Annotated in this window: 51 protein-coding genes and 1 pseudogene; 28 read left to right on the top strand and 24 right to left on the bottom strand. The window is 71.3% G+C overall.

The genetic code is table 11. The features are described from left to right. Positions 1 to 1,158 precede the first annotated feature (1,158 nt). Positions 1,159 to 1,605 (bottom strand): PaaI family thioesterase, encoded by a 447-nt coding sequence (locus tag ACIA5D_RS49780; protein ID WP_396037758.1) that lies wholly within the window; start codon positions 1,603 to 1,605, stop codon positions 1,159 to 1,161. A gap of 117 nt (positions 1,606 to 1,722) precedes the next feature. On the opposite strand from ACIA5D_RS49780, the gene ACIA5D_RS49775 reads away from it, so the two are divergent. The 3 genes from ACIA5D_RS49775 to ACIA5D_RS49765 are packed head-to-tail and all read left to right on the top strand — an operon-like array spanning position 1,723 to position 5,389. Beyond that, entirely contained in the window at positions 1,723 to 3,132 is a 1,410-nt protein-coding gene (locus tag ACIA5D_RS49775; protein ID WP_396037757.1) for a putative Ig domain-containing protein, read from the top strand. Continuing rightward, the gene (locus tag ACIA5D_RS49770; protein WP_396037756.1) at positions 3,132 to 3,749 is read left to right on the top strand and encodes a prepilin-type N-terminal cleavage/methylation domain-containing protein; all 618 of its coding nucleotides are present in this window, start codon (positions 3,132 to 3,134) and stop codon (positions 3,747 to 3,749) included. The genes ACIA5D_RS49775 and ACIA5D_RS49770 overlap by 1 nt, the downstream gene beginning before the upstream one ends. Then, a complete protein-coding gene (locus ACIA5D_RS49765) occupies positions 3,746 to 5,389 on the top strand; it encodes a hypothetical protein (protein ID WP_396037755.1) in 1,644 nt (547 codons plus the stop codon). The genes ACIA5D_RS49770 and ACIA5D_RS49765 overlap by 4 nt, the downstream gene beginning before the upstream one ends. Here the strand turns inward: ACIA5D_RS49765 and ACIA5D_RS49760 are convergent. The 3 genes from ACIA5D_RS49760 to ACIA5D_RS49750 all read right to left on the bottom strand — a co-directional run bounded on the left by ACIA5D_RS49760 (position 5,376) and on the right by ACIA5D_RS49750 (position 11,443). Further along, a complete protein-coding gene (locus ACIA5D_RS49760) occupies positions 5,376 to 7,211 on the bottom strand; it encodes a diguanylate cyclase domain-containing protein (protein WP_396037754.1) in 1,836 nt (611 codons plus the stop codon). The two genes, ACIA5D_RS49765 and ACIA5D_RS49760, sit on opposite strands and share 14 nt — an antisense overlap. A gap of 75 nt (positions 7,212 to 7,286) precedes the next feature. Next, positions 7,287 to 8,636 (bottom strand): PQQ-binding-like beta-propeller repeat protein, encoded by a 1,350-nt coding sequence (locus ACIA5D_RS49755; protein ID WP_396037753.1) that lies wholly within the window; start codon positions 8,634 to 8,636, stop codon positions 7,287 to 7,289. Positions 8,637 to 8,689: 53 nt separating this feature from the next. Beyond that, a complete protein-coding gene (locus ACIA5D_RS49750; RefSeq protein ID WP_396037752.1) occupies positions 8,690 to 11,443 on the bottom strand; it encodes a BTAD domain-containing putative transcriptional regulator in 2,754 nt (917 codons plus the stop codon). Between the two features lie 74 nt (positions 11,444 to 11,517). On the opposite strand from ACIA5D_RS49750, the gene ACIA5D_RS49745 reads away from it, so the two are divergent. Continuing rightward, the gene (locus ACIA5D_RS49745; RefSeq protein WP_396037751.1) at positions 11,518 to 12,117 is read left to right on the top strand and encodes a class I SAM-dependent DNA methyltransferase; all 600 of its coding nucleotides are present in this window, start codon (positions 11,518 to 11,520) and stop codon (positions 12,115 to 12,117) included. Here the strand turns inward: ACIA5D_RS49745 and ACIA5D_RS49740 are convergent. Next, on the bottom strand, positions 12,066 to 13,031 hold the full coding sequence (locus ACIA5D_RS49740; protein WP_396037750.1) for a GlxA family transcriptional regulator: 966 nt from the start codon (positions 13,029 to 13,031) through the stop codon (positions 12,066 to 12,068). The genes ACIA5D_RS49745 and ACIA5D_RS49740 overlap by 52 nt on opposite strands. A 157-nt stretch (positions 13,032 to 13,188) precedes the next feature. On the opposite strand from ACIA5D_RS49740, the gene ACIA5D_RS49735 reads away from it, so the two are divergent. From ACIA5D_RS49735 to ACIA5D_RS49705, 7 genes and pseudogenes are all read left to right on the top strand, one after another. Next, positions 13,189 to 14,148, top strand: a complete 960-nt coding sequence (locus ACIA5D_RS49735) for a sugar ABC transporter substrate-binding protein (protein WP_396037749.1) — start codon at positions 13,189 to 13,191, stop codon at positions 14,146 to 14,148. An 80-nt stretch (positions 14,149 to 14,228) separates the two neighbouring features. Next, complete coding sequence (locus ACIA5D_RS49730) at positions 14,229 to 16,577, top strand: FdhF/YdeP family oxidoreductase (protein WP_396037748.1); 2,349 nt, start codon at positions 14,229 to 14,231, stop codon at positions 16,575 to 16,577. Continuing rightward, a complete protein-coding gene (locus ACIA5D_RS49725) occupies positions 16,574 to 18,784 on the top strand; it encodes a putative bifunctional diguanylate cyclase/phosphodiesterase (protein ID WP_396037747.1) in 2,211 nt (736 codons plus the stop codon). The genes ACIA5D_RS49730 and ACIA5D_RS49725 overlap by 4 nt, the downstream gene beginning before the upstream one ends. A gap of 37 nt (positions 18,785 to 18,821) precedes the next feature. Next, positions 18,822 to 18,968 (top strand): annotated as a pseudogene (locus ACIA5D_RS49720) (hypothetical protein); the annotation flags it as partial. Positions 18,969 to 19,009: 41 nt separating this feature from the next. Continuing rightward, on the top strand, positions 19,010 to 19,399 hold the full coding sequence (locus tag ACIA5D_RS49715; protein ID WP_396037746.1) for a hypothetical protein: 390 nt from the start codon (positions 19,010 to 19,012) through the stop codon (positions 19,397 to 19,399). A gap of 57 nt (positions 19,400 to 19,456) precedes the next feature. Further along, positions 19,457 to 19,780 (top strand): hypothetical protein, encoded by a 324-nt coding sequence (locus ACIA5D_RS49710; RefSeq protein ID WP_396037745.1) that lies wholly within the window; start codon positions 19,457 to 19,459, stop codon positions 19,778 to 19,780. Between the two features lie 65 nt (positions 19,781 to 19,845). Beyond that, a complete protein-coding gene (locus ACIA5D_RS49705; protein WP_396037744.1) occupies positions 19,846 to 20,367 on the top strand; it encodes a carboxymuconolactone decarboxylase family protein in 522 nt (173 codons plus the stop codon). Here ACIA5D_RS49705 and ACIA5D_RS49700 read toward each other — a convergent pair. Continuing rightward, positions 20,348 to 21,082 carry a TetR/AcrR family transcriptional regulator gene (locus tag ACIA5D_RS49700; protein WP_396037743.1) on the bottom strand — a complete coding sequence of 245 codons (735 nt, stop codon included), beginning with the start codon at positions 21,080 to 21,082 and terminating at the stop codon, positions 20,348 to 20,350. The genes ACIA5D_RS49705 and ACIA5D_RS49700 overlap by 20 nt on opposite strands. Before the next feature lie 26 nt (positions 21,083 to 21,108). Here ACIA5D_RS49700 and ACIA5D_RS49695 point away from each other — a divergent pair, with 26 nt between their 5' ends. Further along, on the top strand, positions 21,109 to 21,969 hold the full coding sequence (locus ACIA5D_RS49695; protein ID WP_396037742.1) for an alpha/beta fold hydrolase: 861 nt from the start codon (positions 21,109 to 21,111) through the stop codon (positions 21,967 to 21,969). Positions 21,970 to 22,076: 107 nt separating this feature from the next. Here the strand turns inward: ACIA5D_RS49695 and ACIA5D_RS49690 are convergent, their stop codons facing one another. From ACIA5D_RS49690 to ACIA5D_RS49675, 4 genes are all read right to left on the bottom strand, one after another. Then, a complete protein-coding gene (locus tag ACIA5D_RS49690) occupies positions 22,077 to 22,910 on the bottom strand; it encodes a rhamnogalacturonan acetylesterase (RefSeq protein WP_396037741.1) in 834 nt (277 codons plus the stop codon). Positions 22,911 to 22,964: 54 nt separating this feature from the next. After that, a complete protein-coding gene (locus ACIA5D_RS49685) occupies positions 22,965 to 23,387 on the bottom strand; it encodes an ester cyclase (protein WP_396037740.1) in 423 nt (140 codons plus the stop codon). 129 nt (positions 23,388 to 23,516) lie between these two features. Then, complete coding sequence (locus ACIA5D_RS49680) at positions 23,517 to 24,086, bottom strand: DUF305 domain-containing protein (protein ID WP_396037739.1); 570 nt, start codon at positions 24,084 to 24,086, stop codon at positions 23,517 to 23,519. 54 nt (positions 24,087 to 24,140) lie between these two features. Next, positions 24,141 to 24,953, bottom strand: a complete 813-nt coding sequence (locus ACIA5D_RS49675) for a hypothetical protein (RefSeq protein ID WP_396037738.1) — start codon at positions 24,951 to 24,953, stop codon at positions 24,141 to 24,143. Between the two features lie 484 nt (positions 24,954 to 25,437). On the opposite strand from ACIA5D_RS49675, the gene ACIA5D_RS49670 reads away from it, so the two are divergent. Genes ACIA5D_RS49670 through ACIA5D_RS49655 form a run of 4 tightly spaced genes read left to right on the top strand, consistent with a single transcriptional unit; the run spans position 25,438 to position 30,106 of the window. After that, on the top strand, positions 25,438 to 27,153 hold the full coding sequence (locus tag ACIA5D_RS49670) for a translation initiation factor III (RefSeq protein ID WP_396037737.1): 1,716 nt from the start codon (positions 25,438 to 25,440) through the stop codon (positions 27,151 to 27,153). A gap of 59 nt (positions 27,154 to 27,212) precedes the next feature. Continuing rightward, positions 27,213 to 28,628 (top strand): NADH-ubiquinone oxidoreductase-F iron-sulfur binding region domain-containing protein, encoded by a 1,416-nt coding sequence (locus tag ACIA5D_RS49665; protein WP_396037761.1) that lies wholly within the window; start codon positions 27,213 to 27,215, stop codon positions 28,626 to 28,628. A gap of 47 nt (positions 28,629 to 28,675) precedes the next feature. Beyond that, entirely contained in the window at positions 28,676 to 29,167 is a 492-nt protein-coding gene (locus ACIA5D_RS49660) for a redoxin domain-containing protein (RefSeq protein ID WP_396037760.1), read from the top strand. After that, positions 29,168 to 30,106: a cytochrome c biogenesis CcdA family protein gene (locus ACIA5D_RS49655; protein WP_396037736.1), complete on the top strand. Its 939-nt coding sequence runs from the start codon at positions 29,168 to 29,170 to the stop codon at positions 30,104 to 30,106. On the opposite strand, the gene ACIA5D_RS49650 is transcribed toward ACIA5D_RS49655, so the two are convergent. Together ACIA5D_RS49650 and ACIA5D_RS49645 are read right to left on the bottom strand one after the other, a co-directional pair. Next, on the bottom strand, positions 30,076 to 30,321 hold the full coding sequence (locus tag ACIA5D_RS49650) for a PspC domain-containing protein (protein ID WP_396037735.1): 246 nt from the start codon (positions 30,319 to 30,321) through the stop codon (positions 30,076 to 30,078). The two genes, ACIA5D_RS49655 and ACIA5D_RS49650, sit on opposite strands and share 31 nt — an antisense overlap. A gap of 31 nt (positions 30,322 to 30,352) precedes the next feature. Continuing rightward, positions 30,353 to 31,585, bottom strand: coding sequence for an MFS transporter (locus ACIA5D_RS49645; protein ID WP_396037734.1), 1,233 nt, complete (start codon positions 31,583 to 31,585; stop codon positions 30,353 to 30,355). A gap of 39 nt (positions 31,586 to 31,624) precedes the next feature. Between ACIA5D_RS49645 and ACIA5D_RS49640 the strand changes: the two genes are divergently transcribed. Continuing rightward, the gene (locus ACIA5D_RS49640) at positions 31,625 to 31,855 is read left to right on the top strand and encodes a hypothetical protein (protein WP_396037733.1); all 231 of its coding nucleotides are present in this window, start codon (positions 31,625 to 31,627) and stop codon (positions 31,853 to 31,855) included. Next, the gene (locus tag ACIA5D_RS49635; RefSeq protein WP_396037732.1) at positions 31,849 to 32,166 is read left to right on the top strand and encodes a type II toxin-antitoxin system PemK/MazF family toxin; all 318 of its coding nucleotides are present in this window, start codon (positions 31,849 to 31,851) and stop codon (positions 32,164 to 32,166) included. Before ACIA5D_RS49640 ends, ACIA5D_RS49635 begins: the two co-directional genes overlap by 7 nt. Before the next feature lie 37 nt (positions 32,167 to 32,203). On the opposite strand, the gene ACIA5D_RS49630 is transcribed toward ACIA5D_RS49635, so the two are convergent. Beyond that, positions 32,204 to 34,954, bottom strand: a complete 2,751-nt coding sequence (locus ACIA5D_RS49630) for an NACHT domain-containing protein (protein WP_396037731.1) — start codon at positions 34,952 to 34,954, stop codon at positions 32,204 to 32,206. A 42-nt stretch (positions 34,955 to 34,996) separates the two neighbouring features. On the opposite strand from ACIA5D_RS49630, the gene ACIA5D_RS49625 reads away from it, so the two are divergent. Both ACIA5D_RS49625 and ACIA5D_RS49620 read left to right on the top strand, forming a co-directional pair. Further along, on the top strand, positions 34,997 to 35,362 hold the full coding sequence (locus ACIA5D_RS49625; RefSeq protein ID WP_396037730.1) for an MmcQ/YjbR family DNA-binding protein: 366 nt from the start codon (positions 34,997 to 34,999) through the stop codon (positions 35,360 to 35,362). Between the two features lie 15 nt (positions 35,363 to 35,377). After that, on the top strand, positions 35,378 to 35,728 hold the full coding sequence (locus ACIA5D_RS49620) for a hypothetical protein (protein ID WP_396037729.1): 351 nt from the start codon (positions 35,378 to 35,380) through the stop codon (positions 35,726 to 35,728). Positions 35,729 to 35,748: 20 nt separating this feature from the next. On the opposite strand, the gene ACIA5D_RS49615 is transcribed toward ACIA5D_RS49620, so the two are convergent. Next, complete coding sequence (locus ACIA5D_RS49615) at positions 35,749 to 36,198, bottom strand: GNAT family N-acetyltransferase (protein ID WP_396037728.1); 450 nt, start codon at positions 36,196 to 36,198, stop codon at positions 35,749 to 35,751. 28 nt (positions 36,199 to 36,226) lie between these two features. Next, on the bottom strand, positions 36,227 to 36,946 hold the full coding sequence (locus ACIA5D_RS49610; RefSeq protein ID WP_396037727.1) for a PP2C family protein-serine/threonine phosphatase: 720 nt from the start codon (positions 36,944 to 36,946) through the stop codon (positions 36,227 to 36,229). A gap of 61 nt (positions 36,947 to 37,007) precedes the next feature. Here ACIA5D_RS49610 and ACIA5D_RS49605 point away from each other — a divergent pair, with 61 nt between their 5' ends. Next, positions 37,008 to 38,006 carry a LuxR C-terminal-related transcriptional regulator gene (locus ACIA5D_RS49605; protein ID WP_396037726.1) on the top strand — a complete coding sequence of 333 codons (999 nt, stop codon included), beginning with the start codon at positions 37,008 to 37,010 and terminating at the stop codon, positions 38,004 to 38,006. Then, positions 38,003 to 40,666: a Tex family protein gene (locus ACIA5D_RS49600; RefSeq protein WP_396037725.1), complete on the top strand. Its 2,664-nt coding sequence runs from the start codon at positions 38,003 to 38,005 to the stop codon at positions 40,664 to 40,666. Before ACIA5D_RS49605 ends, ACIA5D_RS49600 begins: the two co-directional genes overlap by 4 nt. Before the next feature lie 34 nt (positions 40,667 to 40,700). Here the strand turns inward: ACIA5D_RS49600 and ACIA5D_RS49595 are convergent, their stop codons facing one another. Further along, on the bottom strand, positions 40,701 to 42,620 hold the full coding sequence (locus tag ACIA5D_RS49595; RefSeq protein ID WP_396037724.1) for a serine/threonine-protein kinase: 1,920 nt from the start codon (positions 42,618 to 42,620) through the stop codon (positions 40,701 to 40,703). Between the two features lie 107 nt (positions 42,621 to 42,727). On the opposite strand from ACIA5D_RS49595, the gene ACIA5D_RS49590 reads away from it, so the two are divergent. Further along, positions 42,728 to 43,459: a hypothetical protein gene (locus ACIA5D_RS49590; RefSeq protein WP_396037723.1), complete on the top strand. Its 732-nt coding sequence runs from the start codon at positions 42,728 to 42,730 to the stop codon at positions 43,457 to 43,459. A 367-nt stretch (positions 43,460 to 43,826) separates the two neighbouring features. Here ACIA5D_RS49590 and ACIA5D_RS49585 read toward each other — a convergent pair whose 3' ends face one another. Next, positions 43,827 to 44,666, bottom strand: coding sequence for a family 16 glycosylhydrolase (locus tag ACIA5D_RS49585; protein ID WP_396037722.1), 840 nt, complete (start codon positions 44,664 to 44,666; stop codon positions 43,827 to 43,829). Here ACIA5D_RS49585 and ACIA5D_RS49580 point away from each other — a divergent pair. From ACIA5D_RS49580 to ACIA5D_RS49570, 3 genes are read left to right on the top strand one after another with little or no spacing between them, the layout of a single operon-like run. After that, positions 44,659 to 45,198 carry a GNAT family N-acetyltransferase gene (locus ACIA5D_RS49580; RefSeq protein ID WP_396037721.1) on the top strand — a complete coding sequence of 180 codons (540 nt, stop codon included), beginning with the start codon at positions 44,659 to 44,661 and terminating at the stop codon, positions 45,196 to 45,198. The two genes, ACIA5D_RS49585 and ACIA5D_RS49580, sit on opposite strands and share 8 nt — an antisense overlap. Positions 45,199 to 45,216: 18 nt before the next feature. Continuing rightward, the gene (locus tag ACIA5D_RS49575; RefSeq protein ID WP_396037720.1) at positions 45,217 to 45,513 is read left to right on the top strand and encodes a hypothetical protein; all 297 of its coding nucleotides are present in this window, start codon (positions 45,217 to 45,219) and stop codon (positions 45,511 to 45,513) included. Positions 45,514 to 45,556: 43 nt separating this feature from the next. After that, positions 45,557 to 45,901, top strand: coding sequence for a DUF4240 domain-containing protein (locus tag ACIA5D_RS49570; protein WP_396037719.1), 345 nt, complete (start codon positions 45,557 to 45,559; stop codon positions 45,899 to 45,901). Here the strand turns inward: ACIA5D_RS49570 and glgB are convergent. From glgB to ACIA5D_RS49545, 5 genes are all read right to left on the bottom strand, one after another. Beyond that, positions 45,898 to 48,009, bottom strand: coding sequence for a 1,4-alpha-glucan branching protein GlgB (gene glgB / locus ACIA5D_RS49565; protein WP_396037759.1), 2,112 nt, complete (start codon positions 48,007 to 48,009; stop codon positions 45,898 to 45,900). The genes ACIA5D_RS49570 and glgB overlap by 4 nt on opposite strands. 57 nt (positions 48,010 to 48,066) lie before the next feature. Beyond that, on the bottom strand, positions 48,067 to 49,392 hold the full coding sequence (locus ACIA5D_RS49560) for a maltokinase (RefSeq protein WP_396037718.1): 1,326 nt from the start codon (positions 49,390 to 49,392) through the stop codon (positions 48,067 to 48,069). Continuing rightward, on the bottom strand, positions 49,389 to 51,146 hold the full coding sequence (treS, locus tag ACIA5D_RS49555; RefSeq protein WP_396037717.1) for a maltose alpha-D-glucosyltransferase: 1,758 nt from the start codon (positions 51,144 to 51,146) through the stop codon (positions 49,389 to 49,391). The genes ACIA5D_RS49560 and treS overlap by 4 nt, the downstream gene beginning before the upstream one ends. Before the next feature lie 116 nt (positions 51,147 to 51,262). Continuing rightward, positions 51,263 to 53,227 carry an alpha-1,4-glucan--maltose-1-phosphate maltosyltransferase gene (locus ACIA5D_RS49550; protein WP_396037716.1) on the bottom strand — a complete coding sequence of 655 codons (1,965 nt, stop codon included), beginning with the start codon at positions 53,225 to 53,227 and terminating at the stop codon, positions 51,263 to 51,265. A 117-nt stretch (positions 53,228 to 53,344) separates the two neighbouring features. Beyond that, positions 53,345 to 54,127 carry a spermidine synthase gene (locus ACIA5D_RS49545; protein WP_396037715.1) on the bottom strand — a complete coding sequence of 261 codons (783 nt, stop codon included), beginning with the start codon at positions 54,125 to 54,127 and terminating at the stop codon, positions 53,345 to 53,347. 95 nt (positions 54,128 to 54,222) lie between these two features. Here ACIA5D_RS49545 and ACIA5D_RS49540 point away from each other — a divergent pair, with 95 nt between their 5' ends. Continuing rightward, on the top strand, positions 54,223 to 54,855 hold the full coding sequence (locus tag ACIA5D_RS49540) for a hypothetical protein (protein ID WP_396037714.1): 633 nt from the start codon (positions 54,223 to 54,225) through the stop codon (positions 54,853 to 54,855). Positions 54,856 to 54,871: 16 nt separating this feature from the next. On the opposite strand, the gene ACIA5D_RS49535 is transcribed toward ACIA5D_RS49540, so the two are convergent. Next, entirely contained in the window at positions 54,872 to 55,336 is a 465-nt protein-coding gene (locus tag ACIA5D_RS49535; RefSeq protein ID WP_396037713.1) for a PPOX class F420-dependent oxidoreductase, read from the bottom strand. Positions 55,337 to 55,349: 13 nt separating this feature from the next. Continuing rightward, the gene (gene ppgK / locus ACIA5D_RS49530; RefSeq protein ID WP_396037712.1) at positions 55,350 to 56,132 is read right to left on the bottom strand and encodes a polyphosphate--glucose phosphotransferase; all 783 of its coding nucleotides are present in this window, start codon (positions 56,130 to 56,132) and stop codon (positions 55,350 to 55,352) included. 221 nt (positions 56,133 to 56,353) lie between these two features. Between ppgK and ACIA5D_RS49525 the strand changes: the two genes are divergently transcribed. Beyond that, positions 56,354 to 56,586 (top strand): sigma factor (locus tag ACIA5D_RS49525; RefSeq protein WP_396037711.1); only part of this gene is annotated, 233 nt, incomplete at its 3' end.

Genomic DNA, 56,586 nt, shown 5'->3' with positions numbered 1-56,586 from the left:
ACACCATGATCAACTTAAGCTACGCGGCATTGGGGGCTTGTCGAGCGGCACGCCCGTAAGCTGCGCCGCCTGCACGGCGGTGACGACGGTTCACCTTTGACGGCGGCCGAGCGTCGGCTCTTCTCTGGCCGCGCGGGCACACCCACGCGCCCAGTGGCACCGGTGACGCCGCCCGCCCGCACCAACCAGGACCTCGGCTCACCAGCGCAGCGGGTGGTGCGCCCGGTGGGAAATCAGATCGCGCAGCCCACCGCGGCGGCGCCTGGCAAACCCGCCGCGGCCGAGCAGGTCACGCTGCCTGCGCCAACCGCGCCAACCGCGCCAACCGCGCCAACCGTGCCAACCGTGGCCGAGCAGGCCACGCAGCCGGCGCCAACCGCGCCCACCGTGGCCGAGCAGGCCACCCAGCCCGCGTCAACCGCGCCCACCGTGGCCGAGCAGGCCACCCAGCCCGCGCCCGCCGTGCCAGCCGCGGCCGAGCAGGCGGCCTGCGCCGACCAGGGCCGAACCTCTCGGCGCAGGGGCGGGTCACCGCTCGACCGCGCCGGGTCGTTGCGGACAACCGGCACCGCGGCTCGGCCTCGCCCCGTACGCCGACCAAGACCGCACACCATTCGACTCGCGGCGCCTGCCGCATTCCGCCGCTGTGCAAGCCCATTCCGTCAGCGATGTTTTGGCGCCATTCTTCCGCAGCGGCAAACGCCATTCCAGAGCTCTCCCACCGGCGACGGCAAATATCGATCACATCGGTGTGGGGCCGGCCCGGCGAAATCGGCGTCGACCGCAGCGGAGACTTGCGCAGCCCGCCGCGCCCGGTATATCGCGCCCGGCACGCCGCACGCCCCACCCGGTATACCGCACGCCCCACCCCGCATACCGTGCCGCAGTCGGCGCACCGCGCCGCCGCAGCTCGCTGTGGCGAGACCGGGCGCCTGCCGCGGCCCGGGGCGTCGGTGGGTGCGGCCCGCCGCGCCGATCGCCGGCATCCCACGACGCTGCGATCACGCCCCGCCGGCGAGACCCGCTCCCACACACGCCGGCGAGACCCGCTCCCACACACGCCGGCGACGCGCCCCGGCCACCGGAGGAGCCGCTCACGGTACGCAAAGCTCAGCCCGCCGCCGCCAGGCATATCCGGCCATCTGGATCAATCACTCTTCACGAGACAGAACTCGACCTGACGCTCCAGTCGAAGGTGCCCTGGCAGACCAGGGCGCCGTGCTCATCGCGTACGTCGGCGGTGGTCTTGATTTTGATCTTGTCGGTGGCCTGGGCGGCCAGGGCCGCTAGCTGATCGCGCGCGTGCGTGCCGAGGGAGCAGGTCGCGGTCAGCCGGCCCCGCGCGGGCGCCAGGAAGCGAAGGGTGGCGGCCGAGCCGAGCGGGATGATGTCGGGGTGGACGGCGATGATGGCGGCCAGTCCGGCGGCGTCGATCAGGGTGATCAGGCCGCTGGAGTGCAGGGAGCCGATCACGTTCGACAGTGACGGCGGCGCGTCCATCGCCACGACGCCGACGCCGTCGCATGCGAAGATCACCGACAGGCCCGTCGTCTCGTGCGCGGGGACCGGGGTGAGCAGGTCACGCGCCACGGCCGTCGCATCCATCCCGTCAGTCTCGGCAGCCACGGTGACCGTCAGGCGTCCGGGGGATGGCCGCGAGAAATCCTTTCCGATCTCGGTCCGCTGCCGATAGGGCGGATGAGACCTGTGGAAGGAGAGCCGGTGCCCGCGAGCCGCCAGCGCGATGACGGCTTCACTGTGGTCGAGGTGCTCGTGTCGATCACGATCATGTCGATGGTGATGCTGGCGCTCAGCTCCTCGTTCATCGTTACGGTGCGCTTCACCCGGCAGCAAGGCGACAAGCAGACCGCGATGCAGGCCGCCGACGACGCGATGGAGCGGGCGCGGGCCATCCAGGTCAGCTCGCTGATCAGCGGGCGGGACCAGCAGGGCACCAACGACCAGCTGCAAGCGGCCGCCGCCGGCGTGCCGAACATCAGCAGCGTGCTCAACGGGCAGACGGCCGACAACGTCACCGTGCCGTACGACACGACCGCGAACGTGGGCGACGGCGCCAACGCGGCCGTGCCCACCGTCGCCAGGACGCTCTCGATCGGCGGAGCAGCGTACCGGCAGTACTGGTTCATCGAGCTCTGCTACCGCGACACGTCCGACCCACAGGTGCAGTGCAAGGCGGGCACCTCCGGCAGCGCGGTGATGTTCTACCGGGTGATCGTGGCGGTCACCTGGACCGACCGGTTGTGCGCGAACCAGCTCTGCTCGTACATCACCACCTCGTTGATCGGGAAGAACACCGTCGAGCCGGTCTTCGACAACAGCGGCGACGTGCCGGCCGCGCCGAAGATCACCACGGACGTGAGCACGGCCCGGACGGGCGACGTCTACCTGCCGGTCTCCGTACAGATGGCGGCGACCGGCGGCGGTGGCGCCCTGACCTGGACGGCGAGCGGCCTGCCCGACGGCCTTTTGATCAACGCGAGCACCGGCGTGATCAGCGGGATCCCGACCACCAACAAGTCGTACACCGCGGTCAAGGTGACCGTCACCGACGACTACAAGCAGTACCACTTCGTGACATTCACGTGGACGATCTACAAGCAGCTGACGTTCGGCAACCCGGGCACGCTCTCGTCGACAGGCGGGGTGGCGTACTCGAAGACGTTCACCGCGAGCAACGGGCTCACGCCGTACACGTGGGCCGCGACCGGCCTGCCGGGCGGCCTGACGATGGACCCGTCAAGCGGAACGGTCTCCGGCACGCCGACGACCGTCGGTAGCCAGCAGGCCGCCATCACGGTCACCGACAAGAACGGGCAGACCGCGGCGCAGACATTCACCTGGAACGTGCCGGCGCTGTCGGTCACCACGAGCTCGGTGACCTCGACCCTGAACACCGCGGCCAACTACCAGCTGGTCGCGGCGGGCGGCATCCAGCCGTACGTGAGATGGGCGCTCGCGTCCGGCCTGCTGCCGCCGGGGCTGTCGCTGAACACCGCCACCGGCGTGGTCAGCGGGACGCCCATCACCAAGGGCACCTACACGCCGACGTTCGTCGTCACCGACACGAGTGGCGCCACGGCGAGCCGTGCGGTCACCTGGAAGGTGCCGTGATGCTGGCTCTGCGCGACGGTGAGGACCCCCGCGGGGACGAGGGCGTCACGCTGATCGAGGTCATGGTCGCCATGGTCCTGATGGCGTTCGCGATGGCGATCTTCACCGGCGGCATCGTCGAGATCCACCGGTGGGTCGACAAGACGGACGCCTCCTTCGAGGCGCAGGGACAGATGAACGCGACCTACGCCCGCCTGGACAAGGAGGTCCGGTACGCCCGCAGCGTCAGCGACCCGGCCCAGGTCAACGGCGACTGGTACGTCGAGTACCTGGTCAGCCTCGACTCCGTGGACACCTGCGTCGAGCTGCGCCTGAGCGCTTCGGCACAGGAGCTCCAGCGTCGCGAGTGGGCGCAGAACGTGACCCCCGTGGCCCCCACGTCCTGGCAGACGCTGGCGACCGGGGTCAGCGGCAGCACACCGTTCACCACCGTCGCCGCGGACAAGAACTCGCCGACCGGATTCCGGTTCCAGCGGCTCCAGCTGAACGTTGGCTCGACCGTCGGCGTGGGGAGCAACGCGAGCACCCGGCAGACCAACGTGACGTTCACGGCGCTGAACGCCACCCAGACCCTGAACTCGTCCACATGCATCGCGGGCCGGAGCGTGTCGTCATGATCAAGCCGATGGACGATCGCGGCTCGCTGCCGATGGCGATGCTGGTGGTGCTGGTGGGCATCACCCTCAGCGGGCTGCTGGCCAACCTGGTACTGGCGTCGGTGCGTACGTCGAGCTTCTCGTCGCGGCGGGTCATGGCGCTGCACGCCGCACAGGCCGGCCTGGATGTCGGTCTCGCGCAGGTACGCGCCGCGTGGACCGAGCGCAAGGACGGCGACGAGGTCGGCCTGACCAGCATGCTGCCGTGCGACGCGCTCTCCGGAAAGGTCGACCCGGAGACGGACCAGTCGTACACCGTGACGCCCGCCTACTACCAGACCGACCCGCAGGAGATGAGCGGTACCGAGCTGGCCGACAAGTCCCTGGTCTGCCTGGCCGGCAAAGGGACGTTCCTGCGCGCGAACCAGACGAAGGCGGCGACCCCGGCCTTCGCGCTGTTCACCGCGAACGGCTGCGCGGGTCGGCTGGTGACCGGCAAGAACTGCCTGGACAGCATGAACGCGGCCGACCGGTCCGCCGATCTGTCGTACCGGACCCTCGCCGGCACGTACATCGTGCACACCACGAACGCGAACATCTCCGGTGGGCTGATCCACGTCTACCGCGGCACCAACAGCGCGCTGAACGACCTGTGCATCGACGCGGGCGCCAGCGACCCGGCCGAGGGCGCCCTGGTGACCGTGCAACTGTGCAGCGCGGGTAAGGCCACGCAGACCTGGGCGTACACCGACACGCTCCAGATCCAGCTGGTGTCCTCGCAGACGCCCGCCGACCACCCGAACGGGATGTGCCTGGACACCGCCACCGACCAGCACGCGGTGGGCCTCCAGATCGTGATGGCGACCTGCCAGACAACCAAGCCCGCGCTCTACCGGCAGGCGTGGAGCTTCAACGACAGCGCCAACCTGATGGGCAGCAAGCTCGACGGCAGCAACACCGACGGCTATTGCTTCAACGTGCAGCAGCCCAATGTGCCGGGCAGCAACATCATCCTCACCAAGACCTGCAGCGGCGGGTACGACAACATCCAGACCTTCTCGGCGGAGGCGAACGTCGGCGCCGGCGCCGCGTCGTCCGAGACCGGTCGGAAGATCGGCCAACTGGTCGACTACAACCAGTTCGGCCGGTGCCTCGACGACACCGGGCAGAACCCGGACGCGACGTTCATGATCGCTTGGCCGTGCAAGCAGAACCCGAACCCGAACAACGTCCTCTGGAATCAGCGGTACACGGTGCCGGCGCTGCCGTCGGACACGAACCCGGACATGAACGGGGACCCCGGCAACACCGCGACCGGCATCATCACGATGACCAAGACCAGCGTGTACTGCCTGCAGAGCCCGCAGGCCACCGCGGTCGGCAAGTACGTGACCACGAAGGCGTGCACCGGCGCTGCCAACCAGGTGTGGCAGGTGTTCGGCCACACCGGCAACTACTTCACCAGCTATCAGATTGTCGACAACACCGGGCTTTGCCTGACTCCGCGGGACCCGACGCTGTCGAACCCGGACCTGTACCAGACGGTCAACAAGATCAGCAAGATCTATGTGGCCCGGTGCGACGGCTCGACGCTGCAGAAGTGGAACGCGAACAAGAACGTGATCGACGCGCTGGCGCTGAAGGACCTCACCGAGAAGTAGGGCGCTTCGCCTCGGACTTCGCCCGGTACATCGCGGCGTCGGCCTCGCGCAGCAGGTGATCCGGGTTGGATCCGTTGTCGCCGTCCCCGGAGACGGCCACGCCGATGCTGCACCCGACCGCCACCCGCTCGCCGTCGAGGAAGAACGGCGCGGCGATCGCCACCTGGACGTTGTCGATCACGGTCTGGTGCTCGGTGATCCCGTCGAGGAGGATGACGAACTCGTCGCCGCCGAGCCTCGCCACCGTGTCGGACTTGCGCAGCAGCCCGGTGAGCCGGCGCGCCACCTCGACCAGCAGCAGGTCGCCGGCCCCGTGGCCGAGCGTGTCGTTGACCGCCTTGAAGCCGTCGAGGTCGAGCAGCAGGATCGCGAACCGGTAGCCGGGCTGGCGGGCGGCGCGCAGGCCGGCTTGCTCCATCCGGTCTTCCAGCAGCACCCGGTTGGGCAGGCCGGTGAGGTGGTCGTGCAGTGCGGCGTTGCGCAGGCTCTCCTCCTGTGCGCGCAGCGCCGCCATCATCACCTCGTAGTCGAGGGCCGCCGCGAGCAGGGCCCCGGACTGGTTCATCATCTCGCGGCCGGGCGGGGTGGTGGACTGGATGCGGCCGACGGCGGCGAGCATGCCCCAGTCGCGGTTGCGGCTGCGCACCGGGACCAGGAAGACGACGTCGCCGGCGGGGCCGTCGGTCATCTCGAACAGCTGCGGGGGCGGGAACTCGTCGGCGCCGAGGGCCGCGCCGGTGTCGCAGCCGGCCCGGAAGTCGCCGACGATCTCCAGGCGGGTCTCGTCGCCGGGGGTCCACAGGCCGAGGCAGCCGGCGATGGCGGGGGTCTGGCCCAGCCATTCCAGGGCTCGGGGGTCGCGCTCGTGGGTGCCGAGCAGCTCGATGCCGAGCTCGTACTGGATGTTGAGGGTGCTCTGCAGGTATTGGACCTGGCCGAAGAGGGCGCGGGCCTGCTCCTCGGAGACCGGAAGGCCCTGGGCCGGGCAGCCGCAAGAGTCACGCTGGACGAAGCTCGTCATGACATATCGGGTTTGCGACGATGAATCTGACAAAAGCTCACGCAGCAGCTGGTAGACCGCTGAGCCGAGCGCGTCGAGAGGCTGGAGAACGGTGGAGAGGCTGGGGCGCATGTACGCGGCGTCGGCGATGTCGTCGAAGCCGACCACGGCCAGCTCGCGCGGCAGGTCGTAACCCGCGGCGGCCATGCGCGCGGCCAGGCCGATCGCGTTGCGGTCGGTGCCGAGCACGATCGCGGTGGCCGGCATCCCCGCCCTGATCAGCGCGTCCGCGACCGCCTCCCCGCCGCTCTCGTGGTTGTCGCCGGTCTCGAACAGCAGGTCGGCCCGCGGCGTGATGCCGTGCGCGAGCAGCCCCTCCCGGTACCCCTCGTGCCGCTCACGCAGATCGAAATGGGAGAGGTGGCCGGCGAAGGCGATCCGCTCATGGCCGTGCGCGATCAGGTGGGCGACGGCATCGCGTACGCCGCTGCGATTGTCGGCGAGCACCGCCGAGCACCCGCTGCCGTTCGCGTCCTGCGCCACGAAGACCACCGGGAGCCCGGAAGCGCGCGCCTCGATCGCGTACGCGGTGTCCACCGCCCCCGGTAGCACCACCAGCCCCGCCAGTTGCTTCCACGACAGCGGCTTGCGGAAATCCGGAATCCCCGCCCGGTCGGCGCTGTGCGCGCCGGGGTCGAGCGTCTGGATCGCCATGATCCGATCGCCGCCATCGGAGGCCGCCGCGTTGATTCCCTCGATGATTGCCCCGTAGTAGTCGCCCCCGACGAAGGGCGACAGGATCCCGAATGTGCGGCCACTCACCCCGTCATGATCTCTCGAAATGCCGCGCCGCGCGTCCCATGTGCGATACATGGGACGCGCGGCCCTCTCATGCGCTCATTTCGCCAGGTGGTAGACCCACATGGTGGGCTGACCCCCGACCGCGGGGCCGGCCACGTAGACCCGCCCGTTCACGATCACCGGCGTGGTCATGAACGCCTCGAACGGCTGGGTGACGGCCGACCACAGCGGGTCGCAGGCCAGCTCGCCGCAGCCGCCCGCGTCGAAGCCGCCGATCCGGCCGACGTTCTGCGTGTAGTAGACGACGCCGCCGGCCACCGATGGCGCCGCGCCGGTGCCGGCCGAGACGCCGAGGCCGCCGAACCACAGGAACCCGCAGACGGGCTGCCCGCAGCCGTTGGCGTCGAAGGCGAAGACGAACCCGGTGGCGCTGCCGTAGAGGATGCCGTCCGACACGGTCAGGTTGGTGTTGATCGAGTCGAAGTCGGACGGGTGCGCCACCCACAGCGGGGTGCACTCCAGCGTCTGCGCGCTCAGGCACGCCGACGACGAGTACGCGTAGACCGTGCCGGCCTTCCCGTCGGGCGCCTGGAAGTCGACGCTCGGGAAGTACACCTTGTCGCCGCTGACCGTGGGGCCCGCGTCCTGGATCAGGCCCGAGCCCGTGTCGGAGCCGGCGACCGGCCGGCTCGCCCAGACCGGCGGGCACGTCCGCAGGCCGCAGCCGCCGGCCCGGAACGCGACGAGCCGCTCCTGCGAGGTCGCGTAGACCAGACCGTTCGCGACCGCCGGCGCGCCGTTCGAGGACGACTTGAGGTTGCCCGTCCACAACGGCGCGCAGGTCGACCGGCCGCAGCCGGCCGCGGTGAAGGCGAGCAGCCGGCCGTCGCCGGACACGATGTAGAGGATGCCGCCGGACACGGTCGGCGACGATCCGGTGTTGGGCACCGGCGCGGTCCACACCGGCGTGCAGGTGGCCCGGCCGCAGCCGGCGGCGCGGAAGGCGGCGAGCGTGCCGAGGCCGTTGTCGACCGAGCCGGCCGACGAGATGAACACGAGCCCGCCCGCCACCGCCGGGGTGGTGTGGGCGCCGTTGGTCAGCTTCGCCGTCCACAAGGGCGCGCAGCTGTCGCTGCCGCAGCCGGTGGCGGGCAGGGCGAGCAGGAGCCCCGAGTCGGTGCCGACGTAGGCGACGTTGCCCGCGACGGCCGGCGAGGATTGCGAGATGCCGCCGAAGGTCGGATCGGCCGGCCCGAAGGCGACGTAGTCGAGCGTGAGCCCGGCGACGGTGCGGCGGGTGATGGTGCGCTCGTCCGGGTTGGCGCCGGACTTGGCGGCGTCGTGCCCGAACTGCGGCCACGTCGGTGCGGCCGCCTGCGCGGCCCCCGTGAGCGCCAGGGTGCCGGCAACAGCCAGCAACAGCGTGAAGAGCCTGGGTAACCTCATCAGGCACGATGGCAAGCAGCGCTGGAGCGGGACTGATGCGCGCCTGAAACGACTCAGCGCAGCCCGTCGAGTTTGGCGCGCACCGCGTCGGCGTCCGGGTGCGACAGCGAGTGCAATATCGCGAGCGCCTCCCGCCAAGCCCCCCGGGCCGCCTCCGGCGAGCCGCCCGCCAGGTGCGCGTCGCCCAGATGGCCGAGCACCTGCGCCTGCGCCCACCGGTCGGCCCCCTGCCGGAACATCTTCAGCGCGCCCTCGAAGTCGGCCACCGCCTGCCGATGCTCGCCGAGGTGGTGATGCACCATCCCCAGGCTGTCGAGCGACTCCGCCTCCCCGTCCTCGTCGCCGATGGCCCGGTGCTCGTCCAGCGCGCGCTCACAGTAGGTCGCCGCCTCCGCAAAGGCGCCGAGCCGGGTCAGGCACCAGCCGATCGCGTTGGTCGCCGACGCCTGCCCGCGCCGGTCGCCGAGCTCCTGGTGCAGGCCGAAGGCCATCCGCGCGTGCCGCAGCGCCTCCTCGTGGCGGTCCTGCTGATCGAAGAGCACGGTCATGCTGAAGACGATGCGTGCCTCGCCGGCCCGGTCGGAGAGTTCCCGGTAGCGGGCGAGCGCCTGCCGCAGGTGCCGTTCGGCTTCCTCGCCGTGGCCGAGGCGCCGGGCGGCCACGGCGGCCCGGCGGTGGATGCGGGCCTGCGCGTCGCGGTCGCCGATCCGGTACGCGGCCGCGAGGGCGCCCGCCATCGACGCGGACAGGTCGTGCCACCGCCCCTGCCGGTCCTGGAAGTCCCACAGGATCAGGGCGAGCCGCCACACGTACGCGTCGAAGCCCTCGTCCCCGGCCTGCTCGATCGCCGCCACCAACGTCGGGTACTCCGCGCCGAACCAGCACAGCGCGTCCGGCCGGTCGGCGAGCGAGGCCAGTGTGACCCCGTCGCGGGGCGGGTCGAGGGTGAGCGGGTCGGACGGCTCGTGCACCAGCCCGGCGGCCCGGTGCGCGCTGTGCGTGTAGTGGTCGAGCAGCCGGTGCTGCGCCGCCCGCAGCGCGTCGACCCGGTCGGTCAGGCGGGCGAGCTCGGCGGCGTACGCGCGCAGCAGATCGTGCGCCGAGAACCGCCCGGCGGTCTTCTCGGTGAGCAGGTGCGCCTCGGCGAGCGCGGCCAGCAGCGACCGTGCCTTCCCGGGCGGCAGCGCGGCGAGGCTGGCCGCCGCCGCGGCGGTCACCTCCGGACCGGGAAGCAGCCCGAGCAGCCGGAACAGCCGGGCCGCCGACGGGTCGAGCCGCCGGTACGACCACGAGAACACCGCCCGCAGGTCGGTGCCGCAGTCGCCGCCGTCGAGCGCGTCCAGCGGCCCGGCGGCGTCGCGCAGCTCCCCGGCCAGCTTGGCCAGCGGAAGCTCCGGTTGGGCGCCGGCCCGGGCGCAGGCGATCGCGAGCGCCAGCGGCAGCCGGGCGCAGCGCTCGACGATCTCGCTCACGGCGTCCGGCTCGGCCGCGGCCCGCGACCGCCCGATGCGCCCGACGACGAGGTCACGGGCCTCGAGGGTGGAGAGCACGTCGAGCGTCACCGGCCGCGCGCCCTCGATGGCCAGCAGCGGCGTGAGCTGGTTGCGGCTGGTCACCAGCACGAGGCAGCCGGGCGAGCCGGGCAGCAGCGGCCGCACCTGCTCGACGTCGCGGGCGTTGTCGAGCAGCACCAGCACCCGCTTGCCGGCGAGCAGGCTGCGGAACAGGCCGGCCCGCGACTCCAGGGGGTCCGGGATCCGCTCGGCGGGCGTCCCGAGCGCGGTGAGGAACCCGTGCAGCGCGTCGCACGGGTGGATGATCTGGCCGCCCGGGTCGAAGCCGCGCAGGTCGCAGTAGAGCTGCCCGTCGGGGAAGCGGGCGGCGGCCCGGTGCGCCCAGCGCACGGCGAGCGACGTCTTGCCGACCCCGGCGGTGCCGGAGACCGCCGAGATGACCACGGCGTGCGCGGCGGGCTCGTCCAGCAGCCGGTCGAGCTCGGCCATCTCGCGGGCGCGGCCGGCGAACGTGGCCACGGCGAGCGGCAGCTGGGCCGGGACGGTGTCGGCCACCGGGGGAGCGGGCAGGTCGAGGGCCGGGTCCTGGCGCAGGATCGCGGACTCCAGGTCGCGTACGGCCGGGCCGGGGTCGATGCCGAGGTCCTCGCGCAGCGTGTCGCGCAGCCGCCGGTACGCGTCGAGCGCCTCGGCCTGCCGCCCGGCCCGGTAGAGGGCGAGCATGAGGCACCCGGCGACCTCCTCGTCGAGCGGGTCGTGGCGGCTCAGCTCGCCGAGCTCGCCGAGCAGCGCCGCATGCTCGCCCAGCTCGAGGCGCACGTCGACGAGCTGCCGCCGGGCGCGCAGCAGCAGCTGGTCGAGGCGCTGCGCCTCACGCTCGAAGCCCGGCAGGTCGGCCAGCGCCGGCCCGCGCCACAGCTCGATGGCCGCGCGCAGCAGGCTCGCCCGGCGGACCGGCTCGGCGCACTGCGCGGCCTGGCCGATGAGCCGCTCGGCGGCGGCCACGTCGGTCGGCTCGGCGCCCAGGTCGAGCAGGTAGCCCGGTGGGCGGGCGAGGATGGCGTCGCGCCCACCGAGGACGCGGCGCAGGTAGGAGACGTGACTCTGCAGCGTGTTCGCCGCCGTCGGCGGGGCCGCGTCGCCCCACACCAGGTCGGCGAGCCGGTCGGTGCTGACGACATGGCCCGCCGCCAGCGCGAGGGCCGCGAGGACCGCCTGCCGGCGTACACCGGCAATCGACCGCGCGGCGCCCCCCGCCGTGACGTCGACCGGCCCTAGAAGCCTGACCCGCACGTCTGCGCACGCTAGCCATGGCAGGCAACCCGCTCTACCACGGAGTCCGGGACCCGACTGGCAGAATTCCGGATGTGACACGAGCGCACGACGCACCGCGACCGCCCGACAGATCGGTCTCGCTCGACCATTTCGTCGGGATGTACGAGGCCAAGACCGACCCCTGGGACAATGCCAGCAAGTGGTCCGACCAGCGCAAATACGCCGTGACGATGGCAAGCCTGCCGCGCGGGCGGTACCGCCGCTGCTACGAGCCCGGCTGCGCGGTCGGCCTGCTCACCCGGCTGCTGGCGCCGCGCTGCGACGAGATCCTGGCGGTGGACGCGGTGCCCGAGGCGGTGCGCACGGCCACCGAGGCGGTGCGTGAGTTCCCGCACGTGACGGTGGAACGGGCGATCCTGCCGGCCGACCTGCCGGACGGCGCCTTCGACCTGATCGTCATCGGCGACCTGCTCTACTACCTGTCCGCCGCCGACCTCGACGAGCTCCTGACCGGGCTGATCGAGCGCCTCGACCCCGACGGCGAGATCGTGGCGGTGCACTACCGGGACCCTCGCGGCGAGACCTATGACGGCTCGCATGTCCACGAGGCGTTGAAAAAGAATCTCGACACCGTGATCCATCACGATGACGAATGGTTCGTCCTGGATGTGCTGAAACTCCGCCGGTACTGATGCGGGCTTGTCCCGACAATGCGCTTGAAACGGTCGCGGAACGCGGTCGGTGAGCCGAAGCCGACCGTCCCGCCGATCCGGTCGACCGACTGGGCGGTGGTCTCGAGCAGGTGCTGCGCCCGGCGGATCCGGGCCAGGTGCAGCCATTGCAGCGGCGTCGTGCCGGTGTGCTCGCGGAAGCGCCGGTTCAGCGTGCGGGTGCTCATCCCCGCGTGCGCCGCGATCTCGTCGAGCGTCAGGTCGCGTCCCGCGCTCGCCTCGAGCCACGTGAGCAGCGGCTCCATCGTCGATCCGCGCGGCGCCGGCGGCTGCTCGGGCACGATGAACTGCGCCTGGCCGCCCTCGCGCTCGAGCGGCATCACCGAGAGCCGGGCGGCGTCCGCGGCGACCGCCGAGCCGTGATCCCTGCGGATGATGTGCAGGCACAGGTCGAGCCCTGCCGCCGCGCCCGCCGAGGTCAGGAACTGTCCTTCGTCGACGTAGAGCACCGCCGGGTCGAGATCGACATCCGGGTACAGCCGGGCGAAGGCGGTCGCGCCGGCCCAGTGGGTGGTCGCGCGCCGTCCGTCGAGCAGCCCGGTCGCCGCGAGCACGAACGCGCCGGCGCAGACGGAGGCGATCCGGGTGCCGCGCCCGGCGGCCGCACGAAGACCGAGCACAACCTCTTCCCGTACGCCGTGAGCAGGCTCCCGGCAGCCCGGCAGCATGATCGTGTCCGCGTCCTCGAGCGCTTCCAGCCCGTGATGGGCCTTCAGCGTGAACGGCCCGGCGTCCACCTCCGGCGCGGGCGCGCACACCCGTACGTCATAGGCCTGGACGCCGCCGGGGAGCCGGACCCGCTCGAAGACCTCGATCGGGGTGGCCAGGTCGAAGGGGATGACCCCGTCCAGCGCGAGCACGACGATCCGATGCATCCCGTCAGGCTACCGGCGCGCCTGGCCAGAATCCGTTGACCTATGTCATTCCCGCCAGCACACCGCTGCCGGCCGAGCGGTCGATGCTGATCGTGCAGGCTTAGCGTGCACAACGGACGGTGCTGCGAAAATCACACGGTTGTTACGTTCTTGCGCCGTGTCAGGACAAACGGGCCGCCTCATGGGCGCGGCGATGGCGATCACCCTGGGTGCCGCAACGCTGAGCGCGTGCGGTGACTCCACCGGCTCCGGCGACGGGCCGAAGAAGACCGTCGTCACGCTCGGCTTCGTCAACGGCGGCAACACCGAGTTCCACACCTGCCTGCAGCGCTCGGTCGAGGGGGAGGCCGCCCAGCGCGGCGTCAAGGTGATCAGCGCGAACTCCAAGCAGGATGCCAAGACCGAACTGGCCAACATCGACAGCATGATTGCGCAGGGCGTGGACGCGATCATCGTGCAGACCGTGAACACGGGCGCGCTCAAGGCCGACATCGAGCGGGCCGGGCGCGCGAAGATCCCGATCTTTCTGACCTCGGTGGCCCCCGACGACACCTCGACGGTCCTCGGCGCCGTCGCGGTCGACCTCAACCAGGTCGGCCTGCTCGACGCCGGCTGGGTCAGCAACGACGCGGTCGGCGCGCCCCGCACGGCCGGGATCGTCGCGGGGGCGCCCGGCGCCGCGTCCGACCTGCTCGTGAAGGGTTTCGTCGACGGGCTGCCCAAGAACATCAAGGTCGTGGCGACCGCACCCGGCATGTTCAACCGCGCCAAGGCCAAGACGGCCGCCGCCAAAATGATCAAGGAACACCCCGACATCGCGTACGCCTTCGTCGTCAACGAGGACATGGCGTTCGGCGTGCAGCAGGCGTTCGCGGCCGCCCACAAGAACGTCAAGATCGCCACGGTCAACGGCACCGACGCGGGACTCGCGGCGATCAAGGACGGGCGCTTCGGCGCCACCGTGGCCATTCCCGCGTCGAAGCTCGGGCAGAAGGCCGTGGAGAACACACTCAGCTTGCTCGACAAGGAGCCCATCACCAAGATCGATTATGTTCCGATAAACCTGATCACCAAGACCGACATCGACCAGGCGCCGCGGTACTGCCTGACCGGATGACGACGCGACGGTCATGTTGACGTGTTGACGTGTTGACCGTCGACGTTGATGCAGTCGAGTCGTCGATGTTGACTGTCAACATGAGCCCCGCTGGAGCGCCGATGCACCCCGCCGTCCCCGAGCCGCCGATCGATCCCGAGGAGAGCCGGCTGCGGGTGGGGCCGCCGGCCGATCACGCCGCCGGGCTCAAGGCGGTGCAGGTCAGCCTGGGCCGGGCGCTGCGGCAGATGGGGCCGGTCAAGACCGCGCGCAACCTTCTCACGCTCAACCAGGTCGACGGCTTCGACTGCATGAGCTGCGCGTGGCCCGACCCGCAGGGCCACCGGCACACGGCCGAGTTCTGCGAGAACGGCGCGAAGGCGGTCTCCTGGGAGGGCGTGCGCGACACCGTGGGCCCGGCATTCTTCGCCCAGCACTCGCTCACCGACCTGGCCGGCCGCACCGACCACTGGCTCGAGAAGCAGGGGCGCCTCACCCACCCGATGATCCGCCGCGAGGGCAGCGACCACTACGAGCCGATCTCGTGGGGCGACGCGTTCGCGCTCATCGGGTCGTCGTTGAAGGCCCTGGCGAGCCCCGACGAGGCGATCTTCTACACCTCCGGCCGGGCCAGCAACGAGGCCGCCTTCCTCTACCAGCTGCTCGCCCGCGCCTTCGGCACCAACAACCTGCCCGACTGCTCGAACATGTGCCACGAGTCGACCTCGGTCGGCCTGGCGAGCACGATCGGCGTCGGCAAGGGCTCGGTGTCGCTGCAGGATCTGCACGAGGCCGACCTGATCGTGGTCTCGGGGCAGAACCCCGGCACCAACCACCCGCGCATGCTCACGGCTCTGGAGATCGCCAAGCGCAACGGCGCCCGGATCCTCGCGATCAACCCGCTGCCCGAGGCGGGGCTGCTGCGCTTCGACAACCCGCAGAAGCCGCGCGGCCTCGCCGGACACGGCACCGGCCTCGCCGACAAGCTGCTGCAGATCCGGTCCAACGGCGATCTGGCGCTGTGGCAGGCGATCGGTCACCTGCTGGTGGCGGCCCACGGGTCCGCGATCGACAGCGCCTTCGTCGAGGCGTACACGGTCGGCTTCGAGTCTTGGAAAGCGCACATCCGCGAGCTCGACCGGGAGGCGGTGCTCGCCGCGACCGGCCTGACCTGGGCCGAGATCGAGGAGGCGGCCGGCATGCTCGCCACCTCGAAGCGGATCGTGCACTGCTGGGCGATGGGGATCACGCAGCACCACAACGCGGTCGCGACGATCAAGGAGTTCGTCAACGTCGCGCTGCTCCAGGGCATGATCGGCAAACCGGGCGCGGGGCTCTGCCCGGTGCGCGGGCACTCGAACGTGCAGGGCGACCGCACGATGGGGATCTGGGAGAAGCCGCCGGCGATCTTCCTGGACCGGCTGCGGGACGAGTTCGGGTTCGAGCCGCCGCGGCATCACGGGCACGACGCGGCCGACGCCGTCCGGGCGTTGCGCGACGGCCGCGCGAAGGTGTTCATCGCGCTCGGCGGGAACTTCGTGGCGGCCATGCCGGACACGGCGGTCACGGCGGCGGCCATGCGCGGTTCGCAGCTGACCGTGCAGATCTCGACGAAGCTCAACCGCAGTCATGTCGACGCGGGGCGGACGGCGCTGATCCTGCCCACGCTCGGGCGCACCGAGCGCGACCTGACCGGCGGGATCGTGCAGCGGGTGACCGTCGAGGACTCGATGTCGGCGGTGCACGCGTCCCGGGGCCGGTCGGCGCCGGCCGGGCCGCTGCTGCGGTCCGAGGTGGCGATCGTCTGCGGGATCGGGGCGGCGGCTCTCGGCGACGACATCCCCTGGCCCGATTTCGCCGGCGACTACGACACCATCCGGGAGCGGATCGGGCGGGTCGTGCCGGGCTGCGACGGGTACGCCGACAAGATCCGTACGGCCGGAGGATTCACCATGCCGCACGGGCCGCGCGACTCCCGCACCTTCCCGACGCCCTCGGGGCGCGCGGTCTTCACGGTCAGCCCCTTGGCCGTGCTGACCGTGCCGCCGGGCCGGCTCGTCCTGCAGACCCTGCGCAGCCACGACCAGTTCAACACCACCATCTACGGCCTCGACGACCGCTATCGCGGCATCAAGTCGGGGCGGCGGGTCGTGTTCATCAGCGCCGCCGACCTGGCCGGGCTCGGGTTCGCCGACGGCGATCACGTCGACCTGATCTCGGAGTGGGAGGACGGCATCGAACGCCGCGCCGACCGCTTCCGGCTGGTGGAGTACCCGACGCCGAAGGGGTGCGTGGCCGCCTACTACCCCGAGACGAACCCGCTGGTCCCGCTCGACTCGCAGGCCGCCGAGAGCGGCACGCCCACCTCGAAGTGGGTCGTCGTGCGCCTCGTGGCGTGTGACCCGCGCATCTCTCAAGTCGGAGCGAGGACCGCCGATATACCCACGTGAGGCAAGCAAAGGTGTGGCGCTGGTGGCTCGCCGGCGGGGTCGCGGTGACCGCCGGATACTTCCTGCTGCCCTCCGGCTCGCTCGCCGCCACGCTCGCCTACAACGCGATCGGCCTCCTGTCGGGGCTCGCCATCCTGGCCGGGGTGCGCCTGCACCGGCCGGAGAGGCCCGGCATGTGGTACTGGTTCGCCGCCGGTCAACTGATGGCGGTCGCCGGGGACCTCGTCTACGAGTTCTACGAGCTCGTCCTGCACCAGGAGCCCTACCCGTCGCTCGCCGACGTGTTCTACCTGTCCTCGTACCCTCTGGTGGTCGTCGGCCTGCTGCTGCTCGTGCGGCGCCGTGGCGGCGGCGCCGCCGGCCTCGTCGAGGCCGCGATCATCGCCACCGGGCTGGGCCTCGCCTTCTGGGTCTTCGTCCTGCACCCGGTCGCCGCCGAGTCGGCCACCACGATGCTCGAGCGCTGGATCGGCACCACCTATCCCGCGGCCGACGTGCTGCTGCTGGCCATGCTGGCCCGGCTGTTCACCGGAGCGGGCGGCCGCACGGCCAGCACCCGGCTGATCGCCGCGGCCGGCGTGCTGGTCCTCGCCGCCGACACCGCGTTCTCCCTGGTGTCGCTCCACTGGGACGCGGACGTCCCGGTGATCAACGCCGGGTTCCTGCTCTCCTACCTCTGCTGGGGCGCGGCGGCGCTGCACCCGTCGATGACGGCGCCCGAGGCCGGCACGGCCGCCGCCGGCGACGCCGTCCGCCCGATGCGGCTGATCGTCTTCGGGGTCGCCACGATGGCCGCCCCGGCCCTGCTCCTGCTGCCCGGCGTCGGCGGCGACAGCATCGACCGGCGCGCCCTCGCGATCGGCTCGGTCCTGCTCTTCCTGCTGGTCACCGTGCGGATGTCGCAGTTCATGCGCCGGCAGCGCGGGCAGGCCCGCGAGCTCGAGCGGCTGGCCATGGCGGACGACCTCACCGGCCTCGCCAACCGCCGCCGTCTCGAGCTGCACCTGCGCGACGTGCCCGCCACCGCCTGCCCGCAGGTGGCCCTTCTCGGCCTCAACGGGTTCAAGAACGTCAACGACGAGCTGGGCCGCCCGGCCGGCGACCAGGTGCTGGCCGCCCTGGCCGAGCGGATCGTCGCCGCCGCGCCGCCCGGCGCGCTGGTCGCCCGGATCGGCGGCGACGAGTTCGCGGTGCTGCTCGCCGACGCCGGCGCTGACGACGCGCGGGAGATGGCCTACCGGCTGGTGTCCGCGTTCCGCACCCCGGTCACCGCCGACGGGTGGGATCTGCTGGTCGGTGTCGGCATCGGGCTGGCCGGCGGTAGCGGCCTCGGCCCGGTCGAGCTGATGCGCCAGGCCGAGTCGGCGATGCACGCGGCCAAGCTTGCCGGCACGCCGGTGCGCCGCTGGACCCCCGAGCTCGACGAGCGCTCCACCGCGTACGCCCGGCTCGGCGCCGAGCTGCGTACGGCCCTGGACGCCGGTCAGTTCCACATGGTCTACCAGCCGATCGTGGAGGTGCCCTCCGGGCGCGTGCACGCCGTGGAGGCGCTGGTGCGCTGGGATCACCCGACGCGCGGCACGGTCAGCCCGGCCGAGTTCATCCCGGTCGCCGAGCAGAACGGGCTGATCGTCGAGCTGGGCGCGTGGATCCTGCGCACCGCCTGCCTGCGGCTGGCCACCTGGCGAGCCTCGCTCGGCACCGACGCGCCGTCCCGAGTCAGCGTCAACGTGTCGGCCAAGCAGCTCGCACGTCCCGGCTTCGCGTCGTTCGTGGCGTCGGTGCTGGCCGCGACCGGGCTCCCGGCCTCCTGCCTCGCCGTCGAGGTGACCGAGACGGCCGTCTTCGAGGGCGGCCCGGCCGTCACGGCGCTGCACGAGCTGAAGGCGCTCGGGGTGCGGATCGCGCTCGACGACTTCGGGACCGGCCACTCGTCGCTCGGCCTGCTCCAGACCGTTCCGGTCGACACCATCAAGGTCGACAAGTCGTTCGTCGACGACATCACCTCGGCCGGCCGGCAGGCGGTGATCGCGGAAACGCTGATCCGCCTGAGCGACGGTCTCGGCCTGGCCGCCGTCGCCGAGGGCGTCGAGACGGCCGAGCAGGCGGCGGCGCTGACCCGGCTGGGATACCGCTACCTCCAGGGCTACCTCTACGGCCGCCCGGTCGCCGACCCCGACTTCGGAAGGATCCCGGCGGCGGCGTAGGTCGGCCACGGCCGAATTCCACGATTCCGTACGGGGTTTGGGCCGCCACGACCGCACCCAGCGCCTGCTCGCCGCCCACGCCGTCCTGGTCGTGACCGCGTTCTGCGACGCGCTCGACGAGTTCTTCGAACGGGAATCCCTCGACCCGCTGAGGCTCAGCCGCGAGGAACAGCTGAGGTTCCTCGAAAATGTCGCCGGCACTCTCCAGCCGGATGGAAGGCCCAGGTGGCCGAGCGGGCCACCGAGCTCTACGACCAGGCGCATCGCCGTCTCTCCGAGGAGATTCCCGAGTTCGCGATCTGGGCCGGAAACTCGATGCGCGAGCCGCCGCCCGCGGACTGGAACGCCTCGAAGCCCTCCTGTTGCGCGCCACCTCGGGCAGCGACCCGAGCGCTCATCGCGCCGATCTCGCCCGCGTCTACCGAGCCGAGCTGGCCCGTCCCGTGCTCAGCGGCGATGCCGGCCGCCTCGTCCTGCCCCAGCTCGGCGAGGCGTACATCGACCCGCGCTTCCGGGTCAAGCAGGCCGATCCCGCTGCCCGGCCGTCGGCCGAGAAGTGGTGGGAGGACACGAAGGTCCGATCGGACATCGACACGTTCCTCGCCACCTACCTGACCACCGATCAGGCCGTCGAGGCGCCGAGACATCGTCGTCGGCCAGGGCCGCGCCGCCGTGGAGCCGATCGACGCCGACTGGTCCAGCCGCGTCCCGCCCGACCTGACGCCGGCGCCCGAGTACACCAGCAATTTCTCGCTGAGCCAGGCGCTCAAGTCGATGCACCTGAGCAACAACCTGAGCGACGACACCCTGCTGCACGCCTTGGAGCCCATGCTCTGGCAGATGCCCAACACGGTCACCACGTTCGTCCGCCACCCCGAGTCACCGGCCCGGGAGTCGGTGGCCCGCAGCCTGGTCCGCCTGTGGCTCAAGTCGTCGATGGCGGCCAAGCCGCCGGAGCTGACCGCCGCGCCAGGCCCTCCCGCGGCCGGGCCGTAGATCCGTCTGAACGGCGGCGCCGCTACCGGCGTGAGGACTGGAGACCGCCGAGACGAGGAGAAGCGATGGCGCGGCTGGAGGATCCGGATCCGGAAAGCTTCACCGACGAGGTGCGCGACCTGGTGGCCGCGTTGCCGCCGGACGAGATGAACAAGATGCTGAGCCACGGCGTCGGCACGATGAACCTGTTCGTGAAGATGGCGCGGACCCAGTTCAGCGACCTCGAGCTGCCGGGACGCCTGCGCGAGATGGTGATCCTGACGGTCGCGGTCTACACCGACTGTTCCTTCGAGATCGCCAAGCACGAGCCGGTGGCCCGCGACAGCGGCGTCGAGGGCCGGGTGCGGCAGCTGATCCGGGCGCGCTGGATCGACAGCCCGGAGCTCTCCGACCACGACCGGACGCTGCTGCGCTTCACCGTCGAGGTGCTGCGCTCGCCGACCGTCTCCGACGAGCTCTTCGATTCCGTGCGCGGGATCCTCAGCGAGCGCGAGATCATCGAGGTCCTCCAGGTGATCGGCTACTACTGGACCTCCGGCCGGATCGTCACGGTCCTCGACGTGCAGCTCACCGAGGTGTACCGCTGACCAGCGCGGACGCGAGCAACCGCGCGGCGGCCACCAGCCCGGCGCGCGGCGCGTCCGACCACACGGTGGTCACCGGCGGCAGCGCGGCCGTGAGCGGATATTGCGACGGCAGGCCGGGGAGCAGGATCGCGGTCGCCTCGGCGCGCTCCCGCCAGGCGGCGGCCCCCGACGGCCCCAGGCGTCGATAGGCGGCCGCCGTCTCGGCGCATGCGCGCACCGTCGCGTACGCCATGGTGATCGCTTGCGGCCGCAGGCGCGACGGCACCGCCCAGCGCTCGAAGACACCCAGCAGGCGCTCCATCCAGTCCCGCTCGTGCGGGCCCTGCGCCGAGTCGGCCCACGACAGCGCGGCGAGCCACGGGTGCGCGAGGTGGACCTCGAAGAACGCCAGCGCCCACGCCTCGAGATCATCGGCCAGGCCGGTTCCTGGATCGTTCCAGTCCGGCAGCGGGCAGGCGTGGTCCTGCATCAGCGCGAGCAGCTGCTCCTTGGCGCCGACGTACGGATAGAGCGCCATCGCCGTCTTGCCGAAGCGGGACGCGACCGCGCGCGTGGAGACCGCGTCGAGCCCTTCCGCGTCGGCGAGCGCCACCGCCACGTCGAGGATCTCGTCGAGGTCGAGCTGCTGGCGTGGCCCGCGGCGGGGCGTCGGCAGGGTCGTGCCGCGATGCCGCCAGAGCCGGCGAACGTGCGCTTCGACGTCGGGTGTCACCATAGTCCTTACAGTGTATATTGTTTTGCATGGCTACCGCGCGACTGCACGACGGATCCATCATCGACGTCACCGTGCTGGGCTCTCCCGGCAACCCGGCCATCCTCCTGCCGGTCGGCGCCGGCATCCTCGAGGGCGCCCGGGCCGACGAGATCAGGGCGTGGGGCGCCGACCCCAACCTCGGGCACACCCTGGCCACGGCCCTGGCGACGGCCGGTCTCCGAGTGATCGCCGCCGACTACGAGACCCACCTGACCGACAGACCCAAGCGGCGTACGCTGACCGCGGCCGCCCTCGCCGAAGACCTGCTCGCCATCGCCGACGCGGGCGGCGCTTCCCGGTTCGCCTACTACGGCTACTCCTGGCTCGCCCTCGCCGGTCTGCAGCTGGCCGTGCGCACCGACCGGCTCACCGCGCTGGCGATGGGTGGCTATCCGCCGCTGGGCGGCCCCTACGAGGGGATGCTCGCCGTCACGAGGGTCGCCCACCGCATGGCGCTCAACCCGCCGAAGCCGATCGGCGAGCCCACCGCCGGCGACTGGGACAGCGTGCCGTTCACCCGCACACCCGACCAGACCGGGCAGTACGTGACCATGTACGAGTCGCTGCAGGGCTTCGACGAACGGGCCGCCCTCGCCGGGCTGACCATGCCGCGGCTGGCTTTCGCCGGCGGGAAGGACACCATCGCGTACGGCTCACAGTGGGACGACCTGGTCGTGGACATCGCCGGCCCGCTGATCGCGAACCGGGACGAGCTGACCGCGCGGGGCTGGACCGTCCAGATCGTCCCCGGCGCCGACCACATGGCGGCCATGCAGAGCGACCGGGTGCTCCCGATCCTGCTGCCGTGGCTCACGGCCGGCCTGCCGGGCGGCGCGACGGCGAATTGACATCCGCCCGCGTGGCCACCCAGCCGTCGGCCGGGCGCGTGGCCGGCCGCAGCATGCCGGCCGTCAGCTCTCGGCCGCGCGGGTGGCCGGCCAAAGCAACCCGGCCGTCAGCTCTCGGCCGGGCGGGTGGCCGGCCACACCAGCGAGTCGTCCGGAATTGACGCCTCCCGCAGCGCCGCGAAGTCACGTCCCGGGATCGTCGACCCGTTCAGCGCCACCTGCCGCGCCACCTCGATCGCCCCGTGCGCCTGGAAATGCGTGTTGTCGGCAACGCCAGTCGGATAGTTCGGCGACTCGCCCGCGGCCAGGTGCAGGAAGTAGTCCTTCGTCGCCTCCGCGCCGCGCTGGGCCCACAGCGTGAACGACAGTGCCGTCAGGTCGATCAGCGGCGTGCGCGTCTCGGCAGCCAGCGAGCGCATGGCGTCCGGATACTCCCCGTGCGACAGGTAGGCGTACCCGTCCGCCGTGAACCGGCGCCGCTCGACCGGCGTGACCAGCACCGGCTCGGCGTGCCGCCGGCGGGCGCCGTCGATGTAGAGCCGCAGGTAGTCCTGGAAGGTGTCCCACGGCGACGTGTAGCGCGCCGGGTCCTCGGACTTCTCGTCGTTGTGGCCGAAAGAGATCAGCAGCAGGTCGCCCGGCCGGATCGCGTCGAGGATCAGCGCGAGGCGACCGAGGTCGGCGAAGCTCTTGGAGCTCGCCCCCGACAGCGCCGCGTTGACCACGCCGATCTCCGGCCGCAGGAAGACCGGCAGCGCCTGACCCCAGCCCGCCCGCGGCACGTCGGCGGTCGCGTAGGTGGCGGCCGTCGAATCCCCGGCCACGAAAATGGTGCGGCGTGGTGGCTTGCCGCCGGCCTCCGCCGTCGAGGAAGACCCGATCCCGTACGCCCCGGCGACCGCACCGCCGACCGCCGCCCGCAGCAGCACTCTCCGATCCATGCGAGCCATTCAATCAACGTTCGTCGATGCAGGCAAGCGCTTTCCTGGCATGCCTCAGCCGAGGCGGTCGTCCGGCTGGGTCTGCACCCGGCCACCGAGCTGCTGGGCGACCTCGAGGTCGTTGCCCTCGAACCACGTCTCGGCCACCCGGCCGCCGTCCAGCCGGTAGATGATGATCCCGGTCTCCTCGACGTGCTGGCCCCGCGCCGGAAGATCGAGATAACCGCCCCGGTAGGTGGACCGCACCACGTAGCGCGCCACGACCCGGTCGCCGTCGGAGATCACGTCCTCGAGGCTGGGGCGCTGGTCGGCGAACGCCGTCGGATACCAGTGCAGCCAGTCGATGAACGTCGCCCGGTCGCCCGTGCCGCCCGGCCCGTGACAGACGAAGTCGTCGGTGGCCAGTTCGGCAAACCGTCGCTCGTCTCCCGCCCGGCACATGTCAAACCAAGCCTGCGCGATCTCCGTGGGCCGCATGCATGAAGTTCTATGCGAAATCGCCCATTGCGGCAACCCATCGTGGATCATTCGAACGCATTCCGTGACCCGGCGCACATCTCCCACTCAGCTGGCATCCCGCCGGGCGGCGGCGGCGGTGAGCGCGCCTCAGCTCAGATAGGTCCGCAGCTGCTCGATCTGCGCCGCCCGAGACTCGATCACCTGCTTGGCGAACGACAGCGCCGCCGGGTTCGTCCCGTTGGACTGCTCCTGCTGGGCCAGCTTGATCGCCTCCTCCTGATGCGCGATCAGCGCCCGCACCGGATCGGCCGGGGGAGAGGCCGCCCCAGGAGCGGCCGCCCGAGAGGAAGCCGCGGGTGAGTCTGCGCCGGGTGAGGCCGCCCCGGGTGAGTTTGCCCCGGGTGAACCCGAATCCGGCCCCGGCGCGCCCCACTCGCGCAGCCAGCCCGTCATACGCACCACTTCGTCCTGCTGCGTGACGATGATGGCCTCGGCCAGCGTCCGCGCCGGCGGCTGTGCTGCCGCCGCGCGGGCCAGCCCGATCCCGTCCTGGTGGTGGAGGATCAGCGCGCGGATGAACTCGACGTCCGCGGCCGCGTGCCGGCTACCGGCCCGGCTGGTGTCAGCCGTCGTGGTGGCCGGCGTGGGTGACGACGGCGCGCCGCCGCAGCCGGCGACCAGCAGGAGCGCAGCGAGGAGGATCGATATCCGGCGCATGTGCCGAAGGTAGCCCCCGGCCCACGCGTCAGTAAACAGTCTTAACTGAAATATTCAGCGCCGGCGGCGGCGCTGGGGCATCGAGTAGAAGCCGGTGGGCAGGTTCTGCGTCTCGGCCTGCCAGACCGGCTCCTCCTTGCGGTTGCGGGTCCGGATGCGCAGCAGCAGCGCCACGCCCAGGAAGACCAGCACCGCCCCGATGATCAGGCCGGGACCCAGCACGCTCGGGGTGCCCGACGCCGGGTTGAGCGCCGCTGCCGAGGTCGGGTCCTTGGCCGGCGTGGCCTGGTCGTCGACCACGGCCGTCTCGTCCTCCTCGGCGGTCGCCGACGGTGACGGAGAGGCCGAAGGGCTGGGCTTCGCCGCGACCGCGGTGACCACCCGGCTGCTCGCCTCGGCCGAGCTCAGCTCGCGCGGGCCGTCGAGCGCCTGCGCCTCGAAGGTGACCCGGCCGTCGTCCGGGCCGACGAACGAGATGTTCCAGCGGCCGGTGACCGTCTGGTCACGGCAGAGCTGGCCGGGGTCGGCCTGCGCGTCGACGATCCGGGCCTCGTCGGCGCCGAGCTGAGCCCGTACGCGGAATGCCTGCCCGTTCTCGACGCGATTGACCCGGATCTGGTCGAGGCTGATGCCGTCAGTCTTGATCACGAGCGCCCAGCGCACCTTGAAGCAGCGCCGCTGCCGGTCGGTCGTGGCGACTGCCGTGAGGGTGCGCGATTGCTTACCGATGGTGAAGGTGCCCGGCGCCTGGCCGATGTTGACGTTGAATCCCTCGACGTCGGCCGAGGCCGGCGTAGCCAACCCCGCAACGACGCAGATCAGGGACGCGGCGACCAGTGCCAGCGCATGGGCTGCCCGGTGTCGCATGAGTCTTCCTCCTTCAAACCGCTCGCACGTGCGCACCGAGGGTTGTTCAGGGCCGACCTTGAGTTGCAGCTCGCCGTACCTCGTCGCCCTGGTCTCCACCGCCCTGAACAATCCTCGCCAGATGGTTCGTGCCGGGACAGTGAAAGGTTCACCCGGTGCGCCGGGTCACTCTACGACGGACCTTATTTTTTGCTTAGTTGCCCGTTACCACACCGTGTCCACGCAGCTCAGCGGCTATGTGGCACGGCACGGTGGAAACTAGCCGACAAATTCGGGCCGAGACGTTCATCCGAACCTGGACGCGACACGTAGATGGGGGATGGGCGGGGACCGGGTGACCGGAATCTGCCCGCAGAGCATGAAGCACGGGGCATCCCCCACGGATGCCGGCGTCCCGAGGCCCAACGGGACGTGACCCGCTGCGGAGAACGAGGAGTCAATGGCCCGGACAGGAAACAACCAGCGATCCGCCAATCGTGTGGCCGTGGACGTCGGTGCTACCGGTACCAAACCGGCGTCCAAGGGCGCCGTGCTGATCCTGATCGTCAGCGTGTTCGCGGCGATCTGGGCGGTCGCGATGATGACGGCTCCCGGCCGTGTCGGCTACATCTACTTCTACATGTACGCCGAGTTCTACATGGGCGTCATCACGCTCGTGGCTCTCTCGGTCACCATCATGGTCGGCCTGGTCTCCACCGACCGGCTCGTCCTGTCGATCCGGCAACGGGTGCTTCTGCAGTCCACCCACCGCACCACCGGCCTGATCGCGGTGACCGCCCTCTTCATCCACGTCTGGACGAAGATCGCCGAGAAGCACATCGCGATGATCGACATCTTCGTCCCGTTCCTCAGCCAGGGGAACCGGCTCTACGTCGGCTTCGGCACCCTGTCCGGCTGGATCATGATTCTGGTGATGTGGACGGGTATCGCCCGGTCCCGCTTCATCGGCCGCGGCCGGCCCTGGATGTGGCGCGCGATCCACTCGATCTCGTACCTGATGTGGCCGATCGCCCTGATGCACGGCCTCGCCGCCGGGCGCGCCGCGAAGCCGTGGGTCGTCGTCAGCTACATCGTCTGCATCCTCGCGGTGCTGGTCGGCCTGGCCGTACGCCTCTCGGTCAGCCTCAATCGCAACAAGGACTTCTCCTCGACCGCCGGCGCCGGTGCGATGAAGCCGGTCGGGAACATGGTGCCCACCACGTCGCCCGCCAAGAAGTCGCGCCGCCGCGAGCCCGAGCCCGAGCCGCAGATCCTCGGCCCGGTCGCGGTCGTCGACACCTTCCAGCCTGCCGCGCTGCCACCACCGCGCGAGCAACGGGCCGAGTTGGTCGCCCCGGCCGCGCCGCCGCGCCAGCGCCGCGGGGCCATGGAGGACGAGATCGAGTACGACGAGCCGGCCCCGCGCGGCCGCCGCTACCCCGGCGAGGACACCTCCACCCGGATGCGCCGTCCCGACTTCGAGGACACGAGCACGCGCATGCGCCGTCCCGACCTGGAGGACACGAGCACGCGGATGCGCCGTCCCGACTTCGAGGACACGAGCACGCGCATGCGCCGTCCCGACCTGGAGGACACGAGCACCCGGATGCGCCGTCCCGACTTCGAGGACACGAGCACGCGCATGCGCCGCCCCGACCTGGAGGACACCTCCACCCGCATGGGCCGGGTTGAGATGGACGACACCAGCACCCGGATGCGCCGCGTCGAGATGGACGACACCTCCACCCGGATGCGCCGCGTCGAGGTCGACGACTTCGGCGAACCGGTGCCGCCGCGCCGCCGCCGGGCCGCCGCGAACGAGCCGATGCCGATGTACGACGACGCGCCGCGCGGGCGCCGCCGGGCCGAGCCGGACTACGACGACGTCCCTCGCCAACGCGGTGGCTACGACGACGAGCCGCCGCGTCGTGGCGGCCGTTACGAGCCGCGCTTCGACGAGATGGAGGATGCGCCCCGGGCACGGCGCGACCGGGGCGCCGACATCGACCGCGCCGACTCGGGAAGGCACAGCCGCAGCGGGTTCGTCGACCTGGCGGACGACGACGAGACCCCGACGCTTGTCGACATGGCCTCGCGCCGGCAGCGGCGGCAGGAGCAGGAACCGGCGGGCCGGGGGGCTCGCCGCGGCGGCCGCGGCCGCGGGAACGACGACGTCGCTGACGACGACTACTGGTCGCAGCTGCGAGGGGAAGCGAATTGAGCACCACCGCCCAGGTTCCGCCGGTCACGGCGATCGGCGTTCCGCGGATCACCGCGGGCATGGATGAGTACGGCCGTCTGGACCTCCTGGCTCACCAGGAGGTCCATGGCGGGTTCGCCGCGCTCTCGTCCGGTGAGCTGATCGGGCTCGCCGACCGGATCGAGCTGCGCGGCCGGGGCGGCGCGGGCTTCCCGTTCGCCCGCAAGGTCCGCGCGGTGCTCGACTCCTGCCGCCGGCAGGACCTGCCCCCGGTGATCGTGGTGAACGGCACCGAGGGCGAGCCGCCGTCCTGGAAGGACAAGGCGGTCCTCACCCGGGCGCCGCACCTCATCCTGGACGGCGCCGCGCTCGCGGCCGCCGCCCTGGACGCCGAGGAGATCGTCATCGGCATCGCCGACGACGGCATCGGCATGAGCTCGATCACCACGGCGCTCTCCGAGCGGCGGATGCCCTGCCCGACCCGGATCGTCACGGTCCCGCACCGGTTCATCTCGGGCGAGGGCGGCGCCCTGGTCCGCGGCATCAACGGCGAGGCGCACATCCCGCCCGGCCGCAAGGTCCGCTCCAGCGACAACGGCGTCATGGGCCTGCCCACCCTGCTGTCCAACGCCGAGACGTTCTCGCAGCTCGCGATCGCGGCCCGGCTCGGACCGTGGGAGTACAACGCGGTCGGCATCCCCGAGGAGCCGGGCACGGTCATGCTGACCGTCGGCGGGTCGTCCACCAACCCCGCCGTCGTCGAGGCGCCGAGCGGCACCCCGCTGATGGACGTGCTGAACATGTGCGGCGCCGACGTCGGCCCGGGTCTGCTGGTCGGCGGCTACCACGGCAAGTGGATCACTGCCGAGGCCGCCAAGACCGTCACGATCTCCCGCAAGGGCTTCGCGAAGGTCGGTGGCACGCTCGGCGCCGGCATGCTCATCCCGATCGGCTCCCACACCTGCCCGCTCGGCGAGGTCTCGCAGGTCGTGCAGTACCTGGCCGGTGAGTCGGCCGGCCAGTGCGGTCCGTGCCGGCTCGGCCTGCCCGACCTGGCCCGCGCGGTCACCCTGGTGTCGCTCGGCGGCAACGCGGTCGAGAACGTGCGCCAGGCCGCCGGCGTGGTCAAGGGCCGCGGCGCGTGCAGCCACCCCGACGGCACGGCCCGGTTCGCGCTCTCCGCGCTCGAGGTGTTCGCCAAGGACGTCGACGCGCACACCAACGGCGAGGGCTGCGGCAAGGCGGTGCGCGGCATCCTCCCGCTGCCGTACACAGCGGAGACCGGCGCCCGCCGTCTCGCGCTGGACTGGTCGCGCTGCGACGGCCACGGCCTCTGCTCGGCGGTGGCCCCCGAGATCATCCGGCTCGACGCGAACGGCTTCCCGGCCTTCCCGCAGACCCCGCTGCCGCCGTGGCTCGAGATGGGCGCCCGCAAGGCCGTCAACGTGTGCCCGGCGCTGGCGCTGCGCCTGGACGACGCGACGGCCAGCCTGTGAGACGGCTTCTCGTGATCGCCGCCGCATTGTCGAGCGGCGCCGTGCTGATGAGCAGCGGCTGCGCGGCCACGGCGGAGACGCCGCGGTCGGCCCCGATCACGGCGGTGTCGCTGCCCGAGACCGCGCCGCCGCAGGTTCCGGCCGCGCTGCGCTTCACCGGCAAGACCCTCGACGGGGCGAGCTTCGACGCGTCCACCATGGCGGGCAAGCCCACGATCCTCTGGTTCTGGGCGCCGTGGTGCGCGACCTGCGCGGCCGAGGCGCAGAGCATCTCCGACCTGGCCAACGAGTACCGGGGCCGCCTCGGGATCCTCGGCATCGCGGGGCTCGGCGACAACAAGGCCATGCACGAGTTCGTCTCCGACCTCAACGTCGGCAGCGTCCCGCACCTCGACGACCAGGCCGGCGCGATCTGGAAACGCTTCAAGATCACGCAGCAGAGCACCTACGTCTTCCTCGACGGCGCCGGCAAGGTTCTCAAGACCGGCTACCTGGACGACCTCCAGCTCACCGAGCAGGTCAAATCCATGGTGGCGTAGATGGTTCTGCTCGCGCTCACCGCCGGCATGCTGGGCGCGGTCAACCCCTGCGGTTTCGCGCTGCTCCCCGCGTACCTGTCGGTCCTGATCTCGGCCGGGACCCTCTCGCCGGGCCGGGCGGTGGCGCGGGCTTTGCGGTGCACGGCCGCGCTGACCGTCGGCTACGTCGTGGTCTTCGGCGCGTTCGGCCTCGCGCTGACGCCGGTCGCGGGCGAGATCCAGCCGCGCCTGCCGTGGGTCACCGTGGCTTTCGGCCTCGCCCTGGCCGGGCTCGGCGGGTGGCTCGCGCTGGGCGGTTCGCTTCCGGCGTTTCCGTCCGTACGGGCGCCGCGGCTGACCGGTTCGGCCTGGTCGATGGTGGTCTTCGGGATGGCGTACGCGGTCGCCTCGCTCGGCTGCGCGGTCGGGCCGTTCCTCGCGCTCGTGGTCTCCAGCCTGCGGGCCGGCTCGATCGGCGGCGGCCTGCTGCTGTACGTCTCCTACGCGGCCGGGATGGGCCTCGTGGTCGGGGTGACCGCCGTGGCGGTGGCCCTGCTGCGCGTCTCGCTCGTCACCCGGGCCCGGCGGTTGCTCGCCATGGTGCCGCGGGCCGGCGGGGTGATCCTGGTGATCTCGGGGCTCTACGTCGCGTACTACGGCTGGTACGAGCTGCGCCTCGCCCGGGACCTGCGTCTCGCGGGCCGCGACCCCGTCGTCGCGGCGGCCGGAGGCGTCCAGCAACGGCTCGCCGCGGTGGTGGACTCGATCGGCCCGATCACGTTGGCGGTGCTGCTCGCCGTACTCGTGCTCGGGCCCTTGATCGTGGGTTTGGCGAAGCGCCGTGGACGAGCGCTGCCGCCGGACGGTCCGGGTGGGGCTGGGACCGATCCGGCGGCAGCTACGCCTGCGTCAACGCTTCCGTCTGGGGATCAGACGGCGGGCGGGTACGCGGTGACGTAGGCGGGCTTCTCGGCGGGCATCAGGATCCACAGGACCGGGTAGACCAGGATCTGGCTGCCCGGGATGGCCAGCAGCACCAGGACGAACAGAAGACGGGTGATCCACGGGTCGAGCCCGAAGCGCCGCGCGAGGCCGGCGCAGACACCGCCGAGGATTCGCCCCTCCTGCGGCCGGACCAGGCCCTGGCGGGTCATCGAGTCGTGCACCGAGTTCATTGTTCTTCTCGCTTTCTCGCTGGTTGGTACATCAAGAGTCGCGGTTTCCCGGCCCCGGCAACATCGGGATCTGCCCTGACGCGTCCCTGAGTTCCGCACCCCGAGGATCGGTCCGCGGTCGTGCGGCCGGGGTGGCGAACGCGGCCACCGCGACCAGGACCAGCACGACGATCATCGCGCGGCGCAGGCCGAAGTGGTCGCCGAGCAGGCCCAGGGTGGGCGGGCCGACCAGGAACGCCGTGTAGCCGACGGTGGCGGCGAACGAGACGCGGGCGGCGGCGTTGTCGCCCTCGCCGGCCGCGGAGACCGCGACCGGGAAACCGAGGGCGGCGCCGAGACCCCACAGCAGCGCGGCCCCGGCCGCGACCAGCCGGCTGTCGGCGAAGATGACCAGGGCGATGCCGGCGACCCCGATCAGGATGCTCACGCGCAGGGCGGTCGCCCGCCCGAAGCGGTCGACGGCCGCGCCGCCGGCGAAGCGGCCGAGCGCCATCGCCGCCGCGAAGCCCACGAAGACGGCCGAGCCGAGCGCCGGCCCGGCGCCGTGCCCGTCGACCATGATCAGCGGCAGCCAGTCGTTGGCGGCGCCCTCGGAGAGCGCCAGGGCCAGGACGATGACGCCGAGCAGCAGCATGCGGGAGTCGCGCCACACCGGCGGCGACGGCGCCTGGGCCGTCGCGGTGCGGGCCTGCCGTCCCACGCCGGCGGGGATGAACCCGATCGCGGTGACCAGCACGACGGCGGCGAGGACACCGTTGGCCACCAGGTGGGCGACGACCGGGAACCGGACGGCGGTGAGGCCCAGTCCCGCCAGCCCGCCGACCACCGTGCCGAGGCTGAAGAAGCCGTGCATCGTGGGCAGCACCGAGCGCCCCAGCCCGCGCTCCACCTCGGCGCCCTCGATGTTCATGGCCACCTCGCCGCAGCCGATGCCGAGCCCGAACAGCGCGAGCCCGGCGGCGGCCAGGACGGGGCTCGAGGCGGCGATGCCGATACCCGCCAGCGGCACGCCGGCCACGCCCAGCGCCGTGCCGAGGGCGATCACCGGGCGGGTGCCCCAGCGGGCGACCAGCCGGGCCGAGCAGAGGATGCCCGCCATCGAGCCGACCGACAGGCCGAACAGGATGAAGCCCATCTCGGCCGTGGACGCGCCGAGCAGGTCGCGGATGTCCGGCGTGCGGGTCATCCAGGAGGCGATGCCCAGCCCGGGAAGGAGGAAGAGGGCGAACAGCGCGGCGCGGCGCCTGAGCGTGGCTTGTTGCAAGGCGGGGCCCTCCCCAGGGCTCGTCGGTAGGATGAAAGTATGACCGTCAAGCTGAGCATCAGCGTGCCCGACGACGTCGCGACATACTTGCAGAGCAGGGGAAACGCATCGGCGGCCGTCACCGAGGCGGTGCGGCGGATGCTCCCGGAGGCTCGGCGGGCGCGGCAGCGAGCGGCGGCCCAGGCCTACGCGCAGTACCTGCGGGGGACCGGCGCCTGCTGGGAGGCCGAGGACAGCAACGAGATCGCCCTGCGGGGCGCCCGATGGTGAAGCGCGGGCAGATCTGGTCGCTGATGCGCGGCGACGCCCTGCACCACGTCCTGGTGATCAGCAACGACGAGTACAACGCGGCGCCCGAGCTGGCGGTATGGGCGCTGGTGATCGTCCGGGACCTGCCGCAGGGGAACCCGCTGGGCGTCCACCTCTGCCACGACGACCCGCTGCCGGGCGGGTCGGTGAGCATCCCGAGCCTGGTGCAGATCCTCGACCGGGGCTCGCTCAAGGAGAACCTGGGCTACGCGGCCCCCGGCACGATGAACGCGGTCGAGGACGCGCTGCGCGACTTCCTCGAGCTGACGTAGCTTTTCTCAGCTGTCGCTTCCTCAGCCGTCGCTTTCCTCAGCCGAGCACCGAGATCCGCCCGGCGACCCAGTCCTCGAGGAATCGGCGATGGGGCTCGGCCAGCCGCAGCGGCTCGTGCGGCTCGCGGCCCGCACGAGCCGCCGTGATCGAGCGCAGCTGCTCGAGATCGGTGACGATGACGACCTGGCCCTTGGCAACGGTCTCGAGGTAGGGGAGACCGAGCACCAGGATGGTCGCCTGGTCGCCGGGATCGTCCGGCCAGGTGTCCCGGTACACGAACTCGAAGATCCACATCGTGACCTCGACGGAGGCCAGGTGGGACTCCCTCTTCCACCGATCGGCCGGGAGCCACGGCGTCTTCGCGGCGATCAGAAGGTCGCGCAGCCGGTGCGCACCAACCGGGACGGCGCCGGGATCGCCGGGCCGGGTGGCGAGGCTGAGCAGCGCGCCGGGCAGGGTGAAGCCCCGCTCGTAGACGTCGCCGGTGTACAGCGGCGCCGGCCCGAACGTGGCGAACCACTCCTCGGCCAGTTCCGGCTCGAGGCTCAGCAAGCGCAGCGCGCCGTACGGTTCGCGGCGCAGCCACCGGCCGAACGCGTTCTCGTCCCAGATCTCGTTCTGCAGGGCTCGCCAGAAGGCGACCCGCGTGTCGGCGCCCGACCGGCGTGGCCGGTCCAGGTTGGTGGCCAGGTAGCGGAGATGGTCGTCGTCGCCCGCGAGCGCCGCACCGACGTGCCGGCGCAGGCCGGCGAGGTTGGCGTCGAGGCTGTCGTAGAGCAGCGTGACGAAGGCGTCGTCGCAGCGGGTGCCCCGGTCCCGGACAAACGCGTCCGGCCAGAACAAGTAGCGCTCGGGGACGGGCAGCTCGCGGGTGCGTTCCACCGCGCGGGCGACGATCGCCCGCAGCACCGGGCCGGAGAGCTCCAGGTGGGCGGTGGCGCGGGCGAGGAAGGCGGCGAGCGCGTCGGGGTCCGGCGACGGCCAGGCGGCCAGGGCCAGCTCCACCGTCGACTCGCCGCCGTCGTCGACGTTGCGCTCGATCAGCTGCAGGGCGAGCTGCGACACCACGGCCCAGTCCGCTTCGCTCAGGTGGGCGGCGAGCACGGCCCAGACGGCCTCGGGGGACGGGCTGCGCCGCACCACGTGCTCGGCGGTGAAGAACTCCAGGAACGTACGGTGGGTGAAGCCGAGGACCGGCTCGCCGCCGTCGGTGCCCAGCTCGGTCAGCAGCCAGGAGCGGCCGGCGCAGAACTCCAGGAAGCTGTCGGCCAGCGCCTCGGCCTCGTCCACGTCGAAACGCTTGGACTCGAGGAAACGGCGCAGAACCCGGCGCGTACGGCCGAGCGTGAGCGTGGAGCCGTCGGCGGTGAACATCTCCCACGCCAGCTGCTGGACGGCGCCGCGTACGTGACCCTGGAAGCGGACCGGCATCGGGATGCCGCGCATCGCGTCCCAGCGGTCGAACATGAGGACCGCGCAGCGCTCGTAGACCTGGGCGCGGTTGCGCGGGAGATAGCGGTCGGTGGTGTAGACCGCGCACAGCAACGACAGCATGAGCGGGTTGCGGCGCAGGTCGTCCAGCGCGGTGCTGTCGCGCAGGAACCCGTCGATGCGGGACCGGCGCTCGTCGGGGGCGGTGGCGTCGTCGTTGCGGAACCAGCGGTCGGCGTAGTCGGCTACCTGCTCGTCGGTGAAGGGTGCGATCGCGTACCGATCGGCGCGTAGCGCGACGGCGTCGTAGCCGACCTCCCGGGACGTGGCGAGGACCGGGGTCAGCGGGTAGAGCTCCGCGAAGCCGTCGACGAGCTCCACCAGGCGCTGGCGGACGGCCAGGTCGGTGATCTCGTCGAGGCCGTCGACGAACACCGCCGCCCGGCCGTTGAGCAGCAGATATTCGATGCCGTCGGCGGGCAGCTCGACGCCGAACGGGCTGCGGGCGGCGTCGGCCAGGTGGTGGACCAGGGTCTTGCCGCCCTGGCGTAGCGCCTCCACGTGGTCGCGGGCGATCAGGATGAACGGGACCCGCGGCTGGGGGTCGCCCGCCAGGTCGAAGGCCAGCTTCGAGATCAGCGTGGACTTCCCGGCGCCCGGCGCGCCGAGGATGGCCGAGCGCCGCCCCGGCTCCAGGAGCTCGCCCGGCTCGACCGCCACCTCGGACTCCCGCGCGCGCAGCACCGGAGTGACGTAGAGGGACGCCCAGTCGACCGCTCGGTTCAGTCCGGTGTGCGGCAGGCGGATCTGCGAGCGCAGCGCCCGCACCTGGCCGCGGAGCCGTTCGGCGGCCTCGTGGATCTCGGCGGTCTCCCGCAGGCCCGCCAGGAGGCGCCCGTTGCGGGCCGCGGCCGCCGCTACGTGCGCCCGGACCGCCACCTGCGTCCGGTCGGGCACGCCGGCCGCGATCGGCGGGTCCAGCGAGGCGATCAGCGCGTCGAGGAGGACGTCGGTGACGCCGACCATCTGGGCCGGCGCCAGATCGACGGCGTGCCGGAGGCTCTGCCGCAGCTCGGCGCGGATCGCGGAGAGCGCCTCGGGGTCGCCGCCGGCCAGCACCAGTTGCAGGGCGAGGTCTTCGAAGTTGGGCGACTCGGCGAACCGTGCGAGCTGGGCCGACTGGCTGCCGGAGAGCTCGGCCAGGGTGCCGGCCGCGATCGCGGTCGGCACCAGGGTGCGGGCCTCGTCGGCGAGCCGCCGGCGGCGGTGGGCGGTGATCAGGTGGCTGCCGGCGCGGGACAGGGCCTTTCCGGCGGCGCGCCCGATTGCCGGCTCGATTCCGCTCAGGTGACTCACCCCGGCTGGGATCCTATCCGGAACGGGAAGGGGTGAGTAGGCGTGGAGATCGAGGAACGGGTGCGGCGGATCTGCCTGGCACTGCCCGAGGTCAGCGAGCGGGCCAGTCACGGGTCGCCGGCTTTCTTCGTACGCGGCAAGCGGGGTTTCTTGAATCTGATGGTGGACGGACATCACCAGGACGAGTTTCCGCACATGTGGTGCGCGGCGCCGCTGGGAGCCCAGGAGGAGCTGATCGCGGCCGACCCCGCGCGGTTCTTCCGGCCGCCCTATGTGGGGCACCGCGGATGGATCGGAGTGCGGCTCGACCGCGACCCGGACTGGGACGAGATCGCGGAGGTGTGCACGGACGCCTACCGGGCCATCGCGCCGAAGACGTTGATCGTGAAGCTCGATGGTGGACAGTAGGGTAGAACAACGGGTGTGAAGAAGCCGTCCAAGCGTGTGGTCACGGTCGTCGCGGTCGTGGCGCTGATCGTCATCGCGATCATGGTGAGCAACGCCCGGGAGGACGAGCAGCACGCGGGCCTCGACGCGTCGGGGCAGCAGGCCTGCGACGACTTCGCCGCCGGGTACCCGAAGGCCGAGACCAAGCCCGAGCGGCTGTCCCTGGCCGACAAGGTGACGGCCTCGTCGGGCAAGACCGCCAACAAGGCGATCCAGCAGACGGCGGCCACCATGGGCAACGCCGCCAGCGACGGCGGCGCAAGCTGGAAGAAGGCCGCCGACGACCTCACGGCCGCCTGCAAGAGCGCGGGCTGGGTCGCGCCCTAGACCTGTGCACTCCGCTCGCGTCAGCGGAGGTCGAGCTCGACGATGCGGCGGGGATATCCGGTGCCGAAGTATGCCGGGTCGTAGGCGATCTCGGCGAAGCCCAACGCGTGCAGGACGCGTTGCGACGGGATGTTGTCGGGCTTCACGGTGCCGCGTATGCGCGACACGCCCAGCGAGCGGCACTGGGTCACCGCGTGGCTCAGCAGACCGCGGCCGATGCGACGGTTTCGGAACGAACGCTCCACGGCCAGGTCGAGGAACCAGACCACCTCCGGGGAGACGGACCGCGCGGCCAGGAGGAAGCCGACGACGCCGGGCGTGTCCTCGGCGACCGCGAACAGCTTGCCGGACAGGTCGAGATGCCGCCGGAAGACGGAGTACGGGAAGGCCGTCGCGCCGAAGGCTGCTTGTTCGATCTGCACGACGCGACCCAGGTCGGCCGGGGCGGCCGCTCGGATCGTGGTGGCCATCGCCCGCAAAGCCGCTCAGGAAGGCTGCTCAGGCTTCGGCGATGTCGGCGACGATGACCGTCACGTTGTCGGGGGCGCCGTTGTCGAGGGTGCGGTGTACCAGCTCGGCGGCGGCTGTCTTGCGGTCGGCGTTGGCGAGCAGAGTCTGCAGGATCACGCTGTCTTCCACATAGTCGGACAGGCCGTCGCTGCACAGCAGGAAACGGTCGCCGGGCACGACCGGCACCATGCGGCCCGCCGGGCGGAACGGGCCGCCCTGGACCGCCTGCGTCACCAGGGCGCGCTGGGGGTGGCGGCGGGCGTCGTCGGGGGTGAGCACGCCCTGGTCGACCAGCGCCTGCACGTACGTGTCGTCCTTGGTGATCTGGGTGAGCTCGCCGTCGCGGACCAGATAGCAGCGGCTGTCGCCCACGTTGAGGGCGGCCATGCGCTCGCCGGAGAGCAGCAGCGCGGTCACCGTCGTGCCCATGCCGTCGCGGGCGTCGTCGTCGGCGACCGCCGCCTCGATGCGCTCGTTGGCGGTGGTCAGGGCGGCGATCAGGTCTTGCAGCGGCTCGCCGGTGTCGGGCATCTCATCGACCACGCCGAGCGCCTGCACCAGGATGTCGCTGGCCAGCTCGCCGGCGGGCAGCCCGCCCATGCCGTCCGCGACCACGAGGAGGCGGTTCCCGACGAAAACCGCGTCTTCGTTGTTGGACCGCACGAGGCCCTGATCGGTGGCGGCGACCGCCCGAACGACAAGCGTCATGTGACAAGACTGCCAAAGGCCTGAGGAGATGTCTCTAGTACCTCCTACGTAGTGTGTGTTGATGATGGCGATGCCGATGGTGGGCCGGGCGCCCGCGGTGGAGGAACTGCGGCGGGCGTGGTCCCGCGTGCGCCCGAACGGGAAGCCGATCACCGCGGTCGTCACGGGTGCCGCCGGAACAGGGAAAAGTGCCCTGGTGACGGCCGCCCTGCAGAAGATCGAGACGACCAACGTGCTCGCCGGGACGGCCCGGGTGCACTCGCCGGCGCCCTACGACTGGCTCGCCGCGGTGCTGGCGGGGCGGGACACGCGCGGGCTCGACGTGCCACCGGACGCGTTGTCCTGGCTCAAACAGGACCCGGATGTCCCCCGTGAGCGTTACACTCCCGACGCCCTGCTGCGCATCGCGGTCAGCACGGTGCACCAGCTCGTGGGCCGCGCGGAAGCCGTACTCGTGGTGGAAGATCTTCATGCTCTTGACCCCGCGAGCCTGAACCTGATCGCCGAGCTCGCCACGACCGACCTTCCGGCGCTCCTGCTGGTGACCAGTCAGCCCGCGGCGGCCGCCGTCTCGCCGCAGCTTACCGAGCGCACCCTGGCCCGTCTGGGCGGACGACCGGGCGCCGTGCGGCGACATCTGAGCGGCCTGCTGCCGGCCGAGGTCGGCCAAATTCTCCAGCATGTGTACGGGTCGGAAGCGTCATCGCCGGAGCTGGCCGAGGCCATCTGGCGGCGCACCGAGGGGAACCCCTATCGGCTGACCGAGCTCCTGGCCGTGGAGGGGGTCGACGTCCTGAGAACGCCGTCCGCCGATCTGACCGCCCGCGAGCGCGAGGTGCTCGGCCTGCTCGCCGAGGGTATGGCGAACAAGCAGATCGCCTCGGCGCTGGGTATCTCCGTGCGGACCGTGACGGTTCACGTCTCGAATCTGCTGCGGAAGACCGGCGCTTCGTCGCGGACCGAGGCGGCGCTCTGGGCCCTCTCCGGACGCCGCTCGGGTGATCATCAAGCGGGGTGGCGCGACAACCCCCGAGCGGCTCGGTCACAATCGTCGGCGTGACGACAGCTATCCATCAGCGCATCGCCTCGGAGCTCGGGGTCCGTGACGGCCAGGTCACCGCGGCGGTCGAGTTGCTCGACGGCGGGGCCACAGTGCCGTTCATCGCCCGCTACCGCAAGGAGGTGACCGACGCCCTCGACGACACGCAGCTGCGCACCCTCGAGGAGCGCCTGGGCTACCTTCGCGAGCTGGAGGAGCGCCGGGCCGCGGTGCTGGAGTCCATCCGCTCCCAGGGCAAGCTCGACGACGCGCTCGAGCAGGCCATCCTCGCCGCCGACTCGAAGGCGCGGCTCGAGGACATCTACCTGCCGTACAAGCCGAAGAGGCGTACGCGTGCGCAGATCGCCCGCGAGGCCGGTCTGGAGCCGCTCGCCGACCAGTTGCTCGGCGACCCCACGCTCGACCCCCGCGCGACCGCCACGGCCTTCGTGGACGCCGAGAAGGGCGTGGCCGACGAGGCCGCCGCGCTGGACGGGGCGCGGGCCATCCTGATCGAGCGGTTCGCCGAGGACGCCGACCTCATCGGCGACCTGCGCGAGCAGATGTGGACCCGGGGGCGGCTGGTCGCCAAGGTGCGCGACGGCAAGCAGACCGACGGCGCGAAGTTCGCCGACTACTTCGATTTCGCCGAGCCGTACGCGAAACTGCCCTCACACCGCATCCTGGCCATGTTCCGCGGCGAGAAGGAGGAGGTCCTCGACCTCACCATGGAGCCGCACCCCGAACAGGACGAGGGCTACTTCGAGGCCCGCATCGCCGGCCGCAACAACATCACCGACCAGGGCCGCGCCGGCGACCGCTGGCTGGTCGACACGGTGCGCTGGGCGTGGCGCACGCGCGTGCTCATCCACCTCGGCGCCGACCTGCGGGTACGGCTCTGGCAGGCGGCCGAGGACGAGGCCGTCCGCGTCTTCGCCGCCAACCTGCGCGACCTGCTGCTCGCCGCGCCCGCCGGCACCCGCTCGACCATGGGCCTCGACCCGGGCTTCCGCACCGGCGTGAAGGTCGCCATCGTCGACGCGACCGGCAAGGTCGTCGCCACCGACGTGATCTACCCGCACGTGCCGCAGAACAAGTGGGACGAGTCGATCCACCGGCTCGCCGCGCTCGCGAGCGTGCACCAGGTCGACCTCATCGCGATCGGCAACGGCACCGCGTCCCGCGAGACCGACAAGCTGGCCGGTGAGCTGATCAAGCGGCACCCCGAGGCGAAGCTGACCAAGGTGATGGTGTCCGAGGCCGGCGCGTCGGTCTACAGCGCCTCGGCGTACGCGGCGCAGGAACTGCCGGGCATGGACGTGTCGCTGCGCGGCGCGGTCTCGATCGCCCGCCGCCTGCAGGACCCCCTGGCCGAGCTCGTGAAGATCGACCCGCGCTCGATCGGCGTCGGGCAGTACCAGCACGACCTCTCCGAGTCCAAGCTCTCCAAGTCGCTCGACGCGGTCGTGGAGGACTGCGTGAACGCGGTCGGCGTGGACGTGAACACGGCGTCGGCGCCGCTGCTGACCCGGGTCTCGGGCATCGGGGCCGGCCTCGCCGAGAACATCGTGCTGCACCGCGACGCCAACGGGCCGTTCAAGAACCGCGGCGACATCAAGAAGGTGGCCCGGCTCGGGCCCAAGGCGTTCGAGCAGTGCGCGGGCTTCCTGCGCATCCCGGACGGCGACGACCCGCTCGACGCGTCGGCGGTGCACCCCGAGTCGTACCCGGTCGTGCGGACGATCCTGGCGTCGGCGAACGCGGACATCAAGTCGTTGATCGGCAACAGCCCGCTGCTGCGCGCGCTGCGGCCCGAGCAGTTCGTGACCGACGCCGTGGGTCTGCCGACCGTCACCGACATCCTGCGTGAGCTCGACAAGCCGGGGCGCGACCCGCGCCCCGAGTTCACCACGGCGACGTTCGCCGAGGGCGTCGAGAAGATCGCGCACCTCAAGCCGGGAATGGTGCTCGAGGGCGTCGTCACCAACGTGGCGGCGTTCGGGGCGTTCATCGACATCGGCGTCCACCAGGACGGCCTGGTGCACGTCTCGGCCCTGTCCAACACCTTCGTGAAGGACCCGCGCGAGGTCGTCAAGTCCGGCGATGTCGTGAAGGTCCGGGTCGTCGAGGTCGATGAGGCACGCAAGCGCATCTCGCTCACCATGCGGCTGACCGATGAGCCGGCCCAGCGGCGGCCACGGGAGGACGGGCGGCCGGGACAGCAACGGCAGGGCGCCGGCGGCGGCGGGCAGCAGCGCGGCGGCCAGGGCGGCGGGCAGCAGCGCGGCGGCCAGAGCGGCGGGCAGCAGAGCGGTGCCAGCCAGAGCAGCGGCGGCCAGAGCAGCGGCGGCCAGAGCAGCGGCGGCCAGAGCAGCGGCGGCCAGAGCAGCGGCGGCCAGAGCAGCGGCGGCCAGAGCAGCGGCGGCCACGGCGGCCAGGGCGGCGGCGGCGATCAGAGCGGGCAGCGTGGCGGCCAGCGTGGTGACCGCGGCGGGCAGGGCGGCGGCGGGCAGCGTGGCGGCCAAGGCGGCGCCGGACAGGGCGGCGGCGGCCAGCGTCAGGGCGGCGGGCAGCGCGGCGACCGTGGCGGTCAGCGCCAGGGCGGCCAGCGTCCGCAGCAGGGCCCGGTCAACGACGAGATGGCCGCGGCCCTGCGCCGGGCCGGCCTCATCAAGGACTGACCCGGCGACGGCCGGGCCTCACCGGGGCCCGGCCTCAGCCCCAGATGCGCACGTTGCTGAAGGCGACCTCGTACGGCCCGGTCTGCGGCACCCCGCCGTCGGTGTAGACGCCGAGCATCAGCCGGCCGCCGACGATCTCGGGGTCGGCCAGCGGCACCGTGCCCACCGCCGAGCCGTCCCGCTCCAGCTGGAGCTCGTTGCCGACGGCGCGCAGGGCGATCCGGGCCGGCGCGCCACCCACGACCAGCGGCTGGTCGAGCGGGAACGACCGGATCGTGGCGACCCCGCCGGGCGACTTGTGCGTGCCCACCGAGATCTTGCCGGCGCAGACCCGGATCAGGTAGCCCTTCCACGGCGTGAACCGGAACCACACCCCCGCGCAGCTGTCCTTGGTCAGCAGCCGCACGCTCACCTCGGCGCGGAAGTCGGCCGGCACGTTGTCCTCCGGGCCGTCGCAGCGGTACAGGCCCTTCTCAGCGCGGCTGGCCACCAGCGCGCCGTTCTCGAAGGTGCAGTCGGCATGCTCGGCCGCGAGGGACTTGGGCTGCCAGTAGCGCGGGTGGCTGAGCTCGTCGTCGATCAGCAGGGTCTCGCCGCCCGCCTGGGGACTCAAGGCGAAGCTGGGCAGCGGGCCGACCGCGTCGGCGGGCTTGCCGGGCGGGCCGCCGAAGACCACCATCAGCGCGCCCGCGACCACGGCCAGCACGAGCCCGGCCACCGCCGCCGGGAGGAACCAGCGCCGGCCCGGCTCGGGCGGGGGAGGGCCGGGCAGGGGCATCGGCATCTCGGAGATCGGCACGGTGACGATCGAGTTCTCGTCGTAGCCGACCAGCGTCGGCATGCCACTGACCGGCACGTCGCCCGCCGGTCCGCCGCCGGCCGGTCCACTGCTGGCCGGTCCACTGCTGGCCGGTCCACTGCTGGCCGGTCCGCTGCCGGCGGGGACGCTGCTGGCGGGGACGCTGCCGGCCGGGACGCTGCCGGCCGCGGCGTCGCTCGCCGGGACGCCGCCGGCCGGCGTGCTGCCGTCCGTCTCGGCCGCGACACCGGTGACCGCCTGGGCCTCCGCCGCCGCGGCGCGCAGGTCGGGCTGGCCGGCCAGGGCCGCCTTGGCCGCGGCCGGCCGGGACGGCCCGGAGATCAGCAGGTCGAGCAGCTCGCGGGCGCTCGGCCGGTTCGCCGGTTCCTTCTCGAGGGCGCGGCCGACCAGGTCGCGCAGCGGACCGGTCAGGCCGGACAGGTCGGGCGGCTGGGTGAGGATCCGGGCCGCGGTCGCCGGTGGCGAGTCCGCCGCGAACGGGGTGCGGCCGGTTCCCGCGTACGCGACCACGCCGCCCCACGCGAAGATGTCCGCCGCCGGCGTCAGCGGCTCGTCGCCGTCGCCGAACCGCTCGGGCGCCATGTACGCCACCGTGCCGACCATCTGGCCGCCGGCCGTGTTGCCGCCGGTCGCCTCCATGGCCCGGGCGATCCCGAAGTCGATCACCTTGGGGCTGCCCGGCGCGAGCAGCACGTTGCGCGGCTTGAGATCGCGGTGGATCACGCCCGCGCCGTGGATCGCGGTCAGCGCGGTGGCCACGCCGATCGCCACGCTGTGCAGGTTGGCCGAGGTCAGCGGCCCACGCTCCTCGACCACGTGGGCGAGGGTCGGCCCGTCCACGTACTCGACCACGAGGTACGGCCGGTCGTGGTCGGGGTCGGCGTCGAGCACCTCGGCCGTGCAGAACGGCGGCACCAGCCGGGCGCTGGCCACCTCGCTGCGGAACCGGCGGCGGAACTCGTCGTCGGGCGCGAGGTCGGCGCGCACCATCTTCACGGCGACCAGCACCCCGCCGGCCGTGCGGGCCAGATAGACGGTGCCCATGCCGCCCTCGCCGAGCCGGCCGACGATCTCGTACGTCCCGAGGGTGCGCGGATCGTACGGGCGCAGTGGCTCCGTACTCTCCCCAGGCATGATCGTCCCCGTCCCCCCGAACTTGGAGACGTCACTCTATCTGCCGAAGTGCCCGGCGACGTAGAGACACCCGGTGGTTTGTGGCCGAAGCGCGTCATGCTGAGGGCATGGACGAACGCCTCTCGGTCGCGCCCGTCGTGCCACGCTTCGCCGCCGCGATCCGGGAGGTGGCGGCGGTGACCGCCTTTTATGCCGGCGGTTCGATCGGCTCGGGCGACTACCGGCCGGGAATCAGCGATCTCGATCTGGTCGCGGTCATCGCCGCGCCGCTGACGCGGGCGCGAAGGGATCGGTTGCGCTCGCTGCACCGCACCCTGGGCGTGGCAAAACTGCATTGCGCGTACGTGTCATTGCCGGACATCTCGGATGTCTCGCGCAAGCACGTCAACTGGGCGCACGAGCGCATGTTCCGGCGGCCGTTGAGCGGCATCTCCCGGGCCGAGCTGCACCAGTTCGGCGTCACGGTCTACGGGCCGTCCCCCGCGGAGCTGGTGCCCCAGATCGGCCGCGAGGAGCTCGCGACCGCGGCCCGCGCCGAGCTGCGCGGCTACTGGACCGGCGCGGTCCGCCGGGCCCGGGTGTGGCGCACCGACCTGCACGTCGACCTGGGCCTCACCACCGTCTCCCGGGCCGGCGTCACGATCGAGACCGGCCGCCTGATCACCAAGCGCGAGGCGATCGACCGGCTCCCCGCGCTGGGCGTGCCCGACGATCTGACCGACGAGATCCGCCGCCGCCGTGCGGGGGAGCCGGTCGAGCTCACCGAGCCGCAGATCCGCGCCCGCGCCGTCGTCGCCCGCGCCCTGATGCGCGAGCAACTGACCCGGCTGCTCGGGTGACCCTCGTGCCCGACTGGTCGCTGTCACGTTGGTCGGTGGCTGGGCTGGGCGTGCCATGGCTGGGGTGGTGCGTGGCCGGGGTGGGTGTGGCCCGTCGCGGTTGGTCGGTGGCCGAGCTGGGCGCGCCATGGCCGGGGGTCGTGCGTGGTCGCGCTGGGGGCGGCCCGTTTCTGCCGCGTCCAGGCACCATCCCGTGCACACGCCTGGCGTAACGGGCGGCACCCACCTCAGCCACGCACACCCAGGCATGGCAAGCCCAGCCCGGCCACCGACAGACGGCGACCGACCGCACCCACCGCGACCACGCAGCACCCGGCACCCGGCGCCCGGCGCCCGGCGCCCGGCGCTCCATGATCGACAGGATGCGCTAGACGCCCTCCTTGTAGGAGTAGATCCGGACCCAGTCGGTGTGCATGACGACCTTGGCCGGGGTGGCGGCGGTGCGGCACTCGATGAAGGCGTCACAGCCCTGGTCGAGCTGGATCGCCAGGTGCATCGGCGAGGTGGTCGGCACCAGGCCCTCGGTGCGCGCGTCGAGGCCGACGGTCCACTGCTTGTCGCCGTCGAGGTAGAACGTGACGCGCTCGGGCGTCCAGTCGGCGCTCATCACGTGCCACTGGGTGAAGTCGGCGCGGGTGGCGTGGCCGAGGCGATCGTTGTTGGGGTGGTTGTGCACGAAGCTGTTCGTGTAGGCGCGGGCGCCGCGGTTCACCTCGGAGATGTCGATCTCGCCGTCGTCGGGCCACTTCTCGCTCTCGGGCCAGAGCAGCAGGATCGCGGAGTAGCCGGCGCCGCGGTCGACCTTGAAGCAGACGTCCACGTGGCCGTACAGGAAATTGAGGTTGCTGGAGAGGCCGCCGGCGACATCGCGGCCGTCGGCGTCCTTCCCGCCGGTGATCTTGAGTTCGCCGGCGGAGACGGCCACCCGGGAGGGGTCGCGTGGCACGTGGCCGTCCGGGTCGTCGTAGATCGACCACTTCGCGGGGTTGAGCTTCGTCGCGGTGAAGTCGTCGGAGAACGCGAGGGGACCCCAGCCGGCCGGGGCGGTGGGCTTGGCGCAGCTCTTCGGCGGCGCGGTGGCGGACGTCGCGGGGGCCGGGCTGTTGCTGTCACCGGCCGCCCACTGCGGGGTGCCCGGGTCGTTCGTGCACGCCGCCAGCGCGATCGTGGCGGCCAGTGCCCAGCCGTATCCTCGGCGAATGCTCATCACCACGGAACGGCTCCTCCTCCGTCGCTTCCGGGTCGCCGACGGCCCGGTGCTGGCCGAATACCGGTCGGACCCGGCGGTGGCGCGGTACCAGTCTTGGGACGCGCCGTTCCCGCTGCTGCGCGCCGAGACGGCGGTCGCCAACTTCATGGCCTCCGACCCCGACAAGCCGGGCTGGTTCCAGTACGCGATCGAGCGCGCCACCGACAAGGTCCTGATCGGGGACGTCGCCGTGCATCTGCACGACAACCTGCTCCAGGCCGAGGTCGGCTTCACCCTCGCGACCCCCTATCAGAAGCACGGGTACGCCACCGAGGCCGTGACCGCCGTGCTGGACCGCCTGTTCCGCCTCCAGGGCCTGCACAAGGTCGCCGGCGAGTGCGACGCCCGGAACACCCCCTCGGCGGCGCTGATGGAGCGGCTGGGCTTCACCCTCGAGGGGCGCCTGCGCGAGCAGACCTTCATCAAGGGCGAATGGACCGACGACCTGATCTTCGGGCTGCTGGCCACCGAGTGGCTGAAAGATGGGTAAAAATCCTATTATGGGGTGATGCACGAGCAGGTGGCGCTCATCCAGGACTGGGCTACGCATGATGCCGAGGCGGCGGCCGCCGTCGCCGCGGCCTACGGCGAGGCGGCCGCCGCGCTGGACGGCAATCCGTACGAGGCCGAGCGCATCCTCCGCGGCTTCGTACGCCGGCTGAACGCGCTGCAGAGCGAGGACGACTACCTCGTCGAGCACAACCGCCACGAGGACGCCGAGGAGGCGTACTTCCTGCTGGCCGCCCGCACCGACGCCGACCTCGACGAGGCCCGCGAGTGGTTCGACGACGAGCGCGACTTCTAGTGCCGGACATCTTGCCATCACCTTGGTGTGGTGTAGTGCCCGTGTGGATCTAGAAGGATTCTGGGCGCTCATCGAGCGCAGCGGGCGGAAGACCTCCGACCCCGACGAGCGCGCCGAGTGGCTGATCGACGCGCTCGCCGGGTACCCGGCCGCCGGCATCGTCGACTTCCAGTTGCACCTGGACGCCCTGCGCGGCCGGATCGACACCTACCGCGTGTGGGGCGCGGCCTGGCTGGTCTGCGGCGGGCTCTGCTCCGACGACGGCTTCTGGTATTTCCAGGCGTGGCTGATCGGGCAGGGGCGCGACGTGTCCTCGGACGTCGCGTGGGACTTCGAGGACGACGAGGAGATGGAGCGTCGCTACCCGCGGCTCACCAAGATCTTCTAGCCTTCGTGGCGGAGCCAGACGGCGCCCAGCGGCGGCACCCGCAGCGACGCCGATGCGTTGAAGCCGTGCCACGGCAGATCTTCCGCCGTCACCTCGCCGAGGTTGCCGACGCCCGAGCCGCCGTAGAGCGAGCTGTCCGTGTTGATCACTTCGGCCCAGCGGCCCGGCTTGGGCAGGCCGATGCGGTAGCCCTCGTACGGGACCGCCGCGAAGTTCACGATGCAGGCCATCACGTCGCCGTTGGGCGCGAAGCGGACGAACGAGAACGTGTTGTGCTGCGAGTCCTCGCTGGTGATCCAGCGGAACCCGACCGGCGACGTGTCCTGCGTCCAGATCGCCGGGGTCTCGCGGTAGACCCGGTTGAGGTCTTTGACCAGCGTCTGCACCCCGCCGAACTGCGGGTCGGCGAGGTGGGCCCAGTCGAGGCCGCGCTCCTCGCTCCACTCCTGCAGGTCGGCCAGCTCGGCCCCCATGAACAGCAGCTGCTTGCCGGTGAAGGCCCACATGAAGCCCAGCAGCGCCCGCGTGTTGGCCAGCTTCTGCCAGAGGTCGCCCGGCATCTTGCCGGTCAGCGAGCCCTTGCCGTGCACGACCTCGTCGTGGCTGATCGGCAGGATGTAGTTCTCACTCCAGGCGTACACGGTCGCGAATGTCATCTGGTGGTGGTGCCACTGCCGGTAGATCGGCTCCTTGGTCATGTAGGTCAAGGTGTCGTTCATCCAGCCCATGTTCCACTTGAAGCCGAAGCCGAGGCCGCCCAGGTGGGTGGGGCGGGTGACGCCGGGCCAGGCGGTGGACTCCTCGGCGATCGTCACCACGCCGGGGTTGTTCTTGTAGACGGTCGCGTTCATCTCCTGCAGGAAGCTGATCGCGTCGAGGTTCTCCCGGCCGCCGTACTGGTTGGGGGTCCACTCGCCGTCCTTGCGCGAGTAGTCGAGGTAGAGCATCGAGGCGACCGCGTCGACCCGCAGGCCGTCGGCGTGGAACTCCTCGCACCAGTACAGGGCGTTGGCCACCAGGAAGTTGCGGACCTCCTTGCGGCCGAAGTCGAAGACGTACGTGCCCCAGTCGGGGTGCTCGCCGCGCCGCCAGTCGCCGTGCTCGTACAGGGGAGTGCCGTCGAAGCGGGCCAGGGCCCACTCGTCCTTGGGGAAGTGGGCCGGCACCCAGTCGAGGATCACGCCGATCCCGGCCTGATGCAATTTATCGACCAGGTACCGGAATTCGTCGGGTGAGCCGAAGCGCGACGTCGGCGCGAAGTAGCCGGTGACCTGGTATCCCCAGGAGCCGCCGAAGGGGTGCTCCATGACCGGCATCAGCTCGACATGGGTGAAGCCCATCTCGACGACGTAGTCCACCAACTGCGAAGCCAGCTCGGTGTAGGACAGACCGGGCCGCCACGAGCCGAGATGCACCTCGTAGGCGCTCATCGGCTCCTGGTGCCAGGCCTTCGAGGCCCGCTCCCGCATCCACGTCTCGTCCTCCCAGGTGTAGGAGGACTCGTACACCACGGAGGCGGTGGCCGGCGGCACCTCGGTGTGCTGGGCCAGGGGGTCGGCGTGCTCCCGCCACACCCCGTCCCGCCCGAGGATCTTGAACTTGTACTTGGAGCCGACGTGCGCGTCGGGGATGTACACCTCCCAGACGCCGCTCGACCCGAGCGACCGCATCGGCCAGCCGTCGTACGGCCCCCAGCCCACGAAGTCGCCGACCACCTGCACGCCGCTCGCGCTCGGCGCCCACACCGCGAAGCCGACCCCGGCCTCGGCGCCGCGCGGCTGCGCGCCCAGCACCCGCCACAGCTTCTCGTGCCGCCCCTCGCCGATCAGGTGCAGGTCGAGCTCGCCCAGCGTCGGCAGATGCCGGTACGGGTCGTCGGTCTCCACCCCGTCCACGTCGAGCCGGTAGTCGAGGACCGTGCCGGGCAGCTCGGCCGCGAAGATGCCGTCGTCGTGCACCTTGACCATCTCGACCCGGTCGCCACCGGCGATCACCGCGACCTTCTCGGCCCTCTTGCGCAGGGTGCGGATCACCGTGGCGGAGCCGGTCGGGTGCGCGCCGAGGATGGCGTGCGGGTCGTGCGTGTCGCCGGCCACCACGCCGTTCATGGCGCGCTGGTCGGCGGCGAGCGAGGGGGTGGGGTGGCCGATCACGGGAGTGGCTCCTTAGAGAGTTGTCTTGCCGACGAGCCGGCTGATGGACCGCAGGGGGATCCGCAGCCAGCCGGGCCGGTGCCGGGCTTCGTACGCGGCCTCGTAGACCGCTTTGTCGAGCTCGTACGCCGCGAGCAGATCCCCGTGCGCCCGCGGGTCGGTTCCGGAGGCGTGCGCGTAGCCGTCGCAGAACGCGGCCCGGTTGCGATCGACCCACTCCCGGGCCCGCGCCGCGAGATGTTCGTCGTCGTCCGAGTCGACCAGCAACTGGTACGCCGCATACTCGTAGCTGCGCAGCACCCCGGCCACATCACGCAGGGGTGAATCCGGCATCCGCCGCTCGTCGAGCGGCATCCCCGGCTCGCCCTCGAAGTCGATCAGCAGCCACGCCTCCGGGGTGCGCAGCACCTGGCCGAGGTGCAGGTCGCCATGGATGCGCTGCACGGTGACCACCTCGCCGGCGAGCGACCGGAAGCGCTCCTCGATGGTCGGCACGTACTGCTGGATCTCGCTGACCGCGTTCGCGTTCTGCCGCAGCCGGGCCAGCACCGCGTCGAGCGGGAACGGCGCCGGGCCGGAGCCGAGCGCCTCGGCCAGGTCGGCGTGGACGGACGCGACCGCCTCGCCGAGCCGATAGGACTCGCCCTGGAAGTCGCCGCCCACCTCGTCGGCGGCCATCTCGGCGTCGGCGAACAGGTCGCGCGCCGACGCGGTCGCCATCGCCCAGCCCTCGGCGGAGGTGGCCGCGTACTCGGTCACCATGCCCAGCGGCGACGGCCGGCCGCTCTCGATGGTCTCGAACGAGCCGAGCAGTCGCGCCACGTGGATGTTGCCGCGCCGGCCGAGCACCCGGTTGAGCTCGATGTCGGGGTTGATGCCGCTGGCGACCCGGCGGAAGACCTTGAGGATCGCCTCCTGGCCGAAGATCACGCTGGTGTTGCTCTGCTCGGCGTCGAACACCCGCGGGTACGAGTCGTCGTCCGGGAACTCGGCGCCGGGCTCCGGCTCGAAGACGACGTCGCCGATCGTGCCGCCCGCCGCGACCAGCGACAGCAGGTGCCGGACGGCGCCCTGGTCGTAGAGCGCGTCGTAGCCCGCACGGTCGCCGGCCGCGCCGATCGTGGCGACGCCGCTGAACTCGGCGATCGGTCCGTTGTCCCAGGCCACGATCACCTGGTAGCGCTCGGAGCTGCCGTCGGTGTACTCGACGTCGATGAGGACCAGGTCGAGGTTGTCGCCGAGCTTGGTCGACGACGCCTCCTTGACCGACGACAGCGTGCGGGCCTTGCCGGCGTACCAGCGCTGCTGCGGCAGCCACTCGGCGAAGGGCAGCGTCATTGCTTCTCCTCGCTCCTGCACAGCTGGAACCAGTAGAAACCGTGCCCGGGGAGGGTCAGCAGATACGGCAACTGGCCGACGCGCGGGAAGTTCACGTGGCCGGTCAGCTCGACCGGCGTGTACCCGTTCCAGTGCTGCAGGTTGAGCTCGATCGGTTGCGGGAAGCGCGACAGGTTGTTGACGCAGAGCACTACGTCCTCGCCGTTCTCGCGCAGGTAGGCCAGCACCGACGGGTTCGACCCGCCGAGCTCGCGGAACGTGCCGACGGCGAACGCTTCGTGGCGGCGTCGCACCGCCAGCATCGTACGCGTCCAGTTGAGCAGCGACGTAGAGCTGTCCCGCTGCGCCTCGACGTTGACGGCCTGATACCCGTACACGGGATCTTGGTTTGCCGGAAGGTAGAGACGGCCCGGATTGGCCGTGGAGAACCCGGCGTTGCGGTCGGGCGTCCACTGCATCGGCGTGCGTACCCCGTCGCGGTCGCCGAGCCAGATGTTGTCGCCCATGCCGATCTCGTCGCCGTAGTAGAGCACCGGCGAGCCGGGCAGCGACAGCAGCATGGCGGTGAACAGCTCGATCTGGTTGCGGTCGTTCTCGAGCAGGGGCGCGAGCCGCCGGCGGATGCCCACGTTGGCCTTCATCCGCGGGTCCTTGGCGTACTCCGAGTACATGTAGTCGCGCTCTTCATCGGTGACCATCTCGAGGGTCAGCTCGTCGTGGTTGCGCAGGAAGATGCCCCATTGGCAGTTGTCCGGGATGGCCGGGGTCTGCGCCATGATCTCGGAGATCGGGAAGCGGGACTCACGGCGCACCGCCATGAAGATGCGCGGCATCAGCGGGAAGTGGAACGCCATGTGGCACTCGTCGCCGCCAGAGCGCGGGTCGCCGAAGTACTCGACCACGTCGGCCGGCCACTGGTTCGCCTCGGCCAGCAGCACCCGGCCCGGGAACTCGTCGTCGATCACCTTGCGGCAGTGCTTGAGGAACGCGTGGGTCTCGGGGAGGTTCTCGCCGTTCGTGCCCTCCCGCTCGTACAGGTACGGCACGGCGTCCAGCCGGAAACCGTCGATGCCCAGGTCGAGCCAGAAACGCAGGACGTCGAGCATCGCCTCCTGCACGGCCGGGTTGTCGTAGTTGAGGTCGGGCTGGTGGGAGAAGAACCGGTGCCAGAAGAACTGCCGGCGCACCGGGTCGAACGTCCAGTTGGACTCCTCGGTGTCCACGAAGATCACCCGGGCGTCCTGGTAGCTGTCGCTGGTGTCGCTCCATACGTAGAAATCGCCGTACGGCCCGTCGGGGTCACGGCGCGACTCCTGGAACCACGCGTGCTGGTCACTCGTGTGGTTCATGACGAGGTCGGTGATCACCCGGATGCCGCGCTTGTGCGCCGCGTCGAGCAGCGCCACGAAGTCTTCCACCGTGCCGAACTCGGGCAGCACCCGGTAGAAGTCACTGATGTCGTAACCGCCGTCGCGCAACGGCGACTGGTAGAACGGCGGCAGCCAGAGGCAGTCGACGCCCAGCCACTGCAGGTAGTCGAGCCGCTCGATCAGGCCGCGCAGGTCGCCCGAGCCGTCCGTGCCCGAGTCGTAGAAGGCCCGGACGAGGACCTCGTAGAACACGGCCCGCTGGAACCAGGTGGCGTCGGCGGGCAGCGCACGCGCGTGGTCGAAGTCTTCCGCGGTGGGATGCTCGACCACACCGTCCTCGACGTGGCTTCCCTCAGTCGGGTCGTGATCTTCAATCAGGTCCATCGAGTTCCCCACCTACCCCACCCGCAGGTTTCTGAATCGTTGAGGCTTTTCGCGACGGTGGAGACCGCTTGCATGACTTACGCCGGGCGGGGGGTCGCCGTAGGTCGCGAAAAACCTCAATTCCTTTGCAGCACGAAGACGTGCGCCGGCTCGATGTACGGGTCGATGCGGACCGCGTTGTGCTGTCCCCACTCGTACGTCGCGCCGGTGATCTGGTCGACCACCGTGAACCGCTCGTGCCAGTCCATCCCCAGCTCCGGCATGTTCAGCGTGGTGTTGCCCCACTGCACGTTGCTCGGGTCGAACGACACCACGGTCAGCACGGTGTTGCCCGTGTCGGCGTCCCGCTTGGAGAAGCACAGCAGCGCGGCGTTGTCGATCTCGTGGAAGCGCAGGTTGCGCAGCCAGTGCAGGGCCGGGTTGGCGGCCCGGATCCGGTTGAGCCGGGTGATGTACGGCGCCAGCGACCGCCCGGTGCGCTCGGCGCCCGCCCAGTCCCGCGGCTTGAGCTCGTACTTCTCGTTGTCGATGTATTCCTCGGAGCCGGGCCGGGCGACGTGCTCGAAGAGCTCCAGCCCGGAGTACATGCCCCAGGAGGGGGAGAGCATGCTCGCCAGGACGGTGCGAATCTTGAACGTCGGCGGGCCGCCGTGCTGCAACGACTCGTGCAGGATGTCGGGGGTGTTCGGCCAGAAGTTGGGCCGCATCCAGTCGAGCGAGGCGAGCAGCTGCCCCATGTACTCGCGCATCTCCCAGGCCGTCGTGCGCCACGTGAAGTACGTGTAGGACTGGGTGAAGCCGACTTTGCCGAGGCCGTTCATCATGGCCGGCCGGGTGAACGCCTCGGCCAGGAACAGCACGTCGGGGTTGGTCTCCTTGACCTTCGGGATCAGCCACTGCCAGAAGTTGACGGCCTTGGTGTGCGGGTTGTCGACCCGGAAGATCTTGACGCCCGCCTCGACCCAGTGCATGACCACGCGGTAGACCTCGTCGCGCAGCGTGCGGTAGTCGTTGTCCCAGTTGATCGGGTAGATGTCCTGGTATTTCTTGGGCGGGTTCTCCGCGTACGCGATCGTGCCGTCGGCCCGGGTGGTGAAGAACTGCGGGTGCGACTTCACCCACGGGTGGTCGGGCGCGACCTGCAGCGCGAGGTCGAGCGCGACCTCCATGCCGAGGTCTTCGGTGCGGCGGATGAACTCGCGGAAGTCGTCGAGGGTGCCCAGCTGGGGGTTGATGGCGTCATGGCCGCCCTCGTCGGAGCCGATCGCCCAGGGGGAGCCCACGTCGTCGGGACGGGCGACGAGCGTGTTGTTGCGGCCCTTGCGGTTGATCTTGCCGATCGGGTGGATCGGCGGCAGGTAGACCACGTCGAAGCCCATGGCCGCGATCGCGGGGAGCCGCTCGGCGGCGGTGGCGAAGGTGCCGTGCTTGACCGGGATCGCGTCCGGGCCGACCTCGGCGCCCTCCGAGCGGGGGAAGAACTCGTACCACGCCGAGTAGAGCGCGCGCTTGCGATCGACCCAGATCGCGTACGACCTCGTGGTCGTCACCTGCTGCCGCACCGGGTTGTGCCAGAGCAGCTCTTCCAGGTCGAGCGCGGGGGAGACCCGGGCGAACAACGACGTCTGCTCGTCGCGCAGGGCCGCGGCGGCCGCCCGTACCCGATCTTCGTGCTCGTGCGGAACGATCTTGACGGCGAGGTCGAGAACGTCGGCGCCCTCGGCCAGGTCGTTCGCCAGATCTTCCAGGCCCTGGCCGGCGCCGATCTTCTTGACCACGGCGTCACGCCAGGTGCGGTACGGATCTTCGAACGCCTCCACCGTGAACGTCCACCGGCCCACCCGGTCGGGCCGGATCGTGCCGTGCCACTGGTCGAGGCCCGGCTCGCCCGGCTCCATGCGGGTGAAGGGCTCGGTCTCGCCGTCGGGCCCGCGCCACACCACGTTCACGCCGAGCGTGTGATGTCCTTCGCGATAGGACACGCAGGAGACCGGGACGAGCTCGCCGACCACCGCCTTGGCAGGGTAGCGGCCACAGGACACCGACGGCGTCACGTCCTCGATGGGAAAACGACCGGTCATGATCTCCACCGTAGTCAGGCGAGCGGGGGCTGGCGCGGCGAAACGAGACCGCCATCAGGGCACCCTTCTCCCCGCGGACGCGCCGCAAACTCTGGTTCTCAACCTACCGGAGAGCGCTCAGCGCGGCTCGTCCAGGAGCGGCCTCGCGCCCGCTGTGAAAATCCGGAGTTCTTCACCGCGGAGCACGGATTCATGCTTACCCGGTTTGATCATCGGCACGTTACCGGCCAGCAAAATCACGTTTCCCACCCGTCGCCCCCGCATCACGTCCGCATTGCCGTACAGGACGATCTCGTCGAAGGCGGTGCGTGCGGTGGCGACCTGGATCCGGGTCTGCGCGAGCGGCGGCACGTCCGTCAAATTCATCGCCAGTAGACCGTCCGGTTTCAAGGCGCGGCGGGCGGCCCGCGCGAATCCCCCGGCCGCGACGCTCTCCGGCATCGCGGCGCCGACGAAGACGTCCGAAATGATCAGACCGAATTGGCCGGCGTCGGCTGCTTCCAGCTCGGTGCGCGCATCCCCGAGCCGCACCTCGATCGACGCCGGGAACGGCAGGTTCTGTTCGACGATCGCCAGGATCTGCGGGTCGCGCTCGACCACCAGCTGGTTCGTGCCGGGCCGTAGGTGGTCGATGAAGCGGGGCAGCGTCAGGCCGCCGCCCCCCAGATGCAAGACCTGTTCGCGTACGTCGTGAGCACTCCAAAGACGCAGCACGGCGCCCAGCTGGATCTCGTAGGGGAACTCGAGGTGCCCGGGATCGGACAGGTCGACGTACGACTGCGGCACGCCGTTCACCAGCAGCGTCCAGCCCCGCGCGCGGGCCGGATCGGGCTGCAGCTCGGCGATTCCGGAGGCGAGCAGGGCGCGCCGGGGAGCGCGTTGGTTGCCGAGCGGTCCCATCCCGGTGACCCTACTCAACTCGGCATGTCCAACGACCGAGGTGTACCCCAGACGCGGACCGACCAGGCTCCGCGCCTTTCCTGGAGGAGCACCTCGTGGCCGGACCGTCAGTCGAGCTCTCGCCCGTGATCGCCGCCAGCACGCACTGGCTGTCGCGTGCCTACCCGGCGGGCACCCCCGACACGATCGCGCACACGCTCTCGGAGCTCCAGGCCCGCCAGGCCATCACCGTCGCCGCGTGGCTGCGCTACCCCACCGAGATGGACGCGGCCCTGGTCGCGATCGCCGGTCCCGGCGGCTCGGCGGTGCTCGACTGGCGCGTGGGCAGCGAGCCCGACGACGAACAGGCCGAGGAGGAGGGCTGGCGCACCTGGGTCGACGAGGTGGTCGTCTCGTGGGCGGCCTGCCTGCTGGCCGACCCGATGCTGGCCCGCCGCGGCGTCGACGCGGTGGCCGCGGCCGTTCCCCCCGGCACGGTCGACGACCGTCCGCGCCCGTCCCCCCGGCGCGCCGGGGGCCTGCCCAGCGAGTTTCGCCGCCTGCTGAACCCGGACCCGCGCGACCGCGAGGCCGCGGTCCTGCTGCGCCACCCCGATCTGCTCGAGCCGATCGCCGAGCTGCACCGCGACACCCTGCTCTACCTGCTGGGCGTCGCCTCCGGCTCGCCGGGGATTGCGCCCTTCGGGGCCGACGTCGAGGGCGCCGAAAAGGACCACGGCTTCGCCTAGCCCTTTTCAGCCTTTCTCAGTTCGCGAGCCTCGCCGGGAAGCCGCCGGTCGCGATCGGGCCCCAGCGGTCGATCGTCAGGCGGATCAGTGATTTGCCCTGGTCGCGCATGGCCTGGCGGTACTCGTCCCAGTTCGGGTGCTCGCCCGAGATGACCCGGAAGTACTCCACCAGCGGCTCGAGAGCCTCGGGCAGGTCGAGCACCTCGGCGGTGCCGTCGACCTGCACCCACGCCCCGCCGAAGTCGTCGGAGAGCACCAGCGCGCTCACCTGCGGGTTGCGGCGGACGTTCATCGCCTTGGCCCGCTCGGGGTAGGTGGAGACGACGATCCGGCCCTCGGTGTCGACCCCGCAGGTGTTCGGCGAGGCCTGCGGGCGGCCGTCCCTGCGGGTGGTCATGAGGATCGCGTGGTGCCGCGGCCGGAGAAACTCCAGCAGCTCCTCGCGGCCGACGGACGTGTTGGTGGCGATGGTGCGTGGCACTCGATCTCCTCGGTCAGGCGCTTGCCGCGGCGGCGTCGGTCTGAATCGCTCCCGGATCGCCGGCCGCCTGCTCGGCGGTGACCGCCGCGCCGATGATGCCGGCGTTGTTGAGCAGTGTCGCCGGGACCATGGGCGTACGGATGTCGATCAGCGGGAAGAACCGGTCGGACTTCTTGCTGACCCCGCCGCCGATGATGAACAACCGGGGGGAGAGCAGCATCTCGACGTGGCGGAGGTACGCCTCCACCCGGCCGGCCCACTTCTCCCAGCTCATCTCGTCGACCTCGCGGGCCCGGTCGGACGCGCGCACCTCGGCGTCCTTGCCGTCGAGCTCGAGGTGGCCCAGCTCGGTGTTCGGAATGAGCACCCCGTCGAGGAACAGCGCGCTGCCGATGCCGGTGCCGAACGTCAGCATCATGATCAACCCGGACTGGTCGCGCCCCGCGCCGAACGCCACCTCGGCCACGCCGGCCGCGTCGGCGTCGTTGAGCACCGTCACCGGCTTGCCGAGCCGCTCGGTGAACACCTTCGCCGCCGGCGCGTCGAGCCACGACTTGTCGACGTTCGCCGCCGTACGCGTCACGCCGTCGACCACCACGCCGGGGAACGTGATACCGACCCGGTCGAAGTCGTCGAACTGGGCGGCGACCTCGGCCGCCGCCTCGACGACGCTGGTCACGTCGCTGGGCTGCGGCGTCGGAACGCGGTAGCGCTCGGCGAGCAGCTCGCCCCGCGCCGTGTCGACCGGCGCGCCCTTCACCCCGGAGCCGCCGATGTCGATGCCGAGAGTGGCCATCACTGTTTCCCGTCTCCTGGTTCGCAGATGTTCCCCGCTGTTTACCACGCGGGGGCGACGTCGAATCCTGCGCGGTTCACTCCCACCCCGCGTGGATGGGCCGTTCGACGTGAATGACTCATACTTTCGGCTAGTGCAGGGTAGGCTTTCTGGTTAACGTGGAAGCAATGAACGGTCGCCGCGTGCGGGCACGGCTCTCTGCCCGCTATGGAGGACCAGGCATGATCCCGACCTACGCCGGGCCCGCGCCCGCCCACAACACGGTGGCGGAGAGCGCCACCGAGCTGCTGAACACGCTCGCCTCCCTGCCCGCCGGCCACCCGTCGCACCCGCAACTGCGGGACACCGCGATCGAGGCGTGGCTGCCGCTGGCCCGCCACCTCGCCAACCGCTACTCCGGCCGCGGCGAGCCCACCGACGACCTGATCCAGACCGCCACCGTCGGCCTGATCAA

This window comes from Actinoplanes sp. NPDC051513, assembly GCF_044454685.1.
Lineage (GTDB): Bacteria > Actinomycetota > Actinomycetes > Mycobacteriales > Micromonosporaceae > Actinoplanes.
This window is presented reverse-complemented; position numbering and strand designations above follow the sequence as displayed.

Coding starts and splice junctions, on each gene's coding strand:
- ACIA5D_RS49605 (WP_396037726.1), top strand. CDS start 37,008: ATGATGGCGATGCCGATGGTGGGCCGGGCGCCCGCGGTGGAGGAACTG.
- ppgK (WP_396037712.1), bottom strand. CDS start 56,132: ATGGCCACTCTCGGCATCGACATCGGCGGCTCCGGGGTGAAGGGCGCG.
- ACIA5D_RS49780 (WP_396037758.1), bottom strand. CDS start 1,605: ATGGATGCGACGGCCGTGGCGCGTGACCTGCTCACCCCGGTCCCCGCG.
- ACIA5D_RS49655 (WP_396037736.1), top strand. CDS start 29,168: ATGGTTCTGCTCGCGCTCACCGCCGGCATGCTGGGCGCGGTCAACCCC.
- ACIA5D_RS49690 (WP_396037741.1), bottom strand. CDS start 22,910: ATGGATCGGAGAGTGCTGCTGCGGGCGGCGGTCGGCGGTGCGGTCGCC.
- ACIA5D_RS49575 (WP_396037720.1), top strand. CDS start 45,217: ATGCACGAGCAGGTGGCGCTCATCCAGGACTGGGCTACGCATGATGCC.
- ACIA5D_RS49685 (WP_396037740.1), bottom strand. CDS start 23,387: ATGCGGCCCACGGAGATCGCGCAGGCTTGGTTTGACATGTGCCGGGCG.
- treS (WP_396037717.1), bottom strand. CDS start 51,146: ATGGACCTGATTGAAGATCACGACCCGACTGAGGGAAGCCACGTCGAG.
- ACIA5D_RS49700 (WP_396037743.1), bottom strand. CDS start 21,082: ATGGTGACACCCGACGTCGAAGCGCACGTTCGCCGGCTCTGGCGGCAT.
- ACIA5D_RS49660 (WP_396037760.1), top strand. CDS start 28,676: ATGAGCAGCGGCTGCGCGGCCACGGCGGAGACGCCGCGGTCGGCCCCG.
- ACIA5D_RS49580 (WP_396037721.1), top strand. CDS start 44,659: ATGCTCATCACCACGGAACGGCTCCTCCTCCGTCGCTTCCGGGTCGCC.
- ACIA5D_RS49635 (WP_396037732.1), top strand. CDS start 31,849: ATGGTGAAGCGCGGGCAGATCTGGTCGCTGATGCGCGGCGACGCCCTG.
- ACIA5D_RS49560 (WP_396037718.1), bottom strand. CDS start 49,392: ATGACGCTGCCCTTCGCCGAGTGGCTGCCGCAGCAGCGCTGGTACGCC.
- ACIA5D_RS49640 (WP_396037733.1), top strand. CDS start 31,625: ATGACCGTCAAGCTGAGCATCAGCGTGCCCGACGACGTCGCGACATAC.
- ACIA5D_RS49695 (WP_396037742.1), top strand. CDS start 21,109: ATGGCTACCGCGCGACTGCACGACGGATCCATCATCGACGTCACCGTG.
- ACIA5D_RS49730 (WP_396037748.1), top strand. CDS start 14,229: ATGAGCCCCGCTGGAGCGCCGATGCACCCCGCCGTCCCCGAGCCGCCG.
- ACIA5D_RS49755 (WP_396037753.1), bottom strand. CDS start 8,636: ATGAGGTTACCCAGGCTCTTCACGCTGTTGCTGGCTGTTGCCGGCACC.
- ACIA5D_RS49740 (WP_396037750.1), bottom strand. CDS start 13,031: ATGCATCGGATCGTCGTGCTCGCGCTGGACGGGGTCATCCCCTTCGAC.
- ACIA5D_RS49615 (WP_396037728.1), bottom strand. CDS start 36,198: ATGGCCACCACGATCCGAGCGGCCGCCCCGGCCGACCTGGGTCGCGTC.
- ACIA5D_RS49590 (WP_396037723.1), top strand. CDS start 42,728: ATGGACGAACGCCTCTCGGTCGCGCCCGTCGTGCCACGCTTCGCCGCC.
- ACIA5D_RS49545 (WP_396037715.1), bottom strand. CDS start 54,127: ATGGGACCGCTCGGCAACCAACGCGCTCCCCGGCGCGCCCTGCTCGCC.
- glgB (WP_396037759.1), bottom strand. CDS start 48,009: ATGAACGGCGTGGTGGCCGGCGACACGCACGACCCGCACGCCATCCTC.
- ACIA5D_RS49665 (WP_396037761.1), top strand. CDS start 27,213: ATGGATGAGTACGGCCGTCTGGACCTCCTGGCTCACCAGGAGGTCCAT.
- ACIA5D_RS49585 (WP_396037722.1), bottom strand. CDS start 44,666: ATGAGCATTCGCCGAGGATACGGCTGGGCACTGGCCGCCACGATCGCG.
- ACIA5D_RS49705 (WP_396037744.1), top strand. CDS start 19,846: ATGGCGCGGCTGGAGGATCCGGATCCGGAAAGCTTCACCGACGAGGTG.
- ACIA5D_RS49550 (WP_396037716.1), bottom strand. CDS start 53,227: ATGACCGGTCGTTTTCCCATCGAGGACGTGACGCCGTCGGTGTCCTGT.
- ACIA5D_RS49610 (WP_396037727.1), bottom strand. CDS start 36,946: ATGACGCTTGTCGTTCGGGCGGTCGCCGCCACCGATCAGGGCCTCGTG.
- ACIA5D_RS49595 (WP_396037724.1), bottom strand. CDS start 42,620: ATGCCTGGGGAGAGTACGGAGCCACTGCGCCCGTACGATCCGCGCACC.
- ACIA5D_RS49765 (WP_396037755.1), top strand. CDS start 3,746: ATGATCAAGCCGATGGACGATCGCGGCTCGCTGCCGATGGCGATGCTG.
- ACIA5D_RS49680 (WP_396037739.1), bottom strand. CDS start 24,086: ATGCGCCGGATATCGATCCTCCTCGCTGCGCTCCTGCTGGTCGCCGGC.
- ACIA5D_RS49650 (WP_396037735.1), bottom strand. CDS start 30,321: ATGAACTCGGTGCACGACTCGATGACCCGCCAGGGCCTGGTCCGGCCG.
- ACIA5D_RS49675 (WP_396037738.1), bottom strand. CDS start 24,953: ATGCGACACCGGGCAGCCCATGCGCTGGCACTGGTCGCCGCGTCCCTG.
- ACIA5D_RS49770 (WP_396037756.1), top strand. CDS start 3,132: ATGCTGGCTCTGCGCGACGGTGAGGACCCCCGCGGGGACGAGGGCGTC.